Genomic DNA, 57671 nt, shown 5'->3' on the forward strand with positions numbered 1-57671 from the left:
CTGTGCCTGCGCGCGCTGCGTCTTTTCAACGCGGCCAATCCGCCTGACAAGGGTGGTGATTGCGAGTGACGTGACGAGAAAGGCAACAAGGGAGAATAAATCCCGGGTTTTGCTGATGTGGAAGCTATCGATGGGTGCCGTGAAAAAATAGCTGAGCAGCGCGGCGCCGACAATCGAGAAAATGACCGATGAGATGAAGCTGTCCAGCAGGGACACGAGAACAACGGCAACCAGAAGCAAGAAGCCAGCGGTGCTCTCTTCCTGGTCCAGAATGACACAGGCTGCAGTAACGGCTCCGAGCGCGATACAGCCTCCAAGCCACAATGTCGCCAGGTACCGCAAGCTTCTGCTTTCATGTGAAGAACCTAGTGCCCGCACGAAACGTCTCCCCTTTGCGTAACTGCACCAGCCGCTTGCATCGGTCTCTGGATAATAGCCGGCGCTTTCGACTTCTCCGACTGTTCGGTTCTCATTCCCGCGTTAATTAAAGAATGAAAAAATCTGCCGGCGAACAGACAAGCGCTGTATCGGTCCGAGACGCGGAGCGCTTTTGCCTGTTTGCTGCGGTACGACACCGCTCGATAAGTCTCCTCACTGCGGTTATACGCTCGTATAAGCGCGTTACGCTAACGCGGCGTCGGCATATCCAACCGTAGAGTAGACTCGCCCTTCGCCAAAGCCTACTCTTGGCTCAACGAGACAGCGCTCGCCATGATGACAGCGCAAAGCTCCGCAAGTCAGCGGACATTCGACCTCTGCAACGCGCGCGAGCAACGGAATAGCCGTTGCCGGCAAACAGAGAAGTGAAAACCCACCGCTTTGGGGCTGGGTCATGGTGACGGTATTACTGGTCGACGACGACATGAACCTGCTTCAGGCGCTTGAGACCCTGGTCTGCGGGGAGGGTTACGAGGTTATGACTGCATCAAACGGGGATGAGGCACTGCAGGCAGCACGCCGAAGGCGCCCAGACATCGTGGTTTCTGATTTCATGATGCCGGTCATGGACGGTCCCGCCCTCATCGGCGCGCTCGAGGCCGAGCCTGAGTTTGCAACTATTCCTGTCCTTCTGAACTCGGCGGTGGCGACACCGCCGCCCCACCTGCGGGTGTCGGCGTTTCTCCGAAAGCCATTTGCAACCTCGCGCCTGCTCGAACTGCTTCGGCTGCACAGTTCACAGTAGGGTTCAATCGCCGTGACCGGTCACGTCGATACGCCGGCAATGGAAAGGCATAACTCACTCGTGAAGCATCGCCTGAGGGCTGAGTGTCTCAGGGTGCGCTTCGCCATCTGGGCACAGGAGGTCCAAAATGAAACTAGATGCCGCGATGTTTGTGCGATTGCGAAATCTCGCCCCGGTTCTCGATGACGTGCTCAACGCAGGCGAGGTCGAGCACCCAGACCAGGCCGCGAGCCTCGCGTACTTGCGCAGCTATGCTCCCAGCTGTTCGACGCTTACCATTGCCAACCCCCTGGCCAGATTGCGCAGATAGCGCAAGCGCAACTCGAAGCCATTGAGTCGCTGTAGCGCGCAACCTCTGGACTGGCGGCGGGTTCGGGAATGGGCAGAGGTCGCGCAAGACGATTTCTGGACCGGTTACTCCAACCTTGCCTACATTACCGGTTTCCCATCAGCACGCTAAAGATTGACAAGTCCTTCGTCGGCGATATCGAAGAAGACGAAGACACCCGGGCACTCATTCAAGCTGTCGTGTCGTTCGGCAAAGCGTCCGCGTCTGCATGTGCTCGCTCCTCGCTGCGTCGGCGATTCGACAACTGACCTTTGACGAGACAGACAGCATGAAATCAAATTCTTCAGTATGCTGCCGGATGCGCGTCTGGCAATCGCGGTCCTCGCAGGACCTGAGGGTGCATACAGATAACTTCCAAAGCATTAAGAGACAATGAACGCTACAATCCTGAATCCCAGTATCGACCGGGACAAGTTGGAATCCCTTGCTTACTCCAAAGTCACCTGGCGCCTTCTGCCCTTTCTGTTTCTCTGCTACGTCGCCGCTTACCTTGACCGTGTCAACGTCGGCTTTGCAAAACTGCAGATGCTCACCGACCTGAAGTTCAGCGACACAGTCTATGGGCTTGGTGCTGGCATCTTCTTTATCGGTTACTTCTTCTTCGAGGTTCCCAGCAATGTGTTGATGCATCGCTTCGGCGCCCGCTTGTGGATAAGCCGAATCATGATTACATGGGCGGTTATTTCGTCCGCCACGCTTTACGTGTCAACGCCAACCTCGTTTTATATATTGCGCTTCCTGCTTGGCATTGCCGAAGCCGGCTTCTTCCCCGGTATCGTTCTCTACCTGACCTACTGGTATCCGGCCGAGCGCCGCAGTCGTGTCAATGCGCTTTTCATGATGGGCATCCCCGTTGCAGGGGTCATCGGCGGCCCGCTGTCGGGCTGGATTATGCAGGCATTCAATGGCGTGCATGGCCTCGCAAACTGGCAGTGGCTCTTCCTGCTGGAAGCCATCCCCTCCATCGTTCTTGGCGTCATCACGCTAATCTATCTGCCGAACGGGATTCGTGCCGCAAAGTGGCTCACGGAGCCCGAGAAGAAGCTTCTTGAGGAGAAGATTGCGCAGGACGGTGCTGGAAAGCTGCACGCCACGGTAGGAAGTGTCCTCGGCAACGGCCGCGTGTGGTTCATGGCCGCCATTTACTTTTGCTGCATGATGGGTCTCTATGGCGTGGGCTTCTATTTGCCGACGCTCATCAAGGCTGCCGGAGTGAAGGATGTGCTCGACGTTGGCATGCTGACCGCCATTCCTTACGGATGCGCGATTGTTGCCATGCTTCTGATTGCACGAAGTGCAGACAGGCTGCGTGAGCGTCGCTGGCATTTTGCGGCCGCCGGCCTCATGGCAAGCGTGGGCCTCCTGCTTGCAACGGTCTTTGGTTCGAATGTTGAACTTGCGATGATTGCCCTGTCGCTCGGAACGGCGGGCGTACTCGCAACGATGCCAGTCTTCTGGGCGTGGCCGAGCGCCATGCTTGGCGGAAGCGCAGCGGCCGCGGGCATCGGGCTAATAAACTCGGTGGGCAACCTCGCGGGCTTCGTCAGTCCGACCATCGTCGGCTGGATGAAAGATGTGACGAACAGCACCAACGCAGGCATATACGTCATCGCCGCAGCTCTCTTCGCTGGCGCGTGCCTCGCGTTCCTTCAGCCGCGTGAAGTCCAGACTCGATAGACACTGACACTCATAATGAGCAAACCGGCAAAGTCGAGTTCCTTTTCACTGTCGAAATATTGCCGGGTCAGTGGCCGGCTTGCTGTATAGGTCGGCGCATCGCGCAGGGTTGAATCCAAAGGTCCATTCGTCGGTTGTCGGCAATTTCGAGCGACATGCGGCCAGTCGGTGCTCGTAGAAAGCATAGGTTTCAAAGCGAGGAATATCTGCGACGGGGCGTCGCAAGGTAGACGGAGGCATGAGCTTGCAGTTTGCCAACCACACCAAGGCGGCAGCGTGGGCGATCTGCTCTTGCATCCCAATCGGCCTTCCACGTCGCGCCCCGTCAAATACGTACGCACGTCCCGAGCTAAGAAAGCGCGCCTTCTCATTCGCGTGTAGATCAACCGGCCCCAGCACGTCGTCGAGTTTGCCGCGTAACACTGCGAGGTCCTGCGCGAAATATTGGTGACGTGCTGGAAGGGCGTCTACTCGCGAGGATGCTGACATCAGCGCTGTCATCGCTTCATAGAGTTCTACATATGCAGACCAAACGGTGCTTGTAATTTGAGCGCCTGATATCGCAAATTTAATTGCCGCCATCATTTCGAGGGCTACTCTTTCTGCGCCTAGTTTGCTGAAAGGTATCACCCCGGCGATTCGCGCGTTTCTCGACCAAATGAGGATATCCAAGCTCGCTGTGCGGAACGCGCTCTCGAATCGCTCACGCTCATGAGGGTCCACAGGTCTGCGGATACGCGAGCGTACATATCGGGGGGTGGGGAACGGCTCGGGCATCAGAGCGATGGAAATTTGATTTCGCGGAATCGCATAAGTTTGCAACCGGTTGCAATACAGACAGCGGAAGATCAACAACGCGCTCAAACTCGGGACCGGCGAAGATGCCTAGAGCGCGATATTTGCGTCAAGTCGAACGTCCAAAGCTTCATGTGCACGGCGGCTCCCGAGGGAATGGCCTAAGCTCGCTTCATGGTCGATCACCGGCGCCGTACCGCGTCGGCGAGCCAGCGAGTTCGAACGGGGTTCCAAGAACATGCAACGCATTTCTTAAACAAGTTGCACAACAAGCGTTGGCCGACTGCCAGATCCGACAACCCCAAACTCCAGGCCCCACGTCGGGGCCGGCCAAAGGTCGCCGACCAAGGCTATAAAATTTCCGCTGGTTCAATTCGCGCGGGATGCCCGACTTTGCGCACGACGTCTGCCACATGACTCGTAAGACCAACATCGCCAACCAGTACCACGCCCTCAGAGGCACTGAGTAGACCCAGCTCCCTTCTTAGAGCCTCAAGTCCATTAGAGACAAGGAAACGACGCCAACTTGCGGCCTCACCTGGCACCAGGACTTTTGAGCTGCTCAGGGTCGCACCTCGATGCATTTGAACTATCCAGGCTTGGTTGCCATCGTGTACCCACTCGAATCTCACGGGACCCAAGCGCCGTTCCGCTGTTCCGAACAATCTAAGGACGTCCTCGACGACTCGACTCGGCAAACTCCCCGGGCGCGCCTTACCCCGCATCAATTCTTCGCCTTCGCCTTCTTTCCCTTCTATCACCGGCGCACCCGTCACATCAACAATCAGCGCTCCAGAATATTTTGGCGGAACCCCTTGCTGCGAAAGAACGGAGGATATTTCCTCCCCATCCGGATCTTCCTGCGCCATTAAAACGAACGGATCAATCCACCCGCGATGCGTCGTATATTTCCCGGGGACCTGTTCTTTAGGGCACGTTCGGAGCCAACGCTCTCCGCTTCCCGTATCGCTGCCAAAGGTGAAAGGCGCGACACGTCGAGAGATTACTGTGGTTTTGGGGACCGGTAGCCCGATTTGATCCGCAATCAACAGGCCGAAGGCTTTATCACCGATCAATCGACTGAACCGATTTGGCCACGCGATATTTGCGACGATCGGCGCGTCACCAACGAGTTCCAATTCCCAACCCAAAATCGGGCTGTTCTTCCACCCGCGTGGCTTGGGGTGGATGCTGAACTCCAATCGATAGTCCTCGCCGATCTCGCGCCCCAAAACGACGCCATAGACTGTCTCGATCATGTTGACAGCCCATTCGCGTGGCAGCGACGCGACACCAGGCTTTTCGACGCAACGCGGAGTGTCATCCGGTGCGAATTCAGCGGTGCCCCCTTGCAACACGCCCGAGACGCCACCATCGTGAATATCGACCGTCTCATTAATGATCACATGGAATCCAGCGCTCAGGATTCGCAAGGCAGTGGAGACAACGTCGGACGGTTGCTTCAACCCATAAACGAACTCGTGGCTTCGAGGATCATCCGGTCGGAAGCTTCGGACGTTCAGCGAGTGTTCCGAGCTGCGTTCCATCAGACGATCAACCGCTTCCTCGATACTTCCGAAACGGTGGTTCGGCTCGTATCCCAGCACACGCGCGAACTCCTGTCGGCCCTCGCCCTGTGCGACTGGCGAAAAACTAACAAACTGAGCCACGTTGACGAAATTTGCCAACTGGTCCAGGGATTCATCCTTTCGGAAAGAGTGTGCTTTTTCCTGCATTGTCCTAATCCAATTAGAGGTCGTAGGCCCGAAGAACCTTCACCATGTTTGCCACAAAATCAGACCTTCGGCCCAACTCCTCCATGTTAGCTAGCCCCTCGGCAACCAGTCGGCGGCCAGTTGCGAGGGAGACCGCCACATCGTCTTCATCCATCACCGGAATCCCGCGCGCCGCCGCGTGACGAAATTCTGCGACGCAACCGATGCTGTACTGCCAGCCATTCACGACAATCATCTCTTCCGCAAATTGATCAATCACGCGCAACCAAAACGACAGGTAGTCGGTTTGGCTCCATTGCGGAACCCGCAGGCTGGCCGGTTCGATGACTGCCCGAACACGCCTGCGACGTGCCGCCTCAGCGACCGCTCGGATTCGTCGTTCATTCGGCTCAACAACTTCCGCACGTAGCCGGGAGGCGTAAGCGTCCTTGTTCGCAATCGCTTCGCCGTCAGTCACGAGCCAATCCAAAAAGTGGCGTCCGGTTGTAATGGGACCGCTCACATACGTGGCCTTCCCATCGCCAACCGCGCATGCGAGCGCACGCAACAGGGGCTCAGGCTCAACTGTATCAGCTCGAAATTCAGCATATTCGCTCATTCCGTCCCCTTTATCCGGCACTTCCCACCAACACCACACTTCATCCTACACGCTCGTAACCGCTTGGTTCGCTGGTCTTTTTATTCAGACTAGGCGGAGCAACAACGCCACACGGTCAAAGTTTTTCAGAAACGGAGCATGGTGCTCAACCAGCTTTCGGGAGGCGTCTTCATTGAACGCTGCACCCTCAGCGTCGTCACTACGCATGACGCTGATCGCCTTCTTAACGGCCCGCTCTTGGACTTTGTCCAGTCCAGTTTTTCCCTGTGACAATTCGTCCTCGTGAGCCTCGCAGTAAAGCGCAATCAGCCCGAGAAATTCGCCGATCGGCGTCTCGCGAGGCGGCAATGGTTCGGTTCCCGCAAAGAAGCGAGACGTATAGGCCTCAATCGAGGTAGTTCTAGACCGCTTAACGAATGCCTTACGAAGGGTTTCTAGAGTCGTCCCATTTGGAGAGTTTGTACGGACGATCGTGCCCTGAATATCCTTGAAGCCGAGGAACAGGGACGCGCGTCCAAGCGATTGATAGTCATCGTCAGATAAAGTCGCCCCGGTGTCACCGGTTACGACCAGCTTCGCTTTCGCAATCTGCTGCTTGATGATCTCGACTCGCTTTTCCTGCGCGGGCGGCAACACGAGGAACTTCTCATCGATGCGGCCGGTACGCTTGATTGCTGCGTCAATTCGATCCTCGTAATTCGTCGCGACGATGAAGAGAGAGCGCTGCTGCGCGCGAAGGTCGTTCAGCTTGGTGAGCATGCCCGGCGTCATGAACTGAAATACCGTATCTTGCTTGGTGTACCGCTCCGAGTCGCGGTCGAGCAAGAAGTGGTCAATTTCATCAAACAAAACAACGCAGGAATGCTGAGCCATCAACACTGTGAAGATGTTCTTGGCCCGCGCTTCCACTTGCGCGCCGCCTTCGGCAAGAAAATCACTTACCGTTATTGTGAGCAGCCGACGACGCAATGCGTTTGCTACACCCTTCGCAATGGTCGTCTTGCCCGTGCCTGGCGGCCCGTAAAGAAGCATCGAATAGTATTTGTCCGCATCCTCACGCATGTGCGGCACAACGTACTCCTCGCCGATTCGGCGATAAACCTCTAACTCGTCCCCCAACCCCTTGACCGGCTCATTTTTGACAGTTTTGGACCAAGGCTCGTAGCTGATCGGCTCCTGCGTAAAGCGAGCGAGAACGAGCGTGGTTCGCGCAACATGGCGGTGCAGCGCGTTCTTATAGCCCAGCAGGAACTCCATGACTTGGCTTGTCTCCCACAGGTGCACACGAGTGGGATCATTCACATGCTCTGAATGCCATCCCATCGTCTCACCTGCCGAACCGCCAACTCCTTGGACTTGAACGGCACGTGCTCGCAGCCATTGCCAGTAACGACGCAAGAGCGGAATACATTTTGATCCGTATGCATCGCCAATTTGATCCGCGTCAAAAATGGCGCAAGCGCGCATAAGCGAGTTTGCGATCTCCACACTGACGGGAAAGAGGACAAGTCCCTGCGGCGTCGATAGGAACGGCTTCACCGGCCTCCAATACGCGCTTTCCTGCTGGGCTGACGAGAGCACCAGCATGACACGATCGAACACCGTTCGGTCGACCGTGCTAGGTTTGCATATCAGCATCCCTTCCAAGCAAAAGACGAGTTCCGCAGGATCGAACCGGCTATCGGGAATTGCGCTGAACGACAGTTGCTGGTGGAGCGTTACCTCGAAAAAGCGATGGCACGTTTCAAGCCATTCGGAACTCGCTTTTGCCTCGCTCTCGGCGACTAACTCGTCCCTGGCAGCGGAGGGCATACTGACCGGCGCGGGTTGCTCCGAGGCGTCATCCTGCGACGCTTGAGTGCTCGGCGTCAGATCCTTATCGAACAGCCGCCGAATCGTCTGCGCAAGGCGCAAAACGGTAAACGCGTGCTCGGCGGACGTGTTGTTATCCTTCGGGGTGAACAGGGCGGTACGTGTTTCGGGATTTGCCCAACCGTCGGCCTTCTTCCGCACAACATCTTTCAATCGCGGCAGAAGTTCGCTCCATTTGCTGGATAAGGCGCCGCTGGCATCGAGCGAAGTCCAATCCGCCTTGCTAAGCTCCGCAAGCCAAGCAACCGTAAAGATGTCGTCGTTCCCATACGTCGAAGACTTGGTCAAACGATCGGTCCGAGAGGACACTGACTTAAGAAGGTCTTCCAGTGCCTCGATGACAATCGTCTCTAGGTTCCTAGATTTCTTCGGCGAAAAGACTTCTTCGGATCCGTCGACCGGAAACAGATTTGCCCGCGTAGCGAAGCCTCTCCGGCGGTTGTCTTCACCACGGAAATAGCCGGCGAAACGAAGCAGTGAGTTAGCGATCATTGCCGTCGTACTCTGCGACAACTGATCATTGTCTTCGCTATTTGTTTCGGGGGCTGCAAGACTGCCCTGCTCCGCATTACGGGAAGTCGAAGCCCTAACAGGTGCACCATTAACCAGCTGGTATGGCCACGCCAGATCACGCTCGAAACCGATTTCGTAGATAGCAGCTACCGATTTCGCGGTTGCGTCGATGTCCGCGAGGTCTGCTACATCGATCGGATAATCTTCGGTCAGATATTTTTCCAACGTGGTCATGCTGCGCGCCCCCAACGGTGTCTGGTTGATTTGGTGCGTATTGTACCGTTTTGGAATGTCGCCTTAGCCGTGCAATCGAATTTGACGCAGGCAAATTAACCGTAAGACGCGCGGCGCCGGCCCTACTGTCGAGGGAGCCGATAGCTAGGACGTATGGCAGTAAGGGACGGAATCAGATCTGTAGATTTGCTTCCGCAAACCCAGCTTCGAGAGGTGGTTTTCCGTACAGATTCCGTACAGAAATGCAGCTAATTTTAAAGGCAGGCTTACCGCCTGATTTAAAACGGTTTTTTGGTGCGCCCGGCTGGGATCGAACCAGCAACCCCTGCCTTCGGAGGGCAGTACTCTATCCATTGAGCTACGGGCGCTTCAACACGACAGCGCGGCAACCTGAGCGGATGCGACGCCAAAGCGAGACCGGAAGGATACCCGGTTTCGGCCCAACCGTCCACCGGACGGCCGATATAGCAAGATTTCCCGCCCTTCGGACGCCCCTTGCGCTCCGGGTAAACGCCTGCTGAACACCGCGCCGCCGCCCTCGCCGCCGTCGAAATCTTCCGTCTATAATCGTCCGTGGCTGATATAGAACAAGAAGTTGCCGTCACGCTGTACCGCTCACATACCCACGGAGACGAGACAAGCATGAGCGAAGCACCACACGGAGCCCCGATCAAAACCCCAGCGCAGCTCATCGCCGCAGTCATCGCAGGGTTTGCTGTGCCGATCGTCATCATCATTCTGCTGGCAGTCTATGTCGACAATTCGACACGCACCGGCGCCGGCACCGACTCTCTCTCCGAAGCCCAAGTCGTCGCCCGCATCAAGCCGCTAGCCCAGGTCGAAATTCGCGACGCCAACGCGCCGCGCGTCTACAAGAGCGGCGAAGAAGTCTACAAGGCCGTGTGCTCCGCGTGTCACGCGTCGGGCACGGCTGGCGCACCGAAATTCACCAATTCCGCCGACTGGGCGCCGCGCATCTCGCAAGGGTTCGACACGCTCTGGCACACGGCGCTCGCCGGCAAGGGCGCTATGCCGCCGCGCGGCGGCACCAGCCCGGACGACTACAGCGACTTCGAAATCGCTCGTGCGGTGGTGTACATGGCGAACAACTCCGGCGCGAGCTTCCCGGAACCGGCGCAGCCCGCAGCGGGTGCGGCGGCGGCTTCCGGTGCGGCAGCGGCTGCGCCGTCGGCAGGCGCTTCGGACGCAGCCGCCGCTCAGGCCGCCGCTGCAATGGCGGCCATGGCGAGCGTCCCGCAAGCCGCGGCGCCTGCAGCGGGCGGCACGCAAAGCGCGGACGCGTCGCAAGCCGGCAAGGCGTTGTATCAGCAGGTTTGCCAGGCCTGTCACGCGGCGGGCGTGCTGAACGCGCCGAAATTCGGCGACAAGGAAGCGTGGGCGCCGCGCCTGAAAGAGCCGATGGACACGGTCTATAACTACGCGCTGCACGGCAAGGGCGCCATGCCGCCGAAGGGCGGCTCGACTGCATCGGACGCCGACGTCAAGGCCGCTGTCGACTACATGGTCAGCGCAGTGAAATAAGGCGTTCGACTAGTCCGCCTGCGGCGTTGGTCGCGATACGAAAATCCCTGCACAGCAGTAACGCGTGCAGGGATTTTTCATGCGCGATGCATTCATGCGTCAGATCCGATGAAGCCGGTCCGGCGCCGACGCGGGGCGGCTGAACGCATCGGCGAAAGCCAATGCCGGTGCGCTGCGAGCGAGCGCGCTGAAACGCGCGTTCAACGTGGCAGGCGCGAGCCACGGATAGTCCAGGCCTTCCTGCAACGCGTCGAGCAAGGCGCCATCGGCATCGGGCATCACGTCCATGCGGGCGATATGGATGTCGAAGCCGGTGACGGCCTGCGTGTCGTCGAAGATCCATCGGTACACGCCGTGGCCGACGCGCAATGCGCCGCTCGCCGTTTCACGCATCACCACCAGCCAGGGCAGCGCGTCGATCACGCCGCCGTGCGCGTCGAGCGAGTTGCACACGTAGTAAGTCCGGCATCGCGTGTATTGCGCGCCGAAATCCGTGACGAGCGTTTTCGCGATCGCGTCGGCGCCGACGACGCGGGCCGGAAATGCAATCGCCGAAGTCGCAAGCGAAATGGTAAGCACCGCGTCCGCCGCGAAGGCTTCGGCGATGCGTCGGGGACGGGTGTTGTCTTTCGCGTCGATGTAGGTTTCGAGTGCGCGGCGATACGGTGCGAGCGGCGGCAGGGTCATGCGGGCGTTCTCCGATTCACGCCCGCCGGCATTGCGGCGGCGAGCCGCGTCACTCTAGCTCAAGCCTTCGGAAAAAGCGCCGAAGCACATGCGACGCACAGGGTCTTGCGAACTCAAGGCTTCTGCAACAACGCCTTCAAACTCGCGAGCCGGTCTTTCGGCGACATCGGCGCTTCTTCGGGCGTGGGCGGCGGCGCATCATCGAGCAGCATTTCGGGAATGAAGCGCGACGGCTCGCACACCACCGTCTCCCGCGCGCGCTTGCGCTTCTTGCACCAGTTCAGATGCAAACTGCGCTGCGCACGCGTGATCGCGACGTACATCAGACGGCGTTCTTCCTCGATGCGCGCGTCGTCGATCGGTTCGTCGTCGGGGCCGCCGCGATGCGGCATGATGCCCTCCTCGACGCCGACCAGAAACACGTGCGGATACTCCAGCCCCTTCGACGCATGCACGGTCGAAAGCCGCACCGCATCAGGGTCTTCCTCGCGGCCTTCGAGCATCGACATCAGCGCGACGGTCTGGATCAGGCCGAGCAGATTCTTGCCGGTGTCGCCGAAACCGTCGGCGGTGTCGTAGCCGGTCGCTTCGCTGTTCGCCCCGCCTTCGGGCTCGGCCTTGGTGCCCTTGCGCTTGAGCCACTCCATGAACTCCAGCACGTTCTGCCATTTGGCCTGCGCCTGGCGTTCGTCGAACGCGTCGTACAGATACGCCTCGTAGTGAATCGCGTCCATCAGTTCGTCGAGCAGCGTGCCGGCCGCGTCCTTTTCCGCGCGATCGGTGAGGCGCTGCATGAAGTCGCAGAACACGCGCATCGGTTCGATCTGGCGCGGCGACAGACGCGCTTCGATGCCGCCCATGTACACCGCCTCGAACAGCGACACCTTCGCCTGACCCGCAAACGAGCCGAGCGCTTCAAGCGTCGTATTGCCGACGCCGCGGCGCGGCGTGGTGATCGCGCGGATGAACGCGGGGTCGTCGTTGGCGTTGGCGATCAAACGCAGGTATGCGCAGATGTCCTTGATCTCGGCTTTGTCGAAGAAGGACTGGCCGCCGGACAGCACGTACGGAATCCGCTCGCGACGCAGCACCTGCTCGAAGATGCGCGCCTGGAAGTTGCCGCGATACAGGATCGCGTAGTCGCGGAAATTCGCGCGCCGCTCGAACTTGTGCGCGGACAGGCGGAACACCACCGACTCGGCCTCGTGTTCTTCGTCGTTGCAAGGCGTGACGGTGATCGTGTCGCCCATCCCGTGTTCGGACCACAACTTCTTTTCGAACAGTTTCGGGTTGTTCGCGATCACGTTGTTCGCGGCGGTCAGAATGCGCACCGTCGAGCGGTAGTTCTGTTCCAGCTTGATCAGGTGCAGCTTCGGAAAATCCTTGCTGAGCTGCCCGAGATTTTCGAGCGTCGCGCCGCGCCAGCCGTAGATCGCCTGGTCGTCGTCGCCGACCGCCGTGAACGCCGCGCGCTTGCCCGCCAGCAGCTTCACCAGTTCATACTGGCACGCGTTCGTGTCCTGGTACTCGTCGATCAGCAGATAGCGCAGCTTGTTCTGCCAGCGCTCGCGCACCTGCTCGTTCTTCGCGAAGAGTTCGGCGGGCAGGCGGATCAGGTCGTCGAAATCGACCGCCTGATACGCGTGCAACGTCGCCACGTAGTTGCGGTAGACGATCGCGGCCTGATGCTCGTCCTCGTTCGCGGCGATCGCGATCGCCTCTTCGGGCATGATCAGGCCGTTCTTCCACAGCGAGATGATCGACTGGACCTTGCGGATGAAGCCCTTGTCCGTCGAGCCGACCTGCTCCTGGATCATGCCGAAGCAGTCGTCCGAATCCATGATCGAGAACTGCGGCTTCAGACCGACGTGTTCCGCCTCCTGCCGCAGAATCTGCACGCCGAGCGAGTGAAAGGTGCAGACCGTCAACTGATTGACGGGCACTTTGCGGCCTTCCTTGCCGGGCGTGGTGAGCGTCTTGCCTTCGAGCAGCTTGCCCACGCGCTCGCGCATTTCCGCCGCGGCCTTGTTCGTGAACGTGACAGCGGCAATGTGGCGCGGCTCGAAGCCTTTGGCTTCGATCAGGTGCGCGATCTTCTGCGTGATCACGCGCGTCTTGCCGCTGCCTGCGCCGGCGAGCACGAGACACGGACCGTCGAGATAACGGACCGCTTCATTTTGAGCGGGGTTCAGGCCTGCGGACATCGTCTGTGGATGGGTGTTGCGGTTGAATGCGGCGGTTAAAAGCGCGTCGGCGCGAAATTGCCGGCCGATGGTTCGGGGCATGCTGCGCGGCGGCGTCGGTTGGAACGGACGCCCCGAGGGGTGCGAAGGCGTCCCCGGCCCGCTGCGATTCGCGCGAGAGGAGCGATGTTAACATGGATGCCTCGACGGATACCCCCGACCGACGTCCGCAACGGGTACCCGGACGGATCGCAACGAAGACGCTGACGGTCCGCCTTCGGGACATGCCACAATTGAGGTGTTGCGCGCCGTCGCCGCGGTGGCAAAGCGGCGCGCCGTTTTTTGCAGGAAGACACGCATGTCCGCATCGCTGAAAATTGGTTTGATGGGCTACGGTTTTGCCGGCGCGACCTTTCATGCGCCGGTGATCGCGCATTGCGGGCGCGCCAGCGTCGCCGCCATTGCCACGGGTCAGCCCGAGCGCGCGCTGGCCGACTATCCGCACGCGAAAGTCGTAGCCGATCTCGACGCGCTTCTGGCGCTCGACGACATCGAGTGCGTCGTGATCGCGACGCCCAACGACACGCACTTCGACCTCGCGCGCCGCACGCTCGAAGCCGGCAAGCACGTCGTGGTCGACAAGCCGGTCACGCTGAGTGCCGCCGACGCCCATACGCTCGCCAACATCGCGCTCGCGCGGGGCAAGCTGTTCGTGCCGTTTCACAACCGTCGCTGGGACGGCGATTTTCTGACCGTGCGCGATCTGCTCGCCCGCGTGGAGTTGGGGCGCGTCACCCAATTTGAATCGCACTTCGACCGCTTCCGCCCGGAAGTAAAGCAGCGTTGGCGCGAAGAGGTGTCACGGGGCGGCGGCTTGCTGCTCGACCTCGGGCCGCATCTGATCGACCAGGCGTTGGCGCTGTTCGGCGCACCGCAAACCGTGTCGGCGACGGTGCGCACGCATCGTGACGGGGCGAGCGCGCCGGACTATGTGCACATTCAACTCGGCTACGCCGAGTTCGAGGTGGTGTTGCACGCGAGCGTGTTGACGGCTCTGATCGCGCCGCGTTTTGCGATCCACGGCACGCGAGGCAGCTACGTGAAGCACGGCCTCGACACGCAGGAAGACCAGTTGAGGGCCGGTCTGCGTCCGGGCGATGAAGGCTTCGGCGCGGGCAATCCGGCCGGCGTGCTGCGGGTGCTGGAAGGCGATCAGGAAGTCGAGCGCGAAATGCCCACGCGCAACGGCGAATACGTCGGGTTCTATATCGCGCTGGCCGACGCCATCCAGAACGGCGTCGCATTCCCTGTAAGGCCTCAGGATGCGGTCGACGTGATGACCATCATCGAGCTTGCCGCGCGCAGTTCGGAAGAAGGCGTGCGTCTGCCGTTCGAGCGCATCCGCTGAGCTGTTCCGCTGCACGGCGTGACGGCTTGTGTACCTAAAAATACACTGGCCGACCGCGTCGCGCGGGCACCAACCTGACGTCCCCGAAAGGAACATAACGTTACAACTCTGCCCGCCTCCCCGGTCAGCGCGCCGCCGCGATCATCCGTTGCTACCCAGTAGCACCTTCAAAGAAAACGACTTCCGGAGAGCCCATGCCCCGTACCCTTCGCGCGATTGCCGCATGCGCCCTGCTCAGTTCTCTCGCCGCCTGCGTGGTGACGCCCCAGCCGGCGCCCGCGCCGCGCCCCAGCCCGCTGCAGATCGCGGATCAGCGTCTGCATCAGGTCGACGGCCGGATCGATAATCTCGGCCGCCGCATCGACAAGCGCGTGAATCAGGGCGACTACCCGCCGCCGCAAGGGGCAGAGCTGCATCATCGGCTAGAGGTGATCCGCCGCGAAGCGCACGACATGGCCGCGCAACACGGCGGCGGCCTCACCGCCGACGAACAGCGCGTGCTGAATCAGGAACTGGACAACGCGGCTCACGCGATCGGCGAGTAAGCGAAGCGCCGCCGGCTCCGACACCGAATCGACACGAGCGCGGACAGCAGCGCGTGCCGCATGTCCCGCGCTTTTTTTGACGCTGGCGCCACGCCGCGCTAGCCACCATGCCGGTCGCGGTCCTTTATTTGACAAGCCCCGAGCCGTCGCGTACATTCGCCGCACGCGTCGGGAGAGCGTGCTGGCCGCTGAATATCGCAGGCCGCGCCGCCGAAGGGGCACACCCGCAAACTCTCAGGCAAAAGGACCGACCGCGTCGAAAAACCCGCGTCAACGCAACATCAGGCAGCGGTTTTTCGCACTCTGGAGAGCGGCAGTAGCCATCCGCGTTTTGGCAACATCACGCAGACTCAGGCAGGCTGCCCACCGAAGGGGCGCGCGTTTCACCGTGACAGATCAACGTTCGCGGCAGCGCAATCTCTCAGGTATCGAGGACAGAGGGGTCATGCAGAACCACGCTCGCAGGCATCAGGCCGCGAGGCGTAGCGCCGCATGGCCTTTTTTGTTTCGCGAGATGCCCGAGGCCCCATGACCGAACTCAAACACACCCCACTCAACGCCACCCACCGTGCGCTCAACGCCCGCATGGTCGATTTCGGCGGCTGGGACATGCCCGTCAACTACGGCTCGCAGATCGAGGAACACCGCGCCGTGCGCACCGACGCCGGCATGTTCGACGTCTCGCACATGTGCGTGGTCGATTTCACCGGCGAGCGCGTGCGCTCGTTCTTCGAGTTCGCGCTGGCCAATAACGTCGCCAAGCTGCAAACGCCCGGCCGCGCGCTCTACTCCTGTCTGCTGAACCCGAACGGCGGCGTGATCGATGATCTCATCGTCTATTACTTCGGCGAAGACCACTTCCGCGTGGTCGTCAACGCCGGCACCGCCGACAAAGACATCGCGTGGTTCGGCCAGATCAACGCCGACGGCGGCTTCGGCCTGACCATCACGCCGCGCCGCGACTTCGCGATCGTCGCCGTGCAAGGCCCGAACGCGCGCGAAAAAGTCTGGCAAACGGTGCCCGCCGCGCGCGCCGTCACCGAAGCGCTCAAGCCGTTCAACGCCGCACGAATCGAAGATACGCCGTTCGGCGAACTCACCGTCGCGCGCACCGGCTACACCGGCGAAGACGGCTTCGAAATCATCGTGCCGGCGGACCACGTCGAAGCGCTGTGGAACGCGCTGCACGCCCAGGGCGTGCGCCCGGCCGGCCTCGGCGCGCGCGACACGCTGCGCCTCGAAGCCGGCATGAACCTGTACGGCCAGGACATGGACGACAATGTCTCGCCGCTCGACGCCGGCCTCGCCTGGACCGTCGACCTGACCTCGCCGCGCGACTTCGTCGGCAAGAGCCGGCTGGAAGCCGACGGCTCGAAGGCGGCGTTCGTTGGCCTGATCCTGCTGAAGGAAAACGGCAAGGCGGCTGGCGTGCTGCGCGCGCATCAGAAAGTCCTCACGCCGCACGGCGAAGGCGAAATCACCAGCGGCACTTTTTCCCCCACTATGCAGGAATCCATCGCCTTCGCGCGCGTGCCCAAAGGCGTGCAGCCGGGCGACACCGTTCACGTCCAGATTCGTGACAAGGCGGTGCCCGCAAGCGTGGTAAAACTGCCGTTCGTGCGCAACGGCAAAGTGCTGGCGGTTTAAGCAGCCGCGCGCGCGTCCCCCCTTTTTAAGTCAATAACGAACACACCGCATAGGAGCATCCGATGAGCATCCCGGCCGATCTGAAATACACCGAATCGCACGAATGGGTCCGCACCGAAGCCGATGGCACGCTGACGGTCGGCATCACTGACCACGCGCAGGAAGCGCTCGGCGACATCGTCTTCTTCGAAGTCCAGCAACTGGGCAAGACCGTGACCGCGGGCGACACCGTCGCCGTGATCGAATCGGTGAAGGCCGCTTCCGATATCTACGCGCCGGTTTCGGGCGAGATCATCGAAGCGAACAGCGCCGTGGCCGACTCGCCCGACTCGGTCAACAGCACGCCGTACGAAAGCTGGCTCTTCAAGATCAAGCCCGCCGCCGACGCAGCGCTGGACCGCCTGATCGACGCCGACGCGTACACCAAGTCGATCGGCGCCTGATTCACATTTCGTTAAACGTCAGGTGCGGCCCCCGCGAGGCATCGCACGCCGCACCACCAGGAACACCCATGAAGCTCGAACACCCGGATCGTCTGATGAACCGCACTCCTCTCTCGCTCGCCGCGCTCGAAGTGCATGACGCCTTCGCCGAACGGCACATCGGCCCGGATTCGGCCGACCAGCAAGCGATGCTCGAAGCCCTCGGCTTCGCGTCGCGCGCAGCGCTGATCGACGCCGTGATTCCGCAGACGATCCGGCGTACCGAAACGCTGCCGCTCGGCCCCTTCTGGCAACCGAAGAGCGAAGCCGAAGCGCTCGCCGCGCTGCGCGAGCTGGCGGACAAGAACCAGGTGTTCCGCTCGTACATCGGGCAGGGCTACTACAACGCGCACACGCCGACGGTGATCCTGCGTAACGTGCTCGAAAATCCGGCGTGGTACACCGCGTACACGCCGTATCAGCCGGAAATCTCGCAAGGCCGTCTGGAAGCGTTGCTGAACTTCCAGCAGATGATCGTCGACCTGACGGGTCTGGCGATCTCGAACGCGTCGCTGCTCGACGAGGCCACCGCCGCCGCTGAAGCGATGACGCTGCTGCAACGCGTGGGCAAGCCGAAGTCGAACGTGTTCTTCGTCGCCGACGACGTGCTGCCGCAAACCATCGAAGTGGTGAAGACGCGCGCCACGCCGGTCGGCATCGAAGTGACAGTGGGCCCGGCCGCGGAAGCCGCGAATGCGAACGCATTCGGCGTGCTGCTGCAATACCCGGGCGTGAACGGCGACGTGCGCGACTACCGCGCGCTGACCGAAGCGATCCACGCAGCGGGCGGCCACGTGGTGGTCGCCGCCGATCTGCTCGCGCTGACCGTGCTCACGCCGCCGGGCGAATGGGGCGCGGACGTGGCCGTCGGCAATACGCAGCGCTTCGGCGTGCCGGTCGGCTTTGGCGGCCCGCATGCCGCTTACCTCGCGGTGCGCGACGAATTCAAGCGTCAGATGCCGGGCCGCCTCGTCGGCGTGACCGTCGACGCGCAAGGCAATCCCGCACTGCGTCTCGCGCTGCAAACACGCGAGCAACATATCCGCCGCGAGAAGGCCACCTCGAACGTGTGTACCGCGCAAGCACTGCTCGCGATCATGGCCAGCATGTACGCGGTGTATCACGGCCCGCGCGGTCTGAAGACGATCGCGCTGCGCGTGAACCGGATCGCCGCGCTGCTCGCCGAAGGCGCGAAGCAACTCGGCTACACGCTCGTCAACGAAACCTTCTTCGACACGCTGACGTTCGACACCGGCGCGCGCACGCAAGCGCTGCTCGACGCGGCAACGGCGAAGCGCATCAACCTGCGCCGCGTGAGCGCCACGCAAGTCGGCCTGTCGATCGACGAAACCACCACGCGCCACGACCTGGCCGATCTGCTCGCGGTCTTTGCACAAGCGGCCTTCGCCAGCGACGTGCCGCAAGTCGACGCACTCGACGCCAGGCTCGCGGCTTCGAACACCGCGTCGGTGCCGGCCGCGCTCGAACGCACCAGCGCGTACCTCACGCACCACGTATTCAACCGTCATCATTCGGAAACGGAAATGCTGCGCTATCTGCGCAGCCTGTCGGACAAGGACCTCGCGCTCGATCGTTCGATGATCCCGCTCGGCTCGTGCACGATGAAGCTGAACGCGACCTCGGAAATGCTGCCGGTCACGTGGCCCGAATTCGGCCAGATCCATCCGTTCGCGCCGGCCGATCAAACCGTCGGCTACCGCGAGATGATCGATCAGCTCGAAGAGATGCTGGTCGCCGCAACCGGCTATGCCGCCGTGTCACTGCAACCGAATGCCGGCTCGCAGGGCGAGTACGCGGGTCTGTTGATCATCCACGCATATCACGCGTCGCGCGGCGAAGCACATCGGAACGTCTGCCTGATTCCCGCTTCGGCGCACGGCACCAACCCGGCATCGGCGCAGATGGCCGGCATGCAGGTGGTCGTGGTCGCGTGCGACGCGCAAGGCAACGTCGATATCGAAGACCTGAAGAAGAAGGCCGCCCAGCACGCCGACAAACTCGCGGCGATCATGATCACGTATCCGTCCACGCACGGCGTGTTCGAGGCGAATGTGCGCGAAATCTGCGAGATCGTGCACGCGCACGGCGGCCAGGTGTATGTGGACGGCGCGAACATGAACGCGATGGTCGGTCTGTGCGCGCCGGGCCAGTTCGGCGGCGACGTCTCGCACCTGAATCTGCACAAGACCTTCTGCATTCCGCACGGCGGCGGCGGACCGGGCGTCGGCCCGGTCGCGGTGGGCGCGCACCTCGCGCAGTTCCTGCCGAACCAGATCTCGTCGGGCTATGAGCGCGCGCCGAGCGGTATCGGCGCGGTGTCGGGCGCACCGTACGGCTCCGCCTCGATCCTGCCGATCTCGTGGATGTATATCGCGATGATGGGCGCGAAGAACCTGACCGCCGCCACCGAAACCGCAATCCTCAACGCGAACTACGTCGCGAACAAACTCGCGCCGCACTATCCGGTGCTGTATTCGGGCCCGGGTGGACTGGTCGCGCACGAGTGCATTCTCGATCTGCGCCCGCTCAAGGAAACCAGCGGCATCACCGTTGACGACGTCGCCAAGCGCCTCGCCGACTACGGTTTCCACGCGCCGACGATGAGCTTCCCGGTGCCGGGCACGCTGATGGTCGAGCCGACCGAATCGGAATCGAAGGAAGAACTCGACCGTTTCATCGAAGCAATGATCGCGATCCGCAACGAGATCCGCGCGGTCGAGGAAGGCCGTTCGGATCGCGAGGACAATCCGCTGAAGCATGCGCCGCATACCGCGGCGGTTGTGATCGCCAACGACTGGAAGCATGCTTATGCACGCGAAACCGCCGCGTATCCGCTGCCCACGTTGATCGCGAAGAAGTACTGGCCGCCGGTCGGCCGTGCGGACAACGTGTACGGCGACCGCAATCTGTTCTGCTCCTGCGTGCCGATCGCCGACTACGAGTAAGTACGAGTCAGCGTGAGCACGCCGCGCATCGCCCGCTGACCGCAACATGCGGCAGGGCGGTGCGCGCTGTTCCGCCCCGGGCTCCTGTCGCTCGTGGCCGCAAACGGCTAACATCACACACCGAATCAGCCTAACGAGGAGTTTCGCATGGCGCGAAAGGTGCGATCGATGCAAAGCCGGGCCGCAGCAACGCGAGCCCGTACGTGGCGGCAAATTTGCGCACTGCTGTTCGCTGGCGCGGCTGCGCTGCTGCCGCTGCGGCAAGCGCAGGCCGCGATGAATTTTTGCGCGGCGCCCGCGTTGCAAACCAGCGAGCGCACCAACGCCGATCCCGGCGTGAAGGCGCTCGTGGGCAATGTGCAGGCGCATCTGAACGAGCAGCCGCATGCGCTCGCGAAGCTGCATACCGAGGGCACGTTGCCGCACGAGGGCATCTACGATCAGAGCGTCGAAGCGGAGAAGGATCTCGATCTGCTGCGCGACGCCGCGCTCGCGTGGCGCGCAACCAGCGACGACCGCTATCTGAAGCTCGTGGACCGCTTGCTGTACGCGTGGGTCACGACTTATCAGCCTAGCTTCAATCCGATCGACGAGACGCGTTTCGAAGGACTGATCCTCGCGTATGACATGACCGCGAGCGCGTTGCCCGTGAAAACGCGCAACGCGGCGATGGCGTTCCTGACGAAGCTCGCCAACGGCTACATCGCGCAGATCGATGCGCAGCCACGGCCGCTCAAGGGCACCTTCCGTAACAATTGGCAGAGCCATCGCATCAAGCTGATCGCGATGGCCGCGTTCACGCTCGATAACCGCAAGATGATCAACGCGGCGCAGCGTCTGTTCGTCGAGCACATCGGCGACAACATCGCGCCGGACGGCTCGACCATCGACTTCAGCGAACGCGACGCGCTGCATTACGTCACCTACGATCTGCAGCCGCTCGTGATGGCCGCGCTGGCCGCGCGCCGCCACAACCGCAACTGGCTGCAGGAGAAGGGCGCGAACGGCGCCACGCTGCTCGCCGCGCTCAACTGGCTCGTGCCGTTTGCGTCCAGTAGTCAAACGCATGAGGAATTCGTGCATTCGAACGTGCCGTTCGATGCAAAACGTCGCGAGGCCGGCATGCCTGGCTACGCGGGTCAATGGGACCCGAAGAACGCGACGGAGCTGTTTCATCTGGCGGCGCGTCTGGACGGACGCTTCACGCCGATCGCGCTGCAGCTCGCACCGACGCCGCCCGCGTGGCTCGCCGTGTGTTTGCCGCTGCCGGCGCGCTAAAATCTACTTATCAGCAGGAGCAGTCAAATGGCAGTCAGCGTGTTCGATCTCTTCAAAATCGGCATTGGTCCGTCCAGCTCGCATACCGTTGGACCGATGCGCGCTGCGCTGATGTTCGCTCAAGGACTTGAACGCGACGCACTGCTGGATGCGACCGCATCGGTGAAAGTGGATCTGTACGGATCGCTCGGCGCGACCGGCAAAGGGCACGGCACGGATCGCGGCGTGATGCTCGGCCTAATGGGCGATGCGCCCGACACGGTCGACCCCGACACGATCGCGCAACGCCTCGAAGCGGTGCGGGTGTCGCGCAAGCTCGCACTGCTCGGCACCCACGAGGTGCCGTTCGTGCAGAAGGATCACATTTCGTTTTATCGCCAGGCGCTCGCCGAGCATCCGAACGGGCTGAAGCTGCGCGCGTTCGACGCGCAAGGTGAAACGTTGCGCGAGTCGACCTATCTGTCCGTGGGCGGCGGCTTCGTCGTGACGGCTGGCGCGCCGAACACGAAGGTACTGAGTGCCGTCGATCAACTGCCGCACTCGTTTCGCACCGGCAACGAGTTGCTCGCGCTGTGCGCATCCACTGGCAAGAGCATCGCGCAGTTGATGTGGGACAACGAGCGCGTCTGGCACACGGAAGAAGAGACGCGCGCCGGCTTGCTGAAAATCTGGGACGTGATGCAGTCGTGCGTGGCGCGCGGCTGCGGCATCAACAACCCCGATGCCGATGGTCACTTGCCCGGGCCTTTCCAGGTGAAGCGCCGCGCGCCGCAGTTGTATCGCGCGCTATCGGGCAATCCCGAGCTGGCGCTGCGCGATCCGTTGTCGATGATCGACTGGATCAACCTCTACGCGATCGCCGTCAACGAAGAAAACGCCGCGGGTGGCCGCGTCGTCACCGCGCCGACCAACGGCGCCGCCGGCATCATTCCCGCCGTGCTGCATTACTACACGCGCTTCATGCCCGGCTCGAACCAGCAGGGCGTGATCGACTTCCTGATGACGGCGGCGGCGATCGGCATTCTGTACAAGCTGAACGCGTCGATTTCCGGCGCGGAAGTGGGCTGCCAGGGCGAGGTGGGCGTGGCCTGCTCGATGGCGGCGGGCGCGCTCGCCGCCGTGATGGGCGGCACGCCGAAGCAGGTCGAGAACGCCGCGGAGATCGGCATGGAGCACAACCTTGGCCTGACCTGCGATCCGGTCGGCGGGATGGTGCAGATCCCGTGCATCGAGCGCAATGCGATGGCGTCGGTGAAGGCGGTCAACGCGGCGCGCATGGCGTTGCGGGGCGACGGCAGCCACTACGTGTCGCTCGATTCGGTCATCAAGACCATGCGCGAGACCGGCGCGGACATGAAGACCAAGTACAAGGAAACGTCGCGGGGCGGGCTGGCGGTGAACATCGTCGAGTGTTGAGCACGCTGCTCGATTGCGCATGACGACGCGGGCAAAAGCCCGCGTTTTTCTTTGTGCGTTCACTCTTCATGTTCCCGCCTTGCGGCCTAGACAGTTGCGCTGCGCAATGACAGCGAACGCGCGCTCGGCGTAAGCTGTCGAGGCGCTCATCGGCCAACGTCCCGCGTTCCGTCGATGCGGCAAATCCGACCGCACTCACGCACTGCCTGGAGGCTTCTTCGCAATGTCGCTGCCGAATGCTCCCGTTTCAGATTCCAACGCCGCTCGCACTACCGGCGCACGTCTCATCGTCGATGCTTTGCTCACGCACGGTGTCGAACGCGTTTTCTGTGTGCCCGGCGAGAGCTTTCTCGCCGTGCTGGATTCGCTGCATGACGAGACTGAACACATCCAGACCATTGTTTGCCGCCACGAAGCCGCGGCGGCGAACATGGCGGAAGCGGTCGGCAAACTGACGGGCCGCCCAGGCGTCGCGCTCGTCACGCGCGGACCGGGCGCAACGCATGCGTCGATCGGCGTGCATACCGCGTTTCAGGACTCCACGCCGATGATCCTGCTGATCGGCCAATGCGCTCGCGAACATCTCGACCGCGAGGCGTTCCAGGAGATCGACTATCGGCGCATGTTCGGCCAGATGGCGAAGTGGGTCGCGCAGATCGACGATCCGAAGCGCATTCCCGAATATCTGAGCCACGCGTTTCATACGGCGACCTCCGGACGGCCGGGGCCAGTCGTGCTGTCGCTGCCGGAAGACGTGTTGAGCGATGCATGCGATGCCGTGGCCGGCGTTCCGGCCTATCAACGCGTGGCGGCGTCGCCATCCGGCGCGCAGATCGAGAAGCTGCGCAATTTGCTCGAAGGCGCGCAGCGGCCGATGGTGATTGCGGGCGGCAGCGGCTGGACGCCGGCCGCGTGCGCCGACCTGCGGCGCTTCGTCGAGAACTGGCAACTTCCGGTCGGCCTCGCGTTCCGCTTTCAGGACACACTCGATAACGACCATCCGAACTACGCGGGCGATGTCGGCCTCGGCATCAATCCGGCGTTGGCGCAGCGCATCCGCGAGGCCGACTTGCTGCTCGTACTCGGTCCACGCCTGGGGGAAGCGACGACGAACGGCTACACGCTGCTCGACATTCCAAAGACGAAGCAGACGCTCGTACACGTGCATCAAGGCGCGGAAGAGTTGGGACGCGTGTATGTCGCGGATTTGCCGATCGTCTCCGGCATGCCCGAGTTGACTGCGTCGCTGGCGGCGTTGCAGCCGTCCTCTGGCACTCTGGCCTGGGCTGGCGCGGCCGGGGACGCGCACCGCGCGTATCTCGAATGGCGCAAGCCGCGCCCAATTCCCGGCGACGTGCAAATGGGCGAAGTGATCCAGCAATTGCGCGCGCATCTGCCCGACGACGCTATCCTCACGAACGGCGCGGGCAATTACGCGACATGGCTGCATCGGCATTTCTCGTATCGGCACTATCGCTCGCAGCTCGCGCCGACGAGTGGTGCGATGGGCTATGGCGTGCCTGCGGCGATCGCGGCGAAATCGATGTATCCGCACCGCGCGGTCGTCGCGCTTGCCGGCGACGGCTGCTTCATGATGGCCGCGCAGGAATTGGCGACGGCGATGCAGTACGACCTTCACGTGCTTTTCATCGTCGTGAACAACAGCCAGTTCGGCACGATCCGGATGCATCAGGAGCGGCATTATCCGAACCGCGTGTATGGCACCGGGCTGACGAATCCGGACTTCGCGGCGTTCGCGCGATCGTTCGGCGCGCACGGCGAGACTGTGGAGCGGACCGAGGATTTTCTGCCCGCCTTGCAACGTGCGATGAACGCGCAACGCGCGGCGGTGATCGAGATTCGCATGACGCAGGAAGCGAGTACGCCGGGCGCGACGCTGGAGCAGATTCGCGAGCAGGGGCGGAAGATGCGCGGGGAGTAGTAGTGCGGCGTTGGTCGAGTAAAGGTAGTGCAGAGCAACTGCCCCATAAAAAAACCCCGCCGAAGCGGGGTTTTTTCCAACTCCAAACGCAGAGCAAGCAGCAAAACCCCGCTTACTTCCCGCCCACGCTTTGCAGCGTCGTCCACTTGCCGTCGACCACCTTGTACAGCGTGATGCCGCCGTTCTTCAGGTCACCGCGGCTGTCGTACGCGAGGTTCGACGACGTCACCGCCGGCATCGAGGTCTTCGCGAGCACCGGCAGGTATTTGGCCGGATCGGTCGAGTTAGCGGTCTTCATTGCAGCGAACATCGCCATTGCGCCATCGTAAGCGTACGGCGAGTACGTTTGCACGTCTTCGTTGAAACGCTTCTTGTACTTCGCGACGTAGTCCTTGCCGCCCGGCATTTCTTCCAGCGGCAGGCCGGCAAGCGACGCCACCGTGCCGTTGGCCGCGTCACCCGCGAGCTTGATGAAGGTCGGCGTGTGAACCATTTCGCCACCCATCAGCGGCGCCTTCACGCCGAGCTGCTTCATCTGCTTGGCCATCGGCGCCGCTTGCGAATCCGCGCCGCCGTAGTAGATCAGATCCGGGTTCGTCGACTTGAGCTTGGTCAGGATCGACTTGAAGTCGACGGCCTTGTCGTTCGTGTATTCACGATCGACGATCGTCGCGCCCGCCGCCTTTGCCGCCTTTTCGAACTGATCGGCCAGACCCTGGCCGTAAGCCGTGCGGTCGTCGACGATCGCGATCTTCTTCATGCCGAGGTTCTTGACCGCGAACGCGCCGGCGACCGAGCCTTGCTGCGTGTCGGACGTCATCATGCGGAACGTGGTCTTGAAGCCTTGCTGCGTGTACTCAGGCGCGGTCGCCATCGCGATCTGCGGGATGCCCGCGTTCGCGTAGATGCGCGAAGCCGGAATCGTGGTACCCGAATTGAAGTGGCCGAGCATGCCCTTGATGCCGTCGTCCACCAGCTTTTGTGCGACGGTCGTGCCGGTGCGCGGATCGGCCTGGTCGTCGGCCGAATCCAACACGAAGCGAACCTGCTTGCCGCCGATCACCGGCTTGGTCGCGTTCATCTCTTCCACTGCCAGCGTGATGCCGTTCTGGAAGTCCTTGCCGTAGTGAGCCTGCGCGCCCGTCATCGGACCGGCGAAACCCACCTTCACGTCTTCCGTCGATTGAGCGTTGGCCGTCCCCGCCAGCGACATTGCCGCAACCAGCGCCGCGCCTGCCAGCTGTTTCATCTTGTGTTGCATAGCTTCTCCTTGGTACCAGGTATAGATGGAGCGATATCGGGGTCGCCGTACCGCTTCCGTTTTTGCTGAGCGCCCCCAAACCTGCCGCTTCGCGCCAGGCCCCCCGAGGGGGCAATCCCCCAAGGGGACTTCCTTCGGGGCGAAAAACCTGGGAGCGGCCCGGCGTTTTCTTGATGGAGGATCCTGTGAGGTTCGCTCAACCGATGGTCATCAAATTCGCATTGCCGCCCGCTGCTGCCGTATTCACGCTGACCGAGCGTTCTGTCAACAGACGCTCGAGCGCGTAATCCTCTTCGCCGCTTTCCAGCGCGCGCGCCGCGACGCCCTGCACCGAGATGATCGGCCCCGGACGCTTCGCGACTTCCTTCACCAGCGCGAGCAGTTCGTCGCTGTCGCCTTCAAACAGCACGGCGTCGAACGGCGTGTCGGCGTACTTCTTCACGCTGGCATGCGACTTCAGCGATGCGGGCAACTGCGAGACCAATTGTTCACCCGCCGCGCCTTCGAACAGCGCACGATTTCCCGTAGCCAGCGCTGCGGCGAACTGCACGCGTGCGCCGCTCGCCGTCGACGCGACACACAGCACCGTGCCGCGCGCGCCCAGCGTGTAGGTGTTGCGCTCGCCGGTGGGCCCACACAACACCGCCGTCGCGCCCGCCGGTACATGTGACAGATAACCGTCGCAGCGTGCCGCCAGTTGCGGCTGGCGTTCGGCGATCAGCCAGTCGCGCAACGCAGTCAATGCGGCGGACGGATTGTCGCTGTTTTCAGCGGCTTGCGGTACTTCCGCAACCAAAGCCTGTGCAAGCGACTTCGGCAAACCTGCCGGACGCGTGGCGAGCAGGCGCTGCAGATATAGCGCGCCGCCTGCTTTCGGCCCCGTGCCCGACAGGCCTTCGCCGCCAAACGGCTGCACACCCACCACCGCGCCGATCACGTTGCGGTTCACGTAGATGTTGCCTACGTGCGCGCGGCTGATCACGTGAGCGATGGTCTCGTCGATCCGCGTATGGATGCCGAGCGTCAGGCCGTAGCCGGTCGTGCGGATCTGTTCGAGCAGTTTGTCCAGTTGGCTGCGGCGGTAACGCACCACGTGCAGCACCGGCCCGAACACTTCGCGCTTCAGTTCGTCGATGCTGTCGAGCTCGATCAGCGTCGGCGGCACGAAGGTGCCCTGCGCGGTGCCTTCCGGCGTCGGCAGTTGCTCGACCTTGCGGCCTTTCTCGCGCATCGCCGCGACGTGCGCGTCGATGCCGCGTTTCGCGTCGAGGTCGATCACCGGGCCGACGTCGATCGACAGGCGATCCGGATTGCCGACCGACAGTTCGCGCATCGCGCCCGTCAGCATCTCGAGGGTGCGGTCAGCGACATCGTCTTGTAGACAAAGAACGCGCAGCGCCGAACAACGTTGACCGGCGGAGTCGAACGCCGATTGCAGCACGTCCGCCACCACCTGTTCGGCGAGCGCCGACGAGTCGACGATCATCGCGTTCTGCCCGCCGGTTTCGGCGATCAGCGGAATCGGCTTGCCGTCCGGATCCAGGCGGTTCGACAACGTCTTGTTGATCAGGCGCGCGACTTCCGTGGAGCCGGTGAACATCACCGCGCGAGTGCGCGGGTCGGCCACCAGCGCGGCGCCGACCGTTTCGCCGTCGCCCGGCAGCAGTTGCACCGCGCCCGCCGGCACGCCGGCTTCGCGCAGAATCCGCACGGCTTGCGCGGCGATCAGCGGTGTCTGTTCAGCGGGCTTCGCGAGCACCGTGTTGCCGGCTGCCAGCGCCGCCGCCACCTGGCCCATGAAGATCGCCAGTGGGAAATTCCACGGACTGATACAGACCACGGGCCCGAGCGGACGATGCGTGTCGTTCGAGAACTCGTCGCGAATCTGCGTGGAGTAGTAGCGCAAGAAGTCGATCGCCTCGCGGATTTCAGAGACCGCGTTCGCGAGCGATTTACCTGCTTCGCGCACCACCAGACCCATCAGCGTATGCATCTGTGCTTCGAGCAGATCGGCGGCACGGGCGAGGCAATCGGCGCGCGCATCGACCGGCGTCGCTTGCCAGATCGGCGCGGCGGCAACCGCGTGCGCGAGTGCGGCGCTGACATGATCCGGCGTCGCTTCGACGACCGTGCCGACGAGGTCGCGATGATCGGCCGGGTTGCGCACGTCGCGTGCGTTGCCCACGGCGATCTCGTTGTCTTCGAGCATCGGCGCGGCGCGCCACGGATGATGCGCGCTCGCCAGCAACGCCGACGACAGCGACGCGAGGCGATGCTCGTTCGACAGATCGAGGCCCATCGAATTGAGACGCTCGGCGCCATACAGATTGCGCGGCAGCGGAATCTTCGCGTGCGGCGCGCCGAGCGGGACGATCCTGGACGCTTCGTCGACCGGGTCGGCGATCAGGTCCTTGATCGCGACGTTTTCATCGGCGATGCGATTCACGAACGACGTGTTCGCGCCGTTTTCCAGCAGACGGCGCACGAGGTACGCGAGCAGCGTTTCATGCGTGCCGACCGGCGCATAGACGCGGCACGGACGGTTCAGCTTGTCGCGGCCGGTGACTTCCTCGTACAGCGGCTCGCCCATGCCGTGCAGGCACTGGAACTCGTACTGGCCAGGATAGTAGTTGTTGCCCGCGAGGTGATAGATCGCCGACAGCGTGTGCGCGTTATGCGTGGCGAACTGCGGATAGACTGCGTCGGGCGCGCCGAGCAGCTTCTTCGCGCACGCGAGATACGACACGTCCGTGTAGATCTTGCGCGTGTAGACCGGATAGCCTTCGAGGCCGTCCACTTGCGCGCGCTTGATTTCGGTGTCCCAGTACGCGCCCTTCACGAGCCGCACCATGATGCGGTGACGGCTGCGGCGGGCCAGATCGACGATGTATTCGATCACGAACGGGCAGCGCTTCTGATACGCCTGCACCACGAAGCCGATGCCGTTCCAGCCGGCCAGTTCCGGATCGAAGCACAGCGCTTCGAGCAGATCGAGCGAAATTTCGAGGCGGTCGGCTTCCTCTGCGTCGATGTTCAGGCCGATGTCGTAACGGCGCGCGAGGATCGCGAGCGAGCGCACGCGCGGCAGCAGTTCGCTCATCGTGCGTTCCTGCTGCGAACGCGAGTAGCGTGCGTGCAGCGCGGAGAGCTTGATCGAGATGCCCGGGCCTTCGTAAATGCCACGGCCGCCGGCGGCCTTGCCGATCGCGTGGATCGCCTGTTCGTACGACGCGTAGTAGCGCTGCGCATCGACTTCGGTGGTGGCCGCTTCGCCGAGCATGTCGTACGAGTAGCGGAAGCCGCGCGCTTCATATTTGCGGCTGTTGGCGAGCGCTTCGGAAATGTTCTCGCCGGTGACGAACTGCTCGCCCATCAGGCGCATCGCCATATCGACGCCCTTGCGGATCAGCGGCTCACCGCCCTTGCCGATCAGACGCGTGAGCGCCGACGAGAGACCCGTTTCGCTGTTGGTCGTCACCAGCTTGCCGGTGATCATCAAGCCCCAGGTAGCTGCATTGACGAACAGCGACGGCGCCTGGCCGACGTGCGACTTCCAGTCGCCCTTGCTGATTTTGTCGCGGATCAGCGCATCGCGGGTCGCGCGATCGGGAATGCGCAGCAGCGCTTCGGCGAGGCACATCAGCGCCACGCCTTCCTGGCTCGACAGCGAGAATTCGTGGATCAGCCCTTCAACGCCGCCACCCGTGCTCTTCGAGCGCAGCGTCTCGACCAGCTTGCCGGCCATGGCCTGTACGTCGCCCGCGAGATTAGCCGGCAAGCGCGCCTGACCGAGCAGGAACGGCACACACTCCGGTTCCGGACGACGGTACGCAGCGGTGATCGCCGCGCGCAGCACCGATTGCGGTTGCACGTTTTGCGCGAACTCGAGGAACGGATGCGACGCACCGTCTTCCTCCTGCTCGACCGCCGCGCCGTCGGCCAGATCGGCCGAGCCCGCCGCGCCCGACAGTTCCGGCGGCAGTTGACCGTGCTCGATGCGCTCCAGATAGGCGAAGATAGCCTGCTTGATCAGCCAGTGCGGAGTGCGTTCGAGACGGGCGGCGGCATCTTTCAGCCGGGAACGCAGGAGGTCGTCGACCTTGACGCCAAGGGTGGTGCTAGCCATGTTTCCTTCTTCGGAGACCAGACGAATGCCTGATGAAAGACTAAAAGTTGGGCGAATCGTACGCCTCCCAATAAAAAGGTGCAACCATTGCAAGCGCATGGTTGCACCCTGCTGAGAGCCCGGTGTGGCGGGCGTTTCCGGCTGACGGCGCGGCACGCTGCGGCCGCGGTTGCGATCAGTACTTTCCCTGGCGTGATTCTTTTTGCATTTACTCTTATTAAATGAGCCGGCGCGCCGTTAAACAGGCGTAGTGGTACGCGGCCTCACGGCACGCACAAAAAAACGATACGGGGTTTCCGAGGACCGGTGAAATGGAAAAATGGCTGGTGGTAGTGGGCATCTGGGCGATGTGCGCGGCCTGTGCGGTGCTGTTCATTCGAGGCGCGACGGGGGCCTCGAACAGGCGCTCGGCCGACAAGGAACGCGCACGCGCCGCATCGCGTGCATCGGCTGGCGAAACGCGAGCTGCGTTGAACGACTGAGCGGCGCACGGCGCAGTCCGGCTGAGGGTTCGGGGAGTGAGATCGCGCGCCGTGCTCGGCTGGGCATGGCGCTCGAGTGTACGCGTGCGTCCGCGTTCAGTCCGGCATGCGGTGAACGCGTGCTTCAGCGCGGCAGGACCGGCTCGAACCGCGCACAGACATCATCCGGCGACACAAGCTGGTCATGCAGCCAGCACAGCCGGCTGTCCGCGACGCTCGCGCCGAATCCGGAGCTGAAAGCCGTGAGGCCTGGCAGGCTCTGCTCCAACGAATGCCGGTCTTCCGCGCGATACCGGCAGCTTGCGCAACGCGGTCCGCAAGCTTCGTCGCGCGCGTCCGCCGTGCTGGCGACCCGACCGGCCGCGTGAGTCACGATCCCTGCCCCAGGCTGTTCCAGTACGCTGCGAAGACGTGCGCGGACAGCGCGTAGCCAATCGCGATATTGACCACCACACCCGCCGTGAACGCGAGGAACGGCTTCAGCCCCGTAGCCGTGAGCGAGCGCAAGCGCGTGGTCAAGCCGATGCTGAGGAAGCAGAACGTGAACGCCCACGTGCGCAGCACGGTGATCGGCGCGACGAATTCGGGCGTGACGATCTTGCGGTAATCGGCCAGAGAATAGTGGCTGGCGATCCATGTCACGAGCGCGGACGCGACGACGAAACCGATCACGAATTTCGGAAAGCGCGTCCAGATCTCCGCGGCATTCGCCTTCGCTTTTACACCGCTATCCTGCGATTCCCAGCGCGTCGTCGCGACGATCGCCAGCACGAACGCCCAGATGCCAATCCAGATATCGCGGCCCACCACTTTCATCAGCGTGAACGCCTGCAGCGACGCCTCCGGCGCGCCGGCAATTGCGCCGCCCGCGTGCCTTGCGAAATCACCATAGGCCTGCGCTGCCGCGATGCCGGCGGCGTCGGCGAATTCGGAGGTGCCGATCCACGCGCCGGCGACAGCCGTCGACAGTCCGAGCGAACGCGATGCGAACGGCAATACGAAGATCATCACGATCGCCCACAGGACCACCAGCGTGATCGCCACGGACGCCTGTTCGCGCTTGGCCCGCACGGCGCCGGCAATTGCGATTGCTGCAGACACGCCGCACACGGCGCCACCCACGCCAAGCACGGCGGCAAAGCGTCGGTCGAGGCCGAACGCCTTGGCGGCGAAGAAAATCACGAAGAACGTCACGAGCGACACGATGGTCGCTTGCGCGACCGCCACCGGCCCAGCCCACACCAGCAGTGTGAAAGGCAGCGTCGCGCCGAGCAGCACGATGCCGACTTTGATATAAAACTCGACGCGCAAGCCCGCCGCGAACCATTCAGGCAACGTGAACAGGTTGGAAATCAGCAGCCCCAGGGCCAATGCGACGAGCGGCGGCTCCAGGTTGTTTTTCGACGCGTTGACCCACGCGCCCAACGTGAAGATCAACGCCGACGCGATGAACAGGATCAGAAACGCCGCAAAAAAAGCGCCGACACGCTGCTTCAGCAACGCGAGACTCCCGCCAAAGAGCAGCGCGAACACGACGAACAACGCGACATAGTTCGGCAGATGCCTGCGGAAGTCCAGCGCCGTCTGCGCCACGCCCGACCATTTGGCGGGCGCCACCGCCAGCCACCTGATGCTGCTGCCCGACGCGAACAGCGCCCAAGCGATCACGATCACCAGCAGGCCGACCCACACGGCGAGCCAGTCTTCGGTGAGCAGGAGTCCGCCGCCGTGCGTGCCCTGCCGCCGGGTCGGCGCCGCGCCGCCCGGCAAGGTCTGGTTGGTGTCGCTCATCGCAAATGCCTCGGGGAAGTGGACGTGCATCGCCGCCGAAATGGGGAGTTTTCGTCTGGATGGACGCCGATTCGGCGAATATAGGCGAGCGGCATCGCAAAGCGAAACGACCATTCGCTCTATCAATATGACTCAAAGAAGTAATGCCGCCCGCGCAGGCAACCGGCGTCAGATGTCGAGCGGATCGACTTCGAGATTCCAGCGCAGCACCCCTTTCAGGCCCCGCAGCAGCGGCTGCCAGGCGCGCAAAGTAGCCTGCAACGCAGCCCGCGACGCACTTTCGATCAGCAACTGCGCGCGATGCACGTGCATCACCTTGACGATGGTCAGCGGCACGGCGTCGTAGACGGTCACGCGCTCGGCGGCCGGAATGCCGGTCAGCTCCGCCGCGGACTGTTGCAGGAAAGCCAGCGCCGCCTCCAGCGTGCGGCCCTCGGCGCGCAGCAACGCCTGATAGACGAACGGCGGCAGGTGCGCGTCGCGCCGCTCGGCGAGCGTGGAATTGGCGAAGCCGACGTAGTCGTGGCGACTTAGCGCGTGATACAGCGCGTGACGCGGATAACGTGTTTGCACCAGCACTTCGCCGGGCAGGCCCGAGCGGCCGGCCCGGCCGCTCACCTGCATCAATTGCGCGAACAGGCGCTCGCTCGCACGGAAATCGTGGGAGAACAGCGCGGTGTCGGCATTGAGCACGCCAACCAGCGACACACGCTGGAAGTCGTGGCCCTTCGCGATCATCTGCGTGCCGACAAGAATATCGACCTCACCCGCGTGGACATCGGAGAACAGCGCCTGGGCACTGCCCTTGCGGCGCGTGCTGTCGGCGTCGATACGCAGCACGCGGGCGCCGGGCACCGCGCTCGCGAGCGTCTCTTCGACACGCTGCGTGCCGCGCCCCATCGGCGCGATATCGACGTTGCCGCATTCGGGGCAAGAGCGCGGAATGCGCGACTCCCAGCCGCAGTGGTGGCAGCGCAGCGCGCGCTCCGGCTTGTGCAGCACGACATAGGCGCTGCAGCGCGGACAACCGGCGACCCAGCCGCATGCATCGCAGGCAAGTTGCGGCGCGTAGCCGCGACGGTTCAGGAATACGAGGCTTTGCTCGCCGCGCTCGACGCGCGCCTTCAGCGCGGCGATCAACGGCCCCGACAAGCCTTCCACCGATGCCCGCCCGCGCCGGCGCTCGTCTTCCAGATCGATCAGCTTCACGGTCGGCAACACGGCGTCGGCGACCGCCCGGCGCGACAGGGTAAGACGCTTGTAGCGCCCCTGGTCGGCCTGCCACCAGCTTTCCAGCGACGGCGTCGCCGAGCCGAGTACGACCGGCAAGCCCATTTGCTTCGCGCGATAGATCGCCAGATCGCGCGCGGAATAGCGCAAGCCTTCCTGCTGCTTGTAGGCCGGATCGTGCTCCTCGTCGACGACGATGATCGCGAGCCTCGGCAGCGACGCCAGCACGGCGAGCCGCGTGCCGAGCACGATGCGGGCGCGGCCGGTGTGCGCGGCGAACCAGTTGCGGGCCCGTTCACCCTCCGCGAGACCGCTGTGCAGCGTGACGATCGACGTGCCGTCCAGCGCGGCGAAGCGCGCCCGGAAGGCCGCCTCGAATTGCGGCGTCAGATTGATTTCCGGCACGAGGACGAGCGCCTGCGCGTTGGGCTTCGCGGACAGAATCTCGGCAAGCGCGCGTAGATACACCTCAGTTTTGCCACTGCCCGTCACCCCATGCAGCAGGAACGGCGCGAAACCGTCCGCGTCGCGGATCGCTTCGACGGCCGCCGCCTGCTCGTCGGTGAGCGTGGGCAGCGTGGGCGCGGGCGTATCCAGCGACGGCGCAGCGGCAAGCACCGCGGCGGCTTCGATGACGTCCAGTGCGACCCAGCCTTGCGCGCGCCAGGTGTCCAGGCTTGCAAGCGCTTTGGGGTGCAGCGCACGGGCGTCGGCGGCCAGCAGGAAGTCGGTCTCGGCCAATGCCTGCGCCAACTTTCTCAACGCGCTCGCGCGGGCGGGCAACGCGCCGGGCAGCGCTTGCCGGCCCTCGGGCGTAAGGCTATAGCGCTCTTCCGGCGCAAACAGGCGCGACCAGCGCGACGCATCGCGCAACGCTTGCGGCAACGCGGGCAGCGCCACTTCGCCGAGACCGCGTTGGTAGTAATCCGCGGCGAAGGCGGCCAACTTCAGCCATTCCTTGGATACCGGCGGGCAGGCGGTGCACACGCCACTCGCCGAGCGCAGCCGCTCGGCAGGCACGTCACTGTGAGTGGTCACTTCGCAGACGAGCCCCACCACATGCCGCTTGCCGAACGGCACACTGACGAGCATGCCCAGCGCCACGGGTTCGGGCGCGTCATAGCGGTAGTCGAACAGCGTCGGCAGCGGATGATCCAGCGCGACGCGGACAAATACGTCGCTCACGCGGCAAAGGAAAGAGGAAGGGTCGGCCCGACACGACGCCGCACCGTGATGAACATCGAGTCGGCGAAAAGGCGCTCGAAGTTAAAGTAAAACTTCAATAACGGCGCTAAGTTTTGGATTCGACTGAAGAATTGCACTCGGTCCGCTGGCCTGTGGATAACTTTGTTAAGAACTTCGTTCCGATGGGCCGCAAACCGCGCCGCAGCGGCCTTCTGTGGGCTTCCGCACATTTCCCCCGCGAGCCGCCAAACCCTTGCCAGACAAGGCTTAGATCAAATGTGCCGGTACTGTGCAAGGGTCAGGACAGGACTACAGTCTCTACCGCGCCGCAGCGTGACGAATGTGCATAAGTCAAGCCTTGACATTCGTGAGACCGCCATCTGACGGCCCATGGACTGCAAATTTCCCCTTAGGCCGAGAGCCCACTTCGCTGCGTCGCAACAAAAACTGGTAACGATTACGGCTTCATTCCGGTGCATGAGCGCCGCTGCGAATCGCGCGGCTATGGCGATGCACTTCGTCAACCAGTTCGGCAACGTTCTCCGGCGGCGTGAACTGCGAAATGCCGTGCCCGAGATTGAAGACGTGTCCCGGGTGATTGCCGAAGCTGTCGAGCACTGCGCGCGCTTCCATGCGAATCGAGGCCGGCGGCGCAAACAGCACCGACGGGTCGATATTGCCCTGGAGCGCAACCTTGCCGCCGACCCGCTCACGGGCCTTGCGCAAATTCACCGTCCAGTCGAGGCCAACCGCATCCACGCCGATCTCGGCGATCTCGTCAAGCCACAGGCCGCCGCCCTTCGTGAAGGTGATCACCGGGACCTTTTCGCCGTCGTGATCGCGCTTGAGCTGGCTCACCACCTGCTGGATGTACTGCAGCGAAAAACGTTGATAGACGCCGTCCGCAAGTGCCCCACCCCAAGTATCGAAAATCATCACCGCTTGGGCGCCGGCTTCAATCTGCGCGTTCAGGTAAGCCGCGACCGACCGGGCGTTGATGTCCAGAATCCGGTGCATCAGATCCGGACGCGCGTAGAGCATCGACTTGACTGTGCGGAAATCCGCCGAACCGCCGCCTTCGACCATGTAGCACGCCAGCGTCCACGGGCTGCCCGAAAAGCCGATCAGCGGCACGCGCTGACGACCGTGCGCGTCCGTGAGCGCAGTCCGGATTTCGCGCACCGCGTCGGTCACGTAACGCAGCGTCGCGTCGATGTCCGGCACCGCCAGGCGCGCTACGTCCTCTTCCGTGCGCACCGGGCGCGCGAATTTCGGCCCCTCGCCGGCGACGAATTCGAGCCCGAGACCCATCGCGTCGGGCACGGTCAGGATGTCGGAGAACAGGATTGCGGCGTCGAGGGGATAGCGCTCGAGCGGCTGTAACGTGACCTCCGTCGCGAACGCCGGGCTCTGTGCCAGGCCGAGGAAACTGCCCGCGCGACCCCGCGTGGCGTTGTATTCCGGCAGATAGCGGCCAGCCTGCCGCATCAGCCAGATCGGCGTGTAGTCGGTCGGCTGGCGCAGCAGCGCGCGCAGGAAAGTGTCATTCAGGAGTTTATGGGCCACGTTGCGTACGACTGAGGGCAAAGAAGCATTTTACCCCGGAGCCGGCTCACTGCATCGGGCCTGATGCGGTCAATAACTGCCAGGTGCACGGCCTGCGGGCGGTATGCCAGCGCCGGCTGCGGCGCGCTGACTTAGCTGAATGGCCGATGTTCAAGCCGGCTTTGCCGGGCTACTATCGGACCGTCTTACCATGCAATTACATACAAACAAAAAGGAGACTCGATGAACAGGGCAGCACTCGCAATCCTCGGCGCGCTCGCCGGCATTTTGATGCACGTAGACGTAGCTGGCGCGCAGTCCACCGCCTCCGCGCCTTCCCGGCTCGATGAAATTCTCAGCCGCGGAACGTTGCGCGCCTGCACGACCGGCGACTACAAACCGTATTCGTTCCTTAAAGGCGACGGCCAGTTCGAGGGCATCGATATCGACATGACGGAGTCGCTCGCCAGGTCGCTTGGTGTGAAAGCGGAGTTCGTCAAAACGTCGTGGTCGAGTCTGATGAACGACTTCGTCGAGAAGTGCGATATCGGCGTGGGCGGCGTATCGCCTACGCTCGACCGGCAGAAGCGCGCGTTCTTCACGCAGGCTTATATGATCGACGGCAAAACGCCGATCGTTCGATGCGACGACGTCAACAAGTATCAGACGGTCGCGCAGATCGACCAGCCGGCGACACGGGTGATCGTCAATCCGGGCGGCACCAATGAGCGTTTCGCAAAGCAGTACTTCCCGCATGCGAGCGTGACCGTCTATCCCGACAACGTGACGATCTTCAAGCAGATCTTGGCCGGCAAGGCGGACGTGATGGTGACGGACGCGTCGGAAACCTTGTTGCAGCAAAAGCTGAATCCGGGTCTGTGCTCCGTGCATCCGGACAAACCGTTCCAGTATGGCGAGAAGGCCTGGCTGCTACCGCGCGGCGATGTAGCGTTCCAGCAATACGTCGACCAGTGGCTGCACCTCGCGCACGCGACTGGCGAATATCAGACTGTGTCGGATAAATGGCTTAAATAAGGTTGTTGTAAGCCGAGCCGCCTGTTGTTGGTTTATCGGGAAATGCAGGCGGCTGGGCACGTCGGCAGATTTTTCATCGTGCCCCGTGATCGTGTAACCGAGTCTTCAGCTTTTAAGAAAAAACTGAACAATGCAGCGAAATATAGAACTGGCGAAGCGGCCCCGTTTGCTGGCGAGTCAAATAAATGCCGAATATTGCGGTGCAGCACGCCAACCTCCTTTGCGCACAATGAAATTTCGACCGCTGGAGAAACTCCTGTAACAGGGGATTCATCCCAAAAAAAGATGCGTGTGCAACTATTCATGCGGAGTCGACTGAACGGATTATTCCGTGGTATGCGTCGCGAATAGCATCAATCATGCGTATGAAATTGCACATCAGTCATGGGTAAAAATTACTTTTGAAATGATTTGATTTGGCAATAAATCCCGGCATGCCTTATCTGGCAGGCGTTACAACCTGAAACACTTTGTTACCGCGCGGCCAGGGTAATTCGCCCACAATGCCCTCAACGGTTTCAACACGGATGTGGCTGGGTGCGTGGTGTGAGCGGATACGATGCACTTGCCGGTCGGCGTATGCCGAAGCCCTGTGAAGGGGCATCCCTGCTGGGGCCGTAGTCGGCGCAGGGTCGTCGTTTAAGTCGGTTCCAACTTTGGTCTCCTCGCGCTAACCCCGTAGCGTGTGGTTTTTAGCGGGCTCCAGGCCCGCTTTTTTTTCGTCTGGCCAAACGTTTGCGCGGCGTGGCATCGCCCGTTATGGACATTCGCGGATTTTGCCGGCGAGTTGTTCAGCGAATGGATTGGCCTTTTCTGTCTTTACGCCGCGCCGGTCGTTGACCTTTTACCAGCGCGACGTCGCAATGGCGTCACGCTGTCCTGTCTTCCTTCAGTTTCAATTCGCTGATCATCAGTTCGCGCATGACGAATTTCTGTACTTTGCCGGTCACCGTCATTGGCAATTCATCGACGAAACGGATGTACTTCGGCACCTTGTAGTGCGCGATCTGCCCTTGGCAGAATTGCTGGATCTCTTCGGCTGTCGCGTGCTCGCCCGAGCGCAGCACAACCCACGCACAGACCTCCTCGCCGTACTTCGCGTCGGGCACGCCGAATACCTGCACGCTCTGGATCTTCGGGTGTCGGAACAGAAACTCTTCGATCTCCCGCGGGTAGATGTTTTCGCCGCCGCGAATCAGCATGTCCTTCAGCCGGCCGACGATATTGCAGTAGCCGTCGGCATCGAGGGTCGCCAGATCGCCGGTGTGCATCCAGCCGTCGACAATGCTCTCGCGCGTCTTCGCCTCATCGCCCCAATAGCCCTGCATCACCGAGTAGCCTCGCGTGCACAGCTCGCCGGTCTCGCCGACCGGCACGATCTGCCCGAGCGGATCGACAATCTTCACTTCCAGATGCGGTTGAATGCGGCCCACGGTCGTGGTGCGCTTGTCGAGCGGGTCAGTAGTGGAACTCTGGAACGACACCGGGCTGGTCTCCGTCATGCCGTAAGCGATCGTGATTTCGCTCAAATGCATCCTGGAGACGACCCTCTTCATCGTCTCGATCGGGCATGGCGAGCCGGCCATGATGCCGGTGCGCAGACGCGAGAAATCGTAGCTGGCAAAGTCCGGATGATCGAGTTCGGCGATGAACATGGTCGGCACACCATGCAATGCAGTGCACTTTTCTTCAGCTACCGCGGCAAGGGTCGCGGCCGGGTCGAAGCCCTCGCCCGGAAACACCATATTCGCGCCGACCGACACACACGCCAGCGCCGCCAATACCATCCCGAAGCAGTGATAAAGCGGGACGGGGATGCACAAGCCGTCCTGTTCGGTCAGCCGCATCGCCATCGCGATGTAACGCGCGTTGTTCACGACGTTGCTATGGGTCAGCGTCGCCCCTTTCGGATTGCCGGTCGTGCCGCTGGTGAACTGGATATTGATCGGCTCGTGGCACGTCAACGCCGCGCCGAGGGCGTCGAGCTGCGCGGCGTCGAGCGTCGCACGCCCGCGCTCGATCAGCTCGGAGAAGCTCATCATGCCAGGCGTTTCGGTGTCGCACATGCGGATCACGTAGCGCAACTCGGGCAGCCTTGCGGCGTGAAGGTCGCCTGGCGCTTGCGTGGCCAGTTCCGGTGCGAGTTCCTGCAGCATCTCCAGGTACATCGACGTCTTGAAACGCTCGGCGGCGATGATTGCCTTGCAGCCAACCTTGTTCAACGCGTATTCGAGTTCCGCGAGCCGATACGCCGGATTGATATTGACGAGCACAGCGCCGATGCGCGCGCTCGCGAATTGCGTCAACAACCACTCGACCCGGTTCGGCGACCAGATGCCGACGCGGTCACCCTTCGCGATGCCGAGTGTAAGGAGCCCGGACGCCAACACATCGACTTCGTCTGCGAACTCCTTCCAAGTCCAGCGAATGCGCTGCTCGCGAAACACCACGGCGGGGCAATCGGGAAAGCGCTCCGCGGTATCGCGCAGAAACTGGGCGACCGTTGCTTCGCTCAACGGAACCTCAGTCGAGCCGCGTACATATGACAGGCCGTCTTTGGGTTCGATGAGTGCACCTACGCCTGAACTTTGCGTTGCCATGGTGTTGTCTCCGTGAGCGGAAGCTCGCTCTATTGAAATGAATTTGAAATGGATTGTGCCACCGGCGTATATCCATACGGCATCAAGTCTTACCCGCAGCCCATCGTGCGGTCCTCGTGGCCGGCAGCCAATCCGTTCTGTCTCGTGATTTTTCTGACGTTTCCGTAAACGTCAACTCGTGATCAAAAAAAAGCAGCCACGAAGGCTGCTTTTTCTCTGATGCGTATTGCCTAATTCTGACCGCGTAGCTTGCGCAGACGCTGAATCGCCGCGAGTTGGGCCGTCGCATACGCGAGTTCCGCTTGCGCGGTTGCGTATTCGAGGTTCGAACCCGTGTTCTGCAGCGCTTCTTCCGCACGCTTGCGTGCATCTTCGGCCTTGGCTTCGTCGAGATCCTTGCCGCGAATCGCGGTGTCGGCGAGAACCGTCACAGCGCCCGGCTGAATTTCGAGGATGCCGCCGGCGACGAACACAAACTCTTCTTCGCCGTTTTCAACTTCGATGCGCACCGCACCCGGACGAATCCGCGTGATGAGCGGCGTGTGGCCCGGCAGAATGCCGAGTTCACCCGCTTCGCCCGGCAGCGCGACGAACTTCGCCTGGCCCGAGAAGATCTGCTCTTCCGCGCTGACGACGTCTACTTTAATGGTTGCCATAAGTGTCGACTCCTGTCGACGAGAGTTAGCGCTTTTGCGCTTACTCTCGTCCCATGCAAGGCGGGGTTGAGCGTAGTAAGAGGCGCCGGCTTTGCTCAGTGCTACTGTTTGGGTAGTCCTGATGTGCGAGCCCGCGCCCGCTTCGTTACACCCGACCTTTACTGGATCTTCTTGGCCTTTTCGAAGGCTTCGTCGATCGTGCCGACCATGTAGAACGCTTGTTCCGGCAGGTGGTCGCACTCGCCTTCAACGATCATCTTGAAGCCACGGATCGTTTCCTTCAGCGGCACGTACTTGCCGGGCGAACCCGTGAACACTTCGGCGACGTGGAACGGCTGCGATAGGAAACGCTGGATCTTACGAGCACGCGCGACGGCGAGCTTGTCTTCCGGCGCCAGTTCGTCCATGCCCAGAATCGCGATAATGTCGCGCAGTTCCTTGTAGCGCTGCAGCGTTTGCTGCACGCCGCGCGTGATCGCGTAGTGCTCTTCACCGATCACGTGCGGATCGATCTGGCGCGAGGTCGAATCGAGCGGGTCCACTGCCGGGTAGATACCCAGCGAAGCGATGTCACGCGACAAAACGACAGTTGCGTCCAGGTGGCCGAAAGTCGTTGCCGGCGACGGGTCGGTCAAGTCATCCGCAGGGACGTACACGGCCTGAACCGACGTGATCGAGCCGGTCTTGGTCGACGTAATACGCTCTTGCAGCTTGCCCATTTCTTCAGCCAGCGTCGGCTGATAGCCCACGGCCGACGGCATACGGCCGAGGAGTGCCGACACTTCGGTACCGGCCAGCGTGAAACGGTAGATGTTGTCGACGAAGAACAGCACGTCGAGGCCTTCGTCACGGAAGTGCTCAGCCATCGTCAGGCCGGTCAGCGCGACGCGCAGACGGTTGCCCGGCGGCTCGTTCATCTGGCCGTACACCAGCGCGACCTTGTCGAGAACGTTCGAGTCCTTCATTTCGTGATAGAAATCGTTCCCTTCACGGGTACGCTCGCCAACACCGGCGAACACGGAGTAACCACCGTGTTCTTTAGCGATGTTGTTGATCAGTTCCATCATGTTCACGGTCTTGCCCACGCCGGCGCCACCGAACAGACCCACCTTGCCGCCCTTCGCGAACGGGCAGATCAGGTCGATAACCTTGATGCCGGTTTCGAGCAGTTCGGTCGACGGCGACAGGTCCTCGAACGCCGGAGCCTTCTGGTGAATGCCGCGAACCACATCCGAGTTGATCGGACCAGCTTCGTCGATCGGGCGACCCAGCACGTCCATGATCCGGCCCAGCGTCGGCTTGCCGACCGGCACGCTGATCGGGTGGCCCGTATTCTTCACGACCGTGCCGCGACGCAGGCCGTCCGATGCACCCAGACAGATGGTACGGACGACGCCGTCGCCCAGCTGTTGCTGGACTTCGAGGGTCAGTTCCGAACCTTCGAGAATGAGCGCGTCGTAAATCTTCGGCATGGATTCACGCGGAAATTCCACGTCGATCACCGCGCCGATGCACTGTACGATCTTGCCTTCTACCAAAGCAGTAGTACTCATCGCTTTTCCTTTAGATACTCAATTCTTCACTCGCGCAAAGGCGCAGTTTCGGTGGGGTGCGCCTCACGGGCGCACACGAAGCAGCGTGACTGACCGTCAAGGTCAGACTGCCGCCGCGCCACCGACGATTTCCGACAGTTCTTTCGTGATCGCGGCCTGACGGCTCTTGTTGTACACGAGCTGCAGTTCGTTGATGACCGTCTTCGCGTTGTCCGAAGCGGCCTTCATCGCGACCATCCGCGCGGACTGCTCCGATGCCATGTTTTCCGCGACGGCCTGATAGACCAGCGCTTCGACATAACGCACCAGCAGTTCGTCCACCACTGCCTGCGCATCCGGCTCGTAGATGTAGTCCCACTGCGTGCTCGGCGTCGTGCCGTCTTCTTCCTTGCGCTCGAACTGGTCCGCCGACAGCGGCAGCAATTGCTCGATCACCGGCTCCTGCTTCATCGTGTTGACGAAGCGCGTGTACGCCAGGTACACCGCCGAAACCTTGCCTTCCGAGTACAGGTCGAGTTGCACCTTCACCGCGCCAATCAGCCTTTCGAGATGCGGCGTATCGCCCAGTTGCACGACGTTCGACACCACCTTGGCGCGCAGACGGTTCAGGAAGCCCAGACCCTTGGTGCCGATCGCGGTTGCTTCGATCGACTTGCCCTGGCCTTCGAGTTCCTTGAACTTCTGCGTCGACGCACGCAGCACGTTGGTGTTCATACCGCCGCACAGACCCTTGTCGGTCGTGACGAGGATGATGCCGGCCGCCTTCGCGCCTTCGTTCGGCACCATGAACGGGTGACGATACTCGGGGTTCGCACGGCTCATGTGCGCAGCGATGTCGCGGACCTTGTCGGCATACGGGCGAGCAGCGCGCATGCGCTCCTGAGCGCGGCGCATCTTCGATGCGGCCACCATCTCCATCGCTTTCGTGATCTTGCGCGTGTTTTGCACGCTCTTGATCTTGCCGCGAATTTCCTTCATTCCAGCCATTGCTTGCTCCTTGTCGGCCCGAGTTAGCGCTTTAACGCTTACTCGGGTCCCATGCAAAGCGATCGAAGCAGCGCGGGGACATTCACATGCGGCCCGCGCCGCTTCAAGGTCCGTTTATGCCTTGCGGATCACTCGCGGATCAATAAGCGCCGGACTTCTTGAAGTCCTTGAGGGCCGTGTGCAGCAGGCCTTCGTCGTCCTTCGAGAGTTCCTTGGTATCTTCGATGCGCTTGACCAGGTCAGCGTGGCTCGACTTCAGGTATTCGCGCAGGCCCTTTTCGAACGACAGGACTTGCGAGACTTCGAGGTCGTCGAGGTAGCCGTTGTTCGCTGCGAACAGCGAGATGGCCAGTTCCCACACTTGCAGCGGCTGATATTGCGGCTGCTTCAGCAGTTCCGTCACGCGGCGACCGCGCTCCAGCTGCTTGCGGGTCGCTTCGTCGAGGTCCGATGCGAACTGCGCGAATGCTGCCAGTTCGCGGTACTGTGCCAGGTCGGTACGGATACCGCCCGACAGCTTCTTCACGACCTTCGTCTGAGCCGCACCACCAACGCGCGACACCGACACGCCAGCGTTAATTGCCGGGCGGATACCTGCGTTGAAGAGGTCGGTTTCCAGGAAGATCTGGCCGTCGGTAATCGAGATCACGTTCGTCGGAACGAACGCGGTCACGTCGCCTGCTTGCGTTTCGATGACCGGGAGCGCCGTCAGCGAACCGCTCTTGCCCTTTACCTCGCCGTTCGTGAACTTCTCGACGTACTCTTCCGAGACGCGAGCAGCACGTTCCAGCAAACGCGAGTGCAGATAGAAAACGTCGCCCGGATAGGCTTCACGGCCCGGCGGGCGGCGCAGCAGCAGCGAGATCTGACGGTATGCCCAAGCCTGCTTTGTCAAGTCGTCGTAAACGATCAGCGCGTCCTGACCGCGGTCGCGGAAGTATTCGCCCATCGAGCAGCCGGCGTACGGCGCGAGGTACTGCATCGCCGCCGATTCCGAAGCCGAAGCGGCCACGACGATCGTGTATTCCAGCGCGCCGGTTTCTTCCAGCTTGCGCACCACGTTCATGATCGACGAAGCCTTCTGGCCGATCGCGACGTAGATACAGAAGAGGTTCTTGCCCTTCTGGTTGATGATCGCGTCGACTGCAACTGCGGTCTTGCCGCACTGGCGGTCGCCAATGATCAGCTCACGCTGGCCACGGCCAATCGGGACCATCGAGTCGATCGATTTCAGACCGGTTTGGACCGGCTCCGAAACCGACTTACGCCAGATCACGCCCGGAGCAATCTTTTCGATTGCGTCGGTCTTCTTCGCGTTGATCGGGCCCTTGCCGTCGATCGGGTTGCCCAGTGCGTCGACCACGCGGCCGAGCAGTTCCGGACCCACCGGAACTTCCAGAATGCGGCCCGTCGTCTTGACGATGTCGCCTTCCGAAATGTGTTCGTACTCACCCAGAATCACGGCGCCGACCGAGTCGCGCTCGAGGTTCAGTGCGAGACCGAAGGTGTTGCCCGGGAATTCGAGCATTTCGCCCTGCATCACTTCCGACAGGCCGTGGATACGCACGATACCGTCGGTCACGGAGATCACGGTGCCCTGGTTGCGAACGTCTGCGCTCGCTTCAAGGCCCTGGATCCGGCTCTTGATCAGCTCGCTGATCTCAGAGGGATTGAGTTGCATTATTCGCTCCTGATAGTCAATTCTGTTGCGTGCCAGCCGCTTCAGCGCCGTGGGCGCTTCAGGCCGTCAGAGCCGTTTGCATGCTGGCAAGCCGCGCGCGGACCGAGGTATCGAGCACTTCGTCGCCGACCGTCACGCGCACGCCGCCGATCAACGACGAGTCGACTTCGACCGTCGGCTTCAGCTTGCGTTTGAACTTGCGTTCGAGACTTGCGACGAGTTCGTTCAACTGCGCGCCTTCGAGCGGGAATGCGCTGACGATCAGCACATCGGCCGCCCCTTCGCGGGCGTTCTTCAACTCTTCGAACTGCGTGGCGATTTCCGGCAGCAATTGCAGGCGATGGTTGTCCACCAGCATTTGCACCAGATTCTTCGCTTGCGCGTTGTCCTTGAGCGGCGACTTGACCGCGGCCAGCAGCAGTTCGCTGACCTGGGCGCGGCTTACTTTCGGGCTCGAGGCGATCGACAGCACATCGGGCAGACGCGCAACCTGTGCCAGCTCCTGCACGAGCGTGGACCAGGCGGCGATGTCACCAGCTTCGGCCACGCCAAACAGCGCTTCTGCGTACGGACGGGCGATGGTTGCAAGTTCGGCCATGATCAGAGCTCGGCTTTCAGTTGATTCAGCAGGTCAGCGTGGGCTGCCTGGTCGACTTCGCGCTTCAGGATCTGCTCAGCGCCTTTCACAGCGAGTGCAGCGACTTCGCCGCGCAGCGTTTCGCGCGCCTTCACGACTTGCTGGTCCGCGTCGGCCTTCGCTTGCGCGATGATGCGAGCGGCTTCAGCTTGTGCCTGAGCCTTGATTTCGTCAGCGACTGCCACAGCGCGCTTTTCCGCGTCGGCAATACGTTGCTGACCATCATTGCGTGCCTGGGCAAGTTCCTGGTCGACGCGCTTGTGAGCAGCTTCGAGTTCTTGCTTGCCCTTTTCAGCAGCCGACAAACCGTCAGCAATCTTCTTCGAGCGCTCGTCGAGGGCGTTGATCAACGGCGGCCACACGAACTTCATCGTGAACCACGCGAGGATCAGGAACACGACCATTTGCGCAAACAGGGTTGCGTTGAGATTCACGGTGTTTCCTTAAACGTTGCTAGTTCGGAAAGTGAAACGGCAAGGCGCTCATCGATTCTGTATTCGATCAGCGCCCAAGTGCCCGTTCCGCCCTGCGCCTTTACCAGTTATAGCTCAGGCGCAAACTTCCGAGGAACCTCAGCCTGCCAGCTTCGACAGCAGCGGGTTCGCGAACGCAAACAGCATTGCCACACCAACGCCAATCAGGAACGCCGCATCGATCAGACCAGCCAGCAGGAACATCTTGGTTTGCAGCGGGTTCATCAGTTCCGGCTGACGAGCACATGCTTCGATGTACTTGCCGCCCATCAGGCCGATACCGATACAGGCGCCGATTGCACCCAGGCCGATGATGATGCCGATACCGATGGCGGTCAGACCCTGGATGTTGGCGATGAAAGCTTGCATGATCACTCCTTTGTGAAAAGTCTTTTAGAACTGGTTGGAACTGGGATTTGAAAAACTACGATTCTTTGTCGACGGCGCCCGTTAGTGCGTGTCGTGTGCCTGGCCGATGTACACCAGCGTCAGCATCATGAAAATGAACGCCTGCAGCAGAACGATCAGGATGTGGAAGATTGACCACACGCTGCCGGCGATCACGTGGCCGATGAAGCCAAGCACCGTCGTGTCCGCGCCGAAGCTCCAGATGCTGCCGAGCAGGGCAATCAGCAGGAACAACAGCTCGCCCGCGTACATGTTGCCGAACAGCCGCATGCCGAGCGAGACCGTCTTCGCGACGAACTCGATGATGTTCAGTGCAAGGTTCGGGATCCACAGGAGCGGATGCGCGCCGAACGGAGCGGACAGCAGTTCATGCACGAAGCCGCCTGCGCCCTTGATCTTGAAGTTGTAGTAAATCATCAGCACGAACACGCCGAGAGCGATGCCGAGGGTACCGTTCAGGTCGGCGGTCGGCACGATGCGGTGGTGCGGGATGGCTTCGGACAGACCCAGCCAGCCGATCACGTGGCTTGGCAGATCGACAGGGATAAAGTCGAGCGAGTTCATCAGCGCAACCCAGACGAACACGGTCAGCGCGAGCGGTGCGATGAAAGTGCGCGTGCCGTGAATCATCGACTTCGATTGATCTTCGACCATTTCGACCAGCATTTCGACCGCGCATTGGAAACGGCCCGGTACGCCGGACGTCGCCTTGCGAGCAGCGAGATGGAGAATGAAGATGGTGGCCAGACCGCAAACGATCGACCAGAAAAGGGTGTCCAGATTCCACACGTGAATGTCGAAAATCGACGTCTGGTGCGCGGTGGAAAAGTTCTGCAAGTGGTGCGCGATGTACTCGGACGGATCCATTGCGCGCGTGCCTTCGCTAGCTGCCATATCGTTAAAGCCACCCAAATTGTCGAAAATCGTCTTAGGCCGCACCCGCAGCAATGCTGTATTGCGGGAACACGCCGGGTGCGGACCGTGTCGTATCCGCACACCTGTGGCCGGCGCGCTGCGCGCCAGCCTGAATTTTGTGCTGCTACTGTGTTACTGCTACCTTAGCGCCACGCCAGGGCAATCCAGTAGGTCTTGAGCGCAATGAGGTAGGTCACGAGCAGCGGAACCCAGCGTACCTCGTGATACCAGAAGGCGATGGCTACAAACATCGCGATCGTTGTCCCCATCTTGAGCGCTTCGCCGATCATCCAGCTCATCACTGTCTCAGCGCCGCTCAACGTTCTAAGGCGCGCCGCGAACAGCGCACCCGGTATCCAGCAAATCGCCCCACCCAGGAACGCGGACAGCGCAGCAGCGCCCGGCGGCTTGTAAAACAGCCACCACAACAGCGTAGCACCCAGGGACAAAACCATTTGCGCCGCAACGACCTTGAAAGGCGTAACGCGCGATGGACGACTCACGCTCGGACCAAACAGCTTTTCGGCTTCAGCCCGCGTGAGCGGAACGATATTGTTATCTTCTTGCTCGGCGTCCCACGCCTCGTGTGCAACTTGCTGACCGGTGGGCGCATCCGAAACAGAGCGTTCAACGCGGTGTCCGTCGCGCCCATTCTTCGGCGCTTGATTCGACGTTTTGACCGCCATTGCAGTGTTCCGAAAGTCTTTGTTCAGCTCGCGAGCTTACGCTTCGCTTACGGGGGTGCCGTGCAATTAAATCGGGGCGATTGTAAGCGATAGTTGCAGGCAATTCAAGACTTTAGGCCGTCCAATAACGAGCGTGAAAAGCGCCCCCACGATGCGGGAGTGGCGCTCTGATAGGAGAAAGCACGCCAAATGTAAGGCGGCTTGGGGGACCGCAAAATGCGCGCTTTGAATCGGGCGGGTTTACGCCCACGGATAGGGCGGCTGGATGTCGTGACAGACGTCTCAAAAATGCAACAAACGCCAAATTTTGCGCACAGCATTGGACGGGGCGGGCGCTGACGGGTAAACGGCGCGCCTATGGCGGAGCGAGTTCACCATCACGGGCCGCGGAGTTGCGGCGAAAGCTCCTTGTTTGGAGCGGCTCTGGGCGATTAGCGTTGCGGACGGCGATCGAGTTTCGCAGCACCTTGGGGCGACTACCTGTCTCGCCATGTGGACCCACATGACCACGCCGGGCCGAGCGCGTCACATGACAGACGCTTGTTGGCGGGAAGACTTCGCATTGCGACAGCAATCGCTGCGGTCGGACGCACGGCACGGCCTGTTCAGTTGGCAAAATCAAACGCCTTTGCCGCCGCCACAGAGATTTCACAACATAGCAAAATATCTGGATTCCTTATCATCAGAGTTCGATTTTTTATTCAGGAATCCAATTGGAATTGATTTGGAATACAGATCAATAAAATTGGCCTTTCAATTCGGCACGCCCAGCACAACACTTCGGCGAACGCTGAACATGCCCGAATCGTTCCAAATAGCTTGCGAGCGATCGACCACCCCGCCGCAAGCCTATTCAGCACTCGTCCGATGCATTGCGTGTCTTACACCGTCGCATTACCTCGCAACCGCACGAGAATACCTTCCAACGCATCCAGATCACCAAAGTCCACCAGCACCTGCCCCCTACCCCGTCGACCGAGCTTGATCTTTACCGTCGCCGAAAGCAAATCCGACAGCTCTTCTTCAAGCCGCCGCGTGTCGCGTCCGCCGTCCGGATTCGCGCGCGCCTTGACCGCAGGCGCGGCCTTGGTGGTGACCGCCACCAGCTTTTCAGTCTCGCGCACGGACAGTCGCTTGTTCACGACCTGGTTGGCCAGCGTGATCTGCGTTGCGGCGTCGACGGCCAATAGCGCCCGTGCGTGCCCCATGTCCAGATCGCCGGCCAGCAACATCGTCTGCACCGGCGACGCCAGGTTGAGCAGGCGCAGCAGATTCGATACCGCGCTACGCGAACGGCCGACCGACTCCGCCGCCTGTTCGTGCGTGAAATTGAACTCGTCGAGCAAGCGCTGGATGCCCTGCGCTTCTTCCAGCGGATTCAGATCTTCGCGCTGAATATTCTCGATCAGCGCCATCGCGGCGGCGGCCTGGTCCGGCACGTCCTTCACCAGTACCGGCACTTCCTCGAGGCCCGCGAGACGCGCTGCGCGAAAACGCCGCTCCCCGGCGATAATCTCGTACCTGTCCGCCGACACGGGACGTACGAGGATCGGCTGCATCACCCCCTGCGCGCGAATGCTTGCCGCCAGTTCCTGCAACGCGCCTTCGTCCATGCGTGTGCGCGGCTGGTACTTGCCCGGCTGCATCTTGCTGAGCGGCAGCACGTTGGGCGCACCCTCGATCGTCACCGTTTCGGTGATGTCGGCGGTGCCGCCCAGCAACGCCTCAAGGCCGCGTCCCAGTCCCTTCTTTCTTGCTACTGCGTTCATCGTGCTTCCTCGATCCGCTCAGGATGCCTGGGGCGCGTCGTTCAACGCGCGCACCCGCTCAATCATTTCCGCGCCGAACTGCACATACGCCTGCGCGCCACGCGATGCCCGGTCGAACACCACGCCCGGCAAACCATAGCTCGGCGCTTCGGCCAGACGCACGTTGCGTGGGATTACCACGTCGAATACCTTGTCGCCGAAATGCTCTTTCAATTGATCCGAAACCTGCTGTTGCAGCGTAATGCGCGGATCGAACATCACCCGCAGCAAACCAATGACCTTCAGGTCCCGGTTCAGGTTGGCGTGTACCTGCTTGATCGTGTTGACCAGATCGGACAAACCCTCGAGCGCGAAGTACTCACACTGCATCGGAATCACGACGCCGTGGGCGGCGCACAACCCATTGAGCGTCAGCAGCGACAAAGCTGGCGGGCAGTCGATCAGCACAAAATCGTATTCACTCTCGACCGCCGCGAGCGCGGCCTTCAATTGACGTTCACGATTCTGCACACTGACGAGCTCCACCTCTGCGCCCGCGAGTTCGCGGTTCGCGGGTAACACGTCATAACCGACGGCTTCCGGACGGATGCGCGCGTCGGTCACCGATACGCTATCCACTAGCACTTCGTAGACGGTGTTTGCGCATGCGGCCTTGTCGATGCCGCTGCCCATCGTGGCGTTGCCCTGCGGGTCCAGGTCGATGAGAAGGACTCGCTGTCCCTGCGCTGCCAAGCTCGCGGCCAGATTGACTGTGGTCGTCGTTTTGCCGACGCCGCCCTTCTGGTTCGCAACGCAGAAGATTTTTGCCATCGTTCGTGTGTCCCTTTTGCTGCTTCTGGATGAAGTAAAAATCGTTGATTCGGCCGCGGTGATGCACGAGGCTAGCGCCGGCCTCAGTTGTCGGCGTCCACTACGACCTTGATCAGATGCCGCTCGGCCTCGAGCGACGGCACGTTCAGCCGTATAATCTGTTCCACGTGGGCGCCCACCGGCAAGCGTTCGATTTCGCCATCCGGACGCACGCCTTTCATCGCCCAGATCGCCCCCTGCTCCGCAACCAGATGACGGGCCAGTGTAACGAAATCCGTGAGTTCTGCGAATGCGCGCGAGACAATTACGTCGAACTTTGCCGGTACTTCGGCGCCCGGCTGCAAAGTCTCGACGCGGCCGGTCACCACCGACAGATTCGCCAGACCCAGTTCCGCCTTCGCCTGAGCCTGGAAGGCCGTTTTCTTATGAACGATATCGTTCAAGGTGACCGTCCAGTCGGGCAAAACGATCGCTAGGACAACCCCAGGCAAGCCGCCGCCCGAACCCACGTCGAGCACCGACGACGGCCCACGAGGCGCGAGATGCGGCACGATCGAAAGCGAATCGAGAATGTGCTGGATCAGCATCTGCCGCGGATCGCGGATCGCCGTCAGGTTATAGACGGCGTTCCACTTCGCCAGCAGCGCGACGTAGTCGAGCAACTTGCCCTGCTGGGTGTCGCTCAAATCGAGACCAAGTTCGCGGACCCCGCTTGCCAGCAACGGCGCCAACGTCTGCTGAGCGCTTCCCTTCTGACTCACCGTCATTGCGTCACCGGCGTGGTATCGGTGCCGGGTTCGGCGGGTTTCGTCGAACGGCGGCCCAAGCCGCGCTTCAGATGGACCATTAGCAAGGAAATCGCCGCCGGCGTGATGCCGGAGATGCGCGACGCCTGGCCGATGGTTTCGGGTCGGAATTGCGTCAGCTTCTGACGCGCTTCGAACGAGAGACCTCTGACTTCCGCGTAGTCCAATCCCTCGGGCAGACGTGCGCTTTCATTGGCCTCGTTTCGTACGATCTCCCCGGCTTGACGGTCGATATAGCCCTGATACTTGATGCCGATTTCGATCTGCTCCTTGATCTGAGCGAGCAGTACGTCGTCTTCAGCAAGGATTTCAGGCGCGCCACATGCACCGGCACGCAAGCCGCACACGCCGTCGTAGCTGACGCCCGGACGACGCAGCAGATCCGCCAGGCTGTATTCGTGGTCGATCGGCTTGCCGAGCAAAGCGGTCGCTTCGTCATCAGGTAACGTCTTAGGATTGACCCAAGTCGTGCGAAGACGCTCTGTTTCACGTGAAACAGCGTCGCGCTTGCGGCTAAAGGCTTCCCAACGAACATCGTCGACCACGCCAAGCTCGCGGCCGATTTCGGTCAACCGCATATCGGCATTGTCTTCGCGCAGGCTCAGCCGATATTCGGCCCGGCTTGTAAACATCCGATACGGCTCGGATACGCCTCGTGTGACCAGATCGTCGACCAGCACGCCAAGGTAAGCCTGGTCGCGACGCGGGCACCACGCTTCCTTGCCCTGCACATACAACCCTGCATTGATGCCCGCCAGCAGGCCTTGCGCGGCCGCTTCTTCGTATCCGGTCGTGCCATTGATCTGCCCGGCAAAGAACAGCCCGTTGATCACCTTGGTTTCCAGCGAAGCCTTCAGTCCGCGAGGGTCGAAATAGTCGTATTCGATCGCATAGCCCGGCCGCAGAATGTGCGCGTGCTCCAGGCCGCGCATCGAACGCACCAGTTGGAGCTGCACATCGAACGGCAGGCTCGTGGAGATTCCGTTCGGGTAGAACTCGTTAGTCGTTAGCCCTTCCGGTTCCAGGAAGATCTGGTGCGATTCCTTCGACGCGAAACGGTGAATCTTGTCCTCGATCGACGGGCAATAGCGCGGCCCCACTCCTTCGATCACGCCCGTATACATCGGCGACCGATCAAGGCCGCCGCGGATGATGTCGTGCGTACGCTCGTTCGTATGCGTGACCCAGCACGGCACTTGCCGCGGGTGCTGGTCGACGCGCCCAAGAAATGAAAACACGGGCACTGGATCGAGATCGCCCGGCTGCTCTTCGAGCTGCGAGAAGTCGATCGTGCGGCCATCGATACGCGGGGGCGTACCCGTTTTGAGCCTGCCCTGCGGCAGCTTCAATTCCTTCAGCCGCGCGGACAGCGAAATCGCCGCCGGATCGCCTGCGCGGCCGCCGGTGTAGTTGTTCAAGCCCACATGAATCTTGCCGTCGAGGAACGTCCCGGCCGTCAGCACCACGGCGCGCGCCCGGAAACGAATCCCCACCTGCGTGACTGCCCCAACGACACAGTCGCCTTCCACCATCAAATCGTCGACGGCTTGCTGGAACAGCCACAAATCCGGCTGATTCTCCAGCCGGTGCCGGATCGCCTGCTTGTACAGCAGACGATCGGCCTGAGCGCGCGTCGCCCGCACGGCGGGCCCTTTCGACGAATTCAGGATACGGAACTGGATACCGCCCTCATCCGTCGCGGCCGCCATTGCACCGCCAAGTGCGTCAACTTCCTTGACCAGATGGCCTTTGCCAATACCGCCAATCGACGGATTGCAGCTCATCTGGCCGAGGGTTTCGATGTTGTGAGTCAGCAGCAGCGTCGTATTGCCCATGCGCGCCGAAGCCAACGCGGCTTCCGTGCCGGCATGACCGCCGCCAACGACGATTACGTCAAATTCTGTGGGAAAAAGCATCGCGGATCTCACGCCAGATCGACGCGTGAGCCTTTCAAAGGAAAATGTATGGGCGAATTATAACGGGTTCGGTTTAGGCCCGAATTTCGTCTAGGTGGCCGACCCGAAAAAAAACGGTGTGTTTCACGTGAAACACACCGCTTCGAAGCGCAGCAGTCAGCGAAAAAACCGGCGACTAAGCCACTTTCTTGGCCAGCCCCAGATACGTTTCGATCACACGAGGATTGTGCGCCAGATCAGCTGCCGGCCCCTCCATTACCAGTTCCCCAGTTTCGAGTACATAGCCATAGTCCGAAATCTGCAACGCCGCGCGCGCATTCTGCTCGATCAGAAGTGTCGCTACCCCGGTCTCCCGCAGCGCGCTAATGATGTGGAAAACTTCTTTGACGATCAGCGGCGCAAGACCCAGGCTCGGCTCGTCCAGCATCAGCAAATCGGGCTTGCCCATCAATGCGCGCCCTACCGCCAGCATCTGCCGCTCACCGCCGGACAAAGTCCCAGCAGCCTGCTTGCGGCGCTCCTTCAAACGCGGAAACAGCGTAAAGACCGGTTCGAGTTGTTCGAGAAAATTGCGTTCCCCAGCGCGCTTGCGTCGATAAGCGCCGAGAACGAGGTTGTCCTCAACTGTCATTGATGCAAAAAGCTCGCGCTTTTCGGGCACCAGACACATGCCACGCGCGACCCGCTTCTCGACCGGCACCGCGCTCACATCTTCGCCCTGATAGACTACCGCGCCCTTCGCGTGCCCCGTATTCGGCAATGCGCCCATGATCGCATTCAATAACGTGGACTTGCCCGCGCCGTTCGGCCCGATCACCGAAACGATTTGCCCTGCTCGCACCTTGATCGCCGCACCGTGCAGCGCCTCGACCTTGCCGTACCGGACCGACAGACCGTCCACTTCGAGAATCGGTGTAGCAGCATTCACTGTGTTCTCCATCACTCCACCCCGCCCAAATATGCTTCGAGCACCGCGGGGTCTTGCTGAACGTCCAGCGGCAAGCCTTCCGCGATCCGGATTCCGAACTCCATGACCACAAGCCTGTCGGTGAGATTCATCACGAAATCCATGTCGTGTTCGACCAGCAGCACGCTCATACCTTCGGCCTTCAGGCGACGCAGCAGGTCGGCGAGTTGCAGCTTTTCCTGGTAGCGCAAGCCCGCTGCCGGTTCGTCGAGCAGCAACAGCGTTGGATCACAACACAATGCCCGAGCGATCTCGAGAATCCGCTGCTGGCCCAACGCCAGACTGCCCGCTTCGTCGTACATATGCTGTTCGAGCCCGACGCGGCGAATCTGCCGAGCCGCTTCGGCCATCAAGCGTGCCTCTTCCGCGTTGTTCAGGCGCGCGACACTGCGCCAGACGCCCGCGTGCCCACGCAGATGCGCGCCGATCGCAACGTTCTCCAGAACCGTCATCCCCGGCAGCAGTTTGACGTGCTGGAAGGTCCGACCGATCCCACGCTTGACGATTTCACGTGAACTCAGCGAATCGATCCGCTCGCCGTGGAACGTGATCTCGCCGCTGGTCGCCTGCAACACGCCGGTGACGAGATTGAAAGTGGTCGACTTGCCGGCGCCGTTCGGCCCGATCAACCCGATGATTTGCCCCGCTTTCACCTCGAAGCTGACATCGTTCACCGCGACCAGCCCGCCGAACTGCTTGCGCGCTTTGTTCACTGTCAGAAGATCTTCGCCGGCCTGCGGCTTGCTGCGCTGCGGCAACGGTTCCGCATGATCCGCCAGATGAGCGCGCGGGCCGCGCGGGAAAAAGCGCGCGACAAACGGCCACACCCCTTGCCGCGCGTACTGCAGCAGCAACACCATCAAGATGCCGAATACGATCACTTCGAAGTTGCCGTTCTCGCCCAGCAGCTTCGGCAGCAGCGTTTGTAGATAGTCCTGCAGCACTGTCAGGATCGCCGCACCGAGCACCGCGCCCCACACATGCGAGACGCCCCCCACCACCGCCATGAACAGAAACTCGATGCCGTGATTCAGGCCGAACGGCGTCGGATTCACCGCGCGTTGCAGATGGGCGTACAGGAAGCCCGAGACCGCTGCCAGCACCGCCGCGTAGACGAAGATCACCACGCGCATCCACGCGGTATTCACGCCCATCGCCTCCGCCATCATACCGCCGCCGCGCAGCGCGCGAATCGCCCGTCCCGGCCGACTATTAAGCAGATTCTGAACGGAGATCACTGCCCCGAGCACGACCAGCCAGATCAGGTAGTAAATATGGCGGCCCGACTCCAGGTTGATGCCGAAAATATTCAGCACCGGAATCCCATTGATGCCGTCGTACTTGCCGAGCATTTCCAGGTTGCCAAACAGGTAGAACAGCGCGAGCCCCCACGCGATCGTGCCGAGCGGCAAAAAGTGCCCGGACAGACGCATCGTCACGAGCCCCAGCATCAGTGCGATCAACGCCGTCACAACGACACCCGCGATCAGCGCGAGCCACGGCGAGATGCCGTAGTTCGTCGTCAGATACGCGGTCGCGTACGCGCCGATGCCGACGAACGCCGCCTGCCCGAAACTCGTCATCCCGCCGATACCGGTCAGCAGCACGAGGCCGATCGCGACAATCGAATACAGGCCGATATAGTTGAGCAGCGTGACCCAGTACTCAGGCACGTGGATCGGCCGCGGCAACACCGGCAGCGCGAACAGCACCACGAGGAACAACCAGAAGAACTTGTTTTGCATGATCCGTTTCATCGTGTCACTCCTCTTCCTCTTCGGCGTGCGGGCTGGCAAGACTTCGCCAGAGCAGTACCGGGATGATCAGCGTGAACACGATCACTTCTTTATAAGCGCTCGCCCAGAACGACGAATACGACTCCAGCAGCCCCACCAGGATCGAGCCCGCCGCCGCCAGCGGATAGCTGACGAGGCCGCCGATAATCGCCCCCACGAAACCCTTCAGACCGATCAGGAAGCCCGAGTCGTAGTAGATGGTGGTCAGGGGTGCGACCAGGATGCCGCACAGCGCACCGAGCCCTGCAGCCAGCGTGAACGCGAGGCGCCCCGCCTGCGTCGTGCCGATGCCGACGAGCCGCGCGCCGAGCCGGTTCACCGACGTCGCGCGCAACGCCTTGCCCGAGATCGAGCGGTCGAAGTACAGATACAGCGCGCCGATCAACACCACCGCGGTGCCGACCACCCACAGGCTTTGCCCGGAGATCGTCAGGCTGCCGATGTTGAACGTCGCATCTGAGAACGCGGTCGTACGCGAGCCTTCGGCGCCGAACATCACCAGCCCCAAGCCGACCATCGCGAAGTGCACCGCCACCGCCACGATCAGCAGCAGCAGCGTGGTCGCCTCCGCGATTGGCTCATATGCGAGCCGGTAGACGAACGGTCCCATCGGAATCACGATCAGAAGCGTCAGCGCAATTTGCACAATCATCGGCAGCGGTTGTAGAAATACGCCGCGCGTGATCGCGTACACCGCGATCGGAAACAGCAGGTATTTCCCGACCAGCATCACCAGCGTGCGCGCCGCGTGTCGCCGCCGCTCCGGATGCCGCACCAGCCCCGCCGTTTCGACGACGAAGCACGCTGCACCCATCGCCATCAGCAACCAGCAGGTGGCCGGAAATTTCTGTGTCTGCAGTGCGGCGAGCGTCAACGCGCCATACGAAACAAACTCCCCCTGCGGGATGAAGATCACCCGCGTCACGGAAAACACCAGCACTAGCGCGAGCGCGAGCAGCGCGTAGATCGCGCCGGTGGTGATGCCGTCCTGCGCGAGGATCGCCGCAATTGATAGATCCATACTTCCTCGTCCTGAAGCGTCGAAATCGAAAACCGGGAAACGATCGTGGCGGCGCAATTCCCGCCCGTCCACCGACCTGCAATGCCTGAAAAGGCGACCGCCGCGCCGGAACACGGCGCGGCGGTCGTTGCCATTGTCATCGAACAGAATGGCAATGCGGCGTCATGCGCCGCGAATTGCGCGAGAGGCGCGTATCGCTTTTTTTGCTTTAGTCGTTTTGCAGCTTCCACTTGCCGTCGACGATCTGCACGATCACGCGTGCGCGCTTGTCGAGGCCGTTGT

Annotated in this window: 44 protein-coding genes, 1 tRNA gene and 2 riboswitches (1 of these 47 running past the window's edge); of the genes, 14 read left to right on the top strand and 31 right to left on the bottom strand. The window is 61.9% G+C overall.

Annotation, left to right across the window (positions count from 1 at the left end):
* Nucleotides 1-342, bottom strand: a 342-nt coding sequence (locus P0D89_RS24305) for a DUF4118 domain-containing protein (protein ID WP_408359699.1), incomplete at its 3' end; no start/stop codon positions are given.
* Nucleotides 343-832: 490 nt separating this feature from the next.
* Between P0D89_RS24305 and P0D89_RS24310 the strand changes: the two genes are divergently transcribed.
* The 3 genes from P0D89_RS24310 (at nucleotide 833) to P0D89_RS24320 (ending at nucleotide 3209) form a co-directional block, all read left to right on the top strand.
* Entirely contained in the window at nucleotides 833-1183 is a 351-nt protein-coding gene (locus P0D89_RS24310; protein ID WP_408359701.1) for a response regulator, read from the top strand.
* Nucleotides 1184-1310: 127 nt separating this feature from the next.
* A complete protein-coding gene (locus tag P0D89_RS24315) occupies nucleotides 1311-1493 on the top strand; it encodes a hypothetical protein (RefSeq protein WP_408359703.1) in 183 nt (60 codons plus the stop codon).
* A gap of 411 nt (nucleotides 1494-1904) precedes the next feature.
* Nucleotides 1905-3209 carry an MFS transporter gene (locus P0D89_RS24320; protein ID WP_408359705.1) on the top strand — a complete coding sequence of 435 codons (1305 nt, stop codon included), beginning with the start codon at nucleotides 1905-1907 and terminating at the stop codon, nucleotides 3207-3209.
* Between the two features lie 45 nt (nucleotides 3210-3254).
* Here the strand turns inward: P0D89_RS24320 and P0D89_RS24325 are convergent, their stop codons facing one another.
* The 5 genes from P0D89_RS24325 to P0D89_RS24345 all read right to left on the bottom strand — a co-directional run bounded on the left by P0D89_RS24325 (nucleotide 3255) and on the right by P0D89_RS24345 (nucleotide 9325).
* Nucleotides 3255-3881 carry a hypothetical protein gene (locus P0D89_RS24325; protein ID WP_408359707.1) on the bottom strand — a complete coding sequence of 209 codons (627 nt, stop codon included), beginning with the start codon at nucleotides 3879-3881 and terminating at the stop codon, nucleotides 3255-3257.
* Nucleotides 3882-4354: 473 nt separating this feature from the next.
* A complete protein-coding gene (locus P0D89_RS24330) occupies nucleotides 4355-5740 on the bottom strand; it encodes a hypothetical protein (RefSeq protein WP_408359709.1) in 1386 nt (461 codons plus the stop codon).
* 13 nt (nucleotides 5741-5753) lie between these two features.
* The gene (locus P0D89_RS24335) at nucleotides 5754-6338 is read right to left on the bottom strand and encodes a hypothetical protein (protein ID WP_408359711.1); all 585 of its coding nucleotides are present in this window, start codon (nucleotides 6336-6338) and stop codon (nucleotides 5754-5756) included.
* Between the two features lie 84 nt (nucleotides 6339-6422).
* Complete coding sequence (locus tag P0D89_RS24340; protein WP_408359713.1) at nucleotides 6423-8957, bottom strand: ATP-binding protein; 2535 nt, start codon at nucleotides 8955-8957, stop codon at nucleotides 6423-6425.
* A 292-nt stretch (nucleotides 8958-9249) separates the two neighbouring features.
* Nucleotides 9250-9325, bottom strand: a tRNA-Arg gene (locus tag P0D89_RS24345).
* 274 nt (nucleotides 9326-9599) lie between these two features.
* Between P0D89_RS24345 and P0D89_RS24350 the strand changes: the two genes are divergently transcribed.
* On the top strand, nucleotides 9600-10499 hold the full coding sequence (locus P0D89_RS24350; protein ID WP_408359716.1) for a c-type cytochrome: 900 nt from the start codon (nucleotides 9600-9602) through the stop codon (nucleotides 10497-10499).
* Between the two features lie 99 nt (nucleotides 10500-10598).
* On the opposite strand, the gene P0D89_RS24355 is transcribed toward P0D89_RS24350, so the two are convergent.
* Nucleotides 10599-11186: a hypothetical protein gene (locus P0D89_RS24355; protein ID WP_408359718.1), complete on the bottom strand. Its 588-nt coding sequence runs from the start codon at nucleotides 11184-11186 to the stop codon at nucleotides 10599-10601.
* Between the two features lie 113 nt (nucleotides 11187-11299).
* On the bottom strand, nucleotides 11300-13390 hold the full coding sequence (locus P0D89_RS24360; RefSeq protein WP_408359858.1) for a UvrD-helicase domain-containing protein: 2091 nt from the start codon (nucleotides 13388-13390) through the stop codon (nucleotides 11300-11302).
* A gap of 337 nt (nucleotides 13391-13727) precedes the next feature.
* Here P0D89_RS24360 and P0D89_RS24365 point away from each other — a divergent pair, with 337 nt between their 5' ends.
* The 8 genes from P0D89_RS24365 (at nucleotide 13728) to P0D89_RS24400 (ending at nucleotide 25053) form a co-directional block, all read left to right on the top strand.
* Nucleotides 13728-14777, top strand: coding sequence for an oxidoreductase (locus tag P0D89_RS24365; protein WP_408359720.1), 1050 nt, complete (start codon nucleotides 13728-13730; stop codon nucleotides 14775-14777).
* 194 nt (nucleotides 14778-14971) lie between these two features.
* On the top strand, nucleotides 14972-15322 hold the full coding sequence (locus tag P0D89_RS24370) for a hypothetical protein (protein WP_408359722.1): 351 nt from the start codon (nucleotides 14972-14974) through the stop codon (nucleotides 15320-15322).
* A 159-nt stretch (nucleotides 15323-15481) separates the two neighbouring features.
* A riboswitch (glycine riboswitch) is annotated at nucleotides 15482-15582 on the top strand.
* A gap of 33 nt (nucleotides 15583-15615) precedes the next feature.
* Nucleotides 15616-15770: riboswitch (glycine riboswitch) on the top strand.
* 80 nt (nucleotides 15771-15850) lie between these two features.
* Nucleotides 15851-16969, top strand: a complete 1119-nt coding sequence (gene gcvT / locus P0D89_RS24375) for a glycine cleavage system aminomethyltransferase GcvT (protein ID WP_408359724.1) — start codon at nucleotides 15851-15853, stop codon at nucleotides 16967-16969.
* A gap of 62 nt (nucleotides 16970-17031) precedes the next feature.
* Nucleotides 17032-17412: a glycine cleavage system protein GcvH gene (gene gcvH / locus P0D89_RS24380; protein WP_408359726.1), complete on the top strand. Its 381-nt coding sequence runs from the start codon at nucleotides 17032-17034 to the stop codon at nucleotides 17410-17412.
* A 68-nt stretch (nucleotides 17413-17480) separates the two neighbouring features.
* Nucleotides 17481-20417 (top strand): aminomethyl-transferring glycine dehydrogenase, encoded by a 2937-nt coding sequence (gcvP, locus tag P0D89_RS24385; RefSeq protein WP_408359728.1) that lies wholly within the window; start codon nucleotides 17481-17483, stop codon nucleotides 20415-20417.
* 147 nt (nucleotides 20418-20564) lie between these two features.
* Nucleotides 20565-21695 (top strand): alginate lyase family protein, encoded by a 1131-nt coding sequence (locus P0D89_RS24390; RefSeq protein WP_408359730.1) that lies wholly within the window; start codon nucleotides 20565-20567, stop codon nucleotides 21693-21695.
* 27 nt (nucleotides 21696-21722) lie between these two features.
* Nucleotides 21723-23111 carry an L-serine ammonia-lyase gene (locus P0D89_RS24395; protein ID WP_408359732.1) on the top strand — a complete coding sequence of 463 codons (1389 nt, stop codon included), beginning with the start codon at nucleotides 21723-21725 and terminating at the stop codon, nucleotides 23109-23111.
* A 223-nt stretch (nucleotides 23112-23334) separates the two neighbouring features.
* On the top strand, nucleotides 23335-25053 hold the full coding sequence (locus tag P0D89_RS24400; protein WP_408359734.1) for a thiamine pyrophosphate-binding protein: 1719 nt from the start codon (nucleotides 23335-23337) through the stop codon (nucleotides 25051-25053).
* A gap of 112 nt (nucleotides 25054-25165) precedes the next feature.
* Here P0D89_RS24400 and P0D89_RS24405 read toward each other — a convergent pair whose 3' ends face one another.
* Both P0D89_RS24405 and putA read right to left on the bottom strand, forming a co-directional pair.
* A complete protein-coding gene (locus P0D89_RS24405) occupies nucleotides 25166-26314 on the bottom strand; it encodes a branched-chain amino acid ABC transporter substrate-binding protein (protein WP_408139950.1) in 1149 nt (382 codons plus the stop codon).
* Nucleotides 26315-26510: 196 nt separating this feature from the next.
* Nucleotides 26511-30440: a trifunctional transcriptional regulator/proline dehydrogenase/L-glutamate gamma-semialdehyde dehydrogenase gene (gene putA, locus P0D89_RS24410; protein ID WP_408359736.1), complete on the bottom strand. Its 3930-nt coding sequence runs from the start codon at nucleotides 30438-30440 to the stop codon at nucleotides 26511-26513.
* A 311-nt stretch (nucleotides 30441-30751) separates the two neighbouring features.
* Between putA and P0D89_RS24415 the strand changes: the two genes are divergently transcribed.
* Complete coding sequence (locus P0D89_RS24415; RefSeq protein ID WP_408359738.1) at nucleotides 30752-30922, top strand: hypothetical protein; 171 nt, start codon at nucleotides 30752-30754, stop codon at nucleotides 30920-30922.
* A gap of 369 nt (nucleotides 30923-31291) precedes the next feature.
* Here P0D89_RS24415 and P0D89_RS24420 read toward each other — a convergent pair whose 3' ends face one another.
* The 3 genes from P0D89_RS24420 to hemE all read right to left on the bottom strand — a co-directional run bounded on the left by P0D89_RS24420 (nucleotide 31292) and on the right by hemE (nucleotide 36694).
* Nucleotides 31292-32713 (bottom strand): YeiH family protein, encoded by a 1422-nt coding sequence (locus tag P0D89_RS24420; protein ID WP_408359740.1) that lies wholly within the window; start codon nucleotides 32711-32713, stop codon nucleotides 31292-31294.
* A 168-nt stretch (nucleotides 32714-32881) separates the two neighbouring features.
* A complete protein-coding gene (locus P0D89_RS24425; RefSeq protein ID WP_408359742.1) occupies nucleotides 32882-35128 on the bottom strand; it encodes a primosomal protein N' in 2247 nt (748 codons plus the stop codon).
* Nucleotides 35129-35593: 465 nt separating this feature from the next.
* Entirely contained in the window at nucleotides 35594-36694 is a 1101-nt protein-coding gene (hemE, locus tag P0D89_RS24430; protein WP_408359744.1) for a uroporphyrinogen decarboxylase, read from the bottom strand.
* 222 nt (nucleotides 36695-36916) lie between these two features.
* On the opposite strand from hemE, the gene P0D89_RS24435 reads away from it, so the two are divergent.
* On the top strand, nucleotides 36917-37708 hold the full coding sequence (locus tag P0D89_RS24435; RefSeq protein WP_408359746.1) for a transporter substrate-binding domain-containing protein: 792 nt from the start codon (nucleotides 36917-36919) through the stop codon (nucleotides 37706-37708).
* Nucleotides 37709-38577: 869 nt separating this feature from the next.
* Here the strand turns inward: P0D89_RS24435 and P0D89_RS24440 are convergent.
* The 18 genes from P0D89_RS24440 to P0D89_RS24525 all read right to left on the bottom strand — a co-directional run.
* The gene (locus tag P0D89_RS24440; RefSeq protein WP_408359749.1) at nucleotides 38578-40308 is read right to left on the bottom strand and encodes an AMP-binding protein; all 1731 of its coding nucleotides are present in this window, start codon (nucleotides 40306-40308) and stop codon (nucleotides 38578-38580) included.
* 230 nt (nucleotides 40309-40538) lie between these two features.
* A complete protein-coding gene (locus P0D89_RS24445) occupies nucleotides 40539-40964 on the bottom strand; it encodes a F0F1 ATP synthase subunit epsilon (RefSeq protein ID WP_149670003.1) in 426 nt (141 codons plus the stop codon).
* Between the two features lie 158 nt (nucleotides 40965-41122).
* Nucleotides 41123-42517 carry a F0F1 ATP synthase subunit beta gene (gene atpD / locus P0D89_RS24450; protein ID WP_408359752.1) on the bottom strand — a complete coding sequence of 465 codons (1395 nt, stop codon included), beginning with the start codon at nucleotides 42515-42517 and terminating at the stop codon, nucleotides 41123-41125.
* Nucleotides 42518-42619: 102 nt separating this feature from the next.
* Entirely contained in the window at nucleotides 42620-43504 is an 885-nt protein-coding gene (atpG, locus tag P0D89_RS24455) for a F0F1 ATP synthase subunit gamma (RefSeq protein WP_408359754.1), read from the bottom strand.
* A 139-nt stretch (nucleotides 43505-43643) separates the two neighbouring features.
* A complete protein-coding gene (gene atpA / locus P0D89_RS24460; protein WP_408359756.1) occupies nucleotides 43644-45185 on the bottom strand; it encodes a F0F1 ATP synthase subunit alpha in 1542 nt (513 codons plus the stop codon).
* A gap of 58 nt (nucleotides 45186-45243) precedes the next feature.
* A complete protein-coding gene (locus tag P0D89_RS24465; RefSeq protein ID WP_408359758.1) occupies nucleotides 45244-45783 on the bottom strand; it encodes a F0F1 ATP synthase subunit delta in 540 nt (179 codons plus the stop codon).
* A gap of 2 nt (nucleotides 45784-45785) precedes the next feature.
* Entirely contained in the window at nucleotides 45786-46256 is a 471-nt protein-coding gene (locus tag P0D89_RS24470; RefSeq protein WP_042327177.1) for a F0F1 ATP synthase subunit B, read from the bottom strand.
* Nucleotides 46257-46394: 138 nt separating this feature from the next.
* Nucleotides 46395-46664 (bottom strand): F0F1 ATP synthase subunit C, encoded by a 270-nt coding sequence (atpE, locus tag P0D89_RS24475; RefSeq protein ID WP_007180033.1) that lies wholly within the window; start codon nucleotides 46662-46664, stop codon nucleotides 46395-46397.
* Nucleotides 46665-46745: 81 nt separating this feature from the next.
* A complete protein-coding gene (gene atpB, locus P0D89_RS24480) occupies nucleotides 46746-47597 on the bottom strand; it encodes a F0F1 ATP synthase subunit A (RefSeq protein ID WP_408359760.1) in 852 nt (283 codons plus the stop codon).
* Nucleotides 47598-47761: 164 nt separating this feature from the next.
* A complete protein-coding gene (locus P0D89_RS24485) occupies nucleotides 47762-48304 on the bottom strand; it encodes an ATP synthase subunit I (RefSeq protein WP_408359762.1) in 543 nt (180 codons plus the stop codon).
* 881 nt (nucleotides 48305-49185) lie between these two features.
* Nucleotides 49186-50073 (bottom strand): ParB/RepB/Spo0J family partition protein, encoded by an 888-nt coding sequence (locus P0D89_RS24490; protein WP_408359764.1) that lies wholly within the window; start codon nucleotides 50071-50073, stop codon nucleotides 49186-49188.
* Between the two features lie 18 nt (nucleotides 50074-50091).
* Nucleotides 50092-50883: a ParA family protein gene (locus P0D89_RS24495; protein ID WP_408359767.1), complete on the bottom strand. Its 792-nt coding sequence runs from the start codon at nucleotides 50881-50883 to the stop codon at nucleotides 50092-50094.
* An 83-nt stretch (nucleotides 50884-50966) separates the two neighbouring features.
* Complete coding sequence (gene rsmG / locus P0D89_RS24500; protein ID WP_408359769.1) at nucleotides 50967-51650, bottom strand: 16S rRNA (guanine(527)-N(7))-methyltransferase RsmG; 684 nt, start codon at nucleotides 51648-51650, stop codon at nucleotides 50967-50969.
* Nucleotides 51647-53605 (bottom strand): tRNA uridine-5-carboxymethylaminomethyl(34) synthesis enzyme MnmG, encoded by a 1959-nt coding sequence (gene mnmG, locus P0D89_RS24505; protein WP_408377383.1) that lies wholly within the window; start codon nucleotides 53603-53605, stop codon nucleotides 51647-51649. The genes rsmG and mnmG overlap by 4 nt, the downstream gene beginning before the upstream one ends.
* A 175-nt stretch (nucleotides 53606-53780) precedes the next feature.
* Nucleotides 53781-54545 (bottom strand): ABC transporter ATP-binding protein, encoded by a 765-nt coding sequence (locus tag P0D89_RS24510; protein WP_408359773.1) that lies wholly within the window; start codon nucleotides 54543-54545, stop codon nucleotides 53781-53783.
* The gene (locus tag P0D89_RS24515) at nucleotides 54545-56329 is read right to left on the bottom strand and encodes a branched-chain amino acid ABC transporter ATP-binding protein/permease (RefSeq protein WP_408359776.1); all 1785 of its coding nucleotides are present in this window, start codon (nucleotides 56327-56329) and stop codon (nucleotides 54545-54547) included. Before P0D89_RS24515 ends, P0D89_RS24510 begins: the two co-directional genes overlap by 1 nt.
* 4 nt (nucleotides 56330-56333) lie before the next feature.
* Nucleotides 56334-57389 carry a branched-chain amino acid ABC transporter permease gene (locus P0D89_RS24520; RefSeq protein WP_408359778.1) on the bottom strand — a complete coding sequence of 352 codons (1056 nt, stop codon included), beginning with the start codon at nucleotides 57387-57389 and terminating at the stop codon, nucleotides 56334-56336.
* A gap of 208 nt (nucleotides 57390-57597) precedes the next feature.
* Nucleotides 57598-57671: the 3' end of an ABC transporter substrate-binding protein gene (locus P0D89_RS24525; protein ID WP_408359780.1), read on the bottom strand. 1087 nt of this gene lie beyond the right edge of the window; only the last 74 of its 1161 coding nucleotides appear in the window; its start codon lies beyond the right edge, outside the window; its stop codon occupies nucleotides 57598-57600.

Source organism: Paraburkholderia sp. RL18-085-BIA-A, from assembly GCF_046027075.1.
Classification (GTDB): Bacteria; Pseudomonadota; Gammaproteobacteria; order Burkholderiales; family Burkholderiaceae; genus Paraburkholderia.

Coding starts and splice junctions, on each gene's coding strand:
- P0D89_RS24330 (WP_408359709.1), bottom strand. CDS start 5,740: ATGCAGGAAAAAGCACACTCTTTCCGAAAGGATGAATCCCTGGACCAG.
- P0D89_RS24485 (WP_408359762.1), bottom strand. CDS start 48,304: ATGGCGGTCAAAACGTCGAATCAAGCGCCGAAGAATGGGCGCGACGGA.
- P0D89_RS24440 (WP_408359749.1), bottom strand. CDS start 40,308: ATGGCAACGCAAAGTTCAGGCGTAGGTGCACTCATCGAACCCAAAGAC.
- P0D89_RS24360 (WP_408359858.1), bottom strand. CDS start 13,390: ATGTCCGCAGGCCTGAACCCCGCTCAAAATGAAGCGGTCCGTTATCTC.
- P0D89_RS24400 (WP_408359734.1), top strand. CDS start 23,335: ATGTCGCTGCCGAATGCTCCCGTTTCAGATTCCAACGCCGCTCGCACT.
- P0D89_RS24495 (WP_408359767.1), bottom strand. CDS start 50,883: ATGGCAAAAATCTTCTGCGTTGCGAACCAGAAGGGCGGCGTCGGCAAA.
- atpE (WP_007180033.1), bottom strand. CDS start 46,664: ATGCAAGCTTTCATCGCCAACATCCAGGGTCTGACCGCCATCGGTATC.
- P0D89_RS24340 (WP_408359713.1), bottom strand. CDS start 8,957: ATGACCACGTTGGAAAAATATCTGACCGAAGATTATCCGATCGATGTA.
- P0D89_RS24515 (WP_408359776.1), bottom strand. CDS start 56,329: ATGAAACGGATCATGCAAAACAAGTTCTTCTGGTTGTTCCTCGTGGTG.
- P0D89_RS24310 (WP_408359701.1), top strand. CDS start 833: ATGGTGACGGTATTACTGGTCGACGACGACATGAACCTGCTTCAGGCG.
- P0D89_RS24315 (WP_408359703.1), top strand. CDS start 1,311: ATGAAACTAGATGCCGCGATGTTTGTGCGATTGCGAAATCTCGCCCCG.
- atpD (WP_408359752.1), bottom strand. CDS start 42,517: ATGAGTACTACTGCTTTGGTAGAAGGCAAGATCGTACAGTGCATCGGC.
- P0D89_RS24465 (WP_408359758.1), bottom strand. CDS start 45,783: ATGGCCGAACTTGCAACCATCGCCCGTCCGTACGCAGAAGCGCTGTTT.
- P0D89_RS24420 (WP_408359740.1), bottom strand. CDS start 32,713: ATGAGCGACACCAACCAGACCTTGCCGGGCGGCGCGGCGCCGACCCGG.
- P0D89_RS24445 (WP_149670003.1), bottom strand. CDS start 40,964: ATGGCAACCATTAAAGTAGACGTCGTCAGCGCGGAAGAGCAGATCTTC.
- P0D89_RS24405 (WP_408139950.1), bottom strand. CDS start 26,314: ATGCAACACAAGATGAAACAGCTGGCAGGCGCGGCGCTGGTTGCGGCA.
- P0D89_RS24350 (WP_408359716.1), top strand. CDS start 9,600: ATGAGCGAAGCACCACACGGAGCCCCGATCAAAACCCCAGCGCAGCTC.
- P0D89_RS24520 (WP_408359778.1), bottom strand. CDS start 57,389: ATGGATCTATCAATTGCGGCGATCCTCGCGCAGGACGGCATCACCACC.
- mnmG (WP_408377383.1), bottom strand. CDS start 53,605: ATGCTTTTTCCCACAGAATTTGACGTAATCGTCGTTGGCGGCGGTCAT.
- gcvP (WP_408359728.1), top strand. CDS start 17,481: ATGAAGCTCGAACACCCGGATCGTCTGATGAACCGCACTCCTCTCTCG.
- P0D89_RS24365 (WP_408359720.1), top strand. CDS start 13,728: ATGTCCGCATCGCTGAAAATTGGTTTGATGGGCTACGGTTTTGCCGGC.
- P0D89_RS24335 (WP_408359711.1), bottom strand. CDS start 6,338: ATGAGCGAATATGCTGAATTTCGAGCTGATACAGTTGAGCCTGAGCCC.
- P0D89_RS24415 (WP_408359738.1), top strand. CDS start 30,752: ATGGAAAAATGGCTGGTGGTAGTGGGCATCTGGGCGATGTGCGCGGCC.
- P0D89_RS24435 (WP_408359746.1), top strand. CDS start 36,917: ATGAACAGGGCAGCACTCGCAATCCTCGGCGCGCTCGCCGGCATTTTG.
- atpG (WP_408359754.1), bottom strand. CDS start 43,504: ATGGCTGGAATGAAGGAAATTCGCGGCAAGATCAAGAGCGTGCAAAAC.
- P0D89_RS24320 (WP_408359705.1), top strand. CDS start 1,905: ATGAACGCTACAATCCTGAATCCCAGTATCGACCGGGACAAGTTGGAA.
- P0D89_RS24390 (WP_408359730.1), top strand. CDS start 20,565: ATGGCGCGAAAGGTGCGATCGATGCAAAGCCGGGCCGCAGCAACGCGA.
- putA (WP_408359736.1), bottom strand. CDS start 30,440: ATGGCTAGCACCACCCTTGGCGTCAAGGTCGACGACCTCCTGCGTTCC.
- rsmG (WP_408359769.1), bottom strand. CDS start 51,650: ATGACGGTGAGTCAGAAGGGAAGCGCTCAGCAGACGTTGGCGCCGTTG.
- P0D89_RS24490 (WP_408359764.1), bottom strand. CDS start 50,073: ATGAACGCAGTAGCAAGAAAGAAGGGACTGGGACGCGGCCTTGAGGCG.
- atpB (WP_408359760.1), bottom strand. CDS start 47,597: ATGGCAGCTAGCGAAGGCACGCGCGCAATGGATCCGTCCGAGTACATC.
- gcvH (WP_408359726.1), top strand. CDS start 17,032: ATGAGCATCCCGGCCGATCTGAAATACACCGAATCGCACGAATGGGTC.
- P0D89_RS24355 (WP_408359718.1), bottom strand. CDS start 11,186: ATGACCCTGCCGCCGCTCGCACCGTATCGCCGCGCACTCGAAACCTAC.
- P0D89_RS24370 (WP_408359722.1), top strand. CDS start 14,972: ATGCCCCGTACCCTTCGCGCGATTGCCGCATGCGCCCTGCTCAGTTCT.
- atpA (WP_408359756.1), bottom strand. CDS start 45,185: ATGCAACTCAATCCCTCTGAGATCAGCGAGCTGATCAAGAGCCGGATC.
- P0D89_RS24395 (WP_408359732.1), top strand. CDS start 21,723: ATGGCAGTCAGCGTGTTCGATCTCTTCAAAATCGGCATTGGTCCGTCC.
- gcvT (WP_408359724.1), top strand. CDS start 15,851: ATGACCGAACTCAAACACACCCCACTCAACGCCACCCACCGTGCGCTC.
- P0D89_RS24510 (WP_408359773.1), bottom strand. CDS start 54,545: ATGGAGAACACAGTGAATGCTGCTACACCGATTCTCGAAGTGGACGGT.